Here is a 56865-nt window from a genome sequence, read left to right on the forward strand (position 1 = left end):
ATGCAGCGGTGGGACTCGTGCAAGACCAGGTGGTAATCCGTCTCAGAAATCCAGGTCACATCGACGTCCGTCACACCGTCTAGCTCGTCCTCTAAACTCTTTATTGCCCCCGCACCAGCGTACCCCGCACCGAGTACGACCACGTTCTCTGTCATACCGGAGACTCCGCAACCGACTGATACAAACCCTTTGAAATCCCTTTCAGCGGGGGCATGATTTTCCAGCGAGACTCGTGGCAAGTACGGTATGTCGCGGCCCCGGTGACCGCAGGAAAACAATTCAAAAGACCAGTGACACGTACTAGTGTTCCGGCTCGCCCGCCGGTGCCCGCATATCGTCGATAGCGAGGATGAGTTTGTTGTTGGTGTCGTCTTTCCCTTCGAGGGTCCCGATAATCTGAAGCTTCGACAGCGGTGTCGGTCCGACCGTCACCGAGTCGCCCTCGTGGAATTCGGACATCGTGCCCTGTAGCTGAATCTCCGCGCGGCACTCCTCGGGGTGGTGGACGCTAGTCAGGTCGATTTCCTCGACGTTCGAGTGTTCGACGAGCTCGCCGTTGTGGCGTAGCGGGACCTCCGCGGCCTGGTCCATGTCCTGAATCTGGAGTGCGTCGTAGGCGTTGGCGGTAGGCTTGTACCCACCTTTGGGACCGGGGACGCCCTCGACCAACTGCAGGGCTTTGAGACTCTGCATCTGGTTGCGAATCGTGCCCGGGTTACGGTCGACTTTTTCGGCGATGTCTTCACCTTTGACAGCGCTTTCACTTTCCCGATAGAGATTTACCAGTTCCTGCAGAATGTTCTTTTGACTGGGTGTCAGTTCGATAGATGACATAATCTGTTGTTCGGTACAGCCGTCCTTAAATGCGACGGTAAACCGTCTGGAACCGTCCCAGAATCGCGGAAAACGTTAGTACTTTATTCCAGCGCTGACCTGACACAGATATGGAAAGTCAGCGCGTTCTGGTGACCGGCGGTGGCGGGTTCATCGGGGCAAACCTCGCGAACAAACTGGCCGAGAACAACGATGTCGTCGCTCTGGACGACGGCTATCTCGGCACGCCGGAGAACGTATCAGAAGACGTAGAGTACGTCGAGCAGAGCGTGCTTGCGGACGACCTGCCGACCGACGTGGACGTGGTATTCCACCTCGCGGCCCTATCGTCCTACGCGATGCACGAGGACAATCCGACCCACGGCGCTCGCGTGAACGTCGAGGGGTTCGTCAACACAGTCGAGCAGGCCCGGGACGACGGCTGTGATACCATCGTCTACGCCTCGACGTCCTCCATCTACGGCAGCCGGACCGAACCCTCGCCGGAGGACATGGACGTGACGGTCAACACCGGCTACGAGGCCTCGAAGATGGCCCGGGAGACGTACGCGGAGTACTTCCAGAACCACTACGACCTCACGCTGGCCGGGATGCGCTTCTTCTCGGTGTATCAGGGCTACGGCGGCGCGGAGGAACACAAGGGCGAGTACGCGAACGTCATCGCACAGTTCGCCGACGACCTGGCCGGCGGCGACGCACCGAAGCTGTACGGCGACGGCGAGCAGACCCGCGATTTCACCCACGTCGACGACATCGTCCGCGGGCTCGTCCTGGCCGCCGAACACGAACTGAACGGCGTGTACAACCTCGGGACCGGCGAGGCCTACGACTTCAACACCGTCGTCGAGATGCTGAACGACGAACTCGGAACGGATATCGAGCCGGAGTACGTCGAGAACCCGATTCCCGAGGACGTCTACGTCCACGACACCTGCGCTGACTTCTCGCGGATGCACGACGCGACAGGCTGGGAACCGGAGATCAGTTTCGAGGAGGGCATCGAACTGGTCTGTGCGCCCTACACGTAAGTTATCGGAGAACAGGCAAACACTGATATTTAGTCCTGGCCCGTCGAAGCACGAGTATGGACACACAGGTTCGCGTCCTCGGCGTTCCGATGGACCTCGGCGCCGACCGGCGCGGCGTCGACATGGGGCCGTCAGCGATACGGTACGGCGGCCTCGCCGACCAGTTGGCGAGTGCCGGCATCGACTGCATCGACGGCGGTGACATCGCTGTGCCGCGACCGGAGGAATCCGACCCGGACGCGGGCGGTCTCCCGTCCGGTCGAGCCAAGTTCTTCAGAGAGACGAAGGAAGTGTGCGAGGACGTGGCAACGGCCGTCGACGCCACGCTCATGGACGGCCAGTTCCCGCTCGTGCTGGGCGGCGACCACTCTATCGGTATCGGGACCATTGCCGGCGCGGCCCGTAATAATGAGGACCTTGGTGTCATCTGGTTTGACGCACATGGCGATTTCAACACGCCGGAGACCACGCCAAGCGGGAACATCCACGGGATGTCGCTGGCGGCTGTCCTCGGCGACGGGGCGTTTGCCGACCACGACTGGGCCCACACCCCTGCGGTGCGCGAGGAGAATGTTGTTCTCGTCGGCTTACGGGATGTCGATGACGGAGAGCGCCGCCGTTTGTACGAGAGCGACGTGACCGCGTTCACGATGTCGGATATCGACACCCGCGGCGCACCGGAGGTCGTCGCGGAGGCACTAGAAATCGCGACTGACGGGACGGACGGGATACACGTCTCGCTCGACCTCGACTGGCTCGACCCGACAGAAGCTCCCGGCGTCGGCACGCCGGTTCGCGGCGGTGTCTCCTACCGTGAGGCCCACATCGCGATGGAGTACGTCGCCGAGTACCACGACCAACTGCGCTCGATGGAAATGGTCGAGGTGAACCCGATTCTCGACGAACACAACCGCACCGCCGAACTGGGCTGTGAACTCGTCGCCAGCGCCTTCGGCAAGCGCGTGCTGTAGCTATCCGAACCCCTCGTACTGCATTTCGGACTCGGGAATCCCGACGCTTCGCGCGGCCCGGACCAGCGTCGATACCATCGCGCTGATACCGCACGCGTACAGTTCGACGTTCGACGGATCAATGCGGGCGTCGACGCCGGACTGGGGGCGCTGCTCCCGAACGGCGTCGAACCGCGCCGGCAGGTCCGCACCCTCCAGCGCGTCGTTTGCGACGTAGTTGACGAACACCGACTGGACGTAGTCGGTCGCGCCGTCCCAGTCGGTCAGCAGCGGTTCGCGCGTAAGCGTCGGAACGAAATGGAAGTGGTCGTACTCGGCGTCGAGTCGCCGAAAGTGTTCACGGTGGGGCAGGTCGTCCTCCCAGCCACAGCCCAGAAACAGCCAGATGTCGCGGGGCTCGCCGTCGACCACGTCCCGCCCCTGCTCGAACGTGTAGTCGATCATGCTCTTGAACGGCGCGACGCCGGTCCCGGTGGCCAGAAAGACCATATCCCGGCTCGATGGCGGGTCCAGTACCATGTCGCCGTTCGGCCCGCGAACGACGACATCCTCGCCGACGTCGACGTGTTCGAACAGCCCACTGGTCAGTTTCCCGCCGGGGACCAGTCGGATGCAGAACTCCAGTTCGTCCTCGCTGGGCGAGTTCGCAAGCGAGTACGCCCGCGGCGTGCCGTGAAGCCTGAGCGTCACGTACTGGCCGGGCGCGAAATCGAGGTCCACGTCGGGTTTAACACGCAGTCGCAGCAGGGAGGGGTAGGGGCGGTCAAAGCGCTCGGCAAGCGTCTCGATTCGCGCGAGCCGCCGTTTCGACGCCCCGGCATTGCGCAAGCGGTCGAACAACGCCGACCACCGGATTGTCGAGCCGTTTCGGGCGGCCGCCAACCACGACCGGTCTCCAACAGGTGCGATTTGCTCCCGGACCGCGGACAACACCTCGTTGTTGCGGTTACGGTCCATCGGTTCGACGAGCGTCACCCGTGCGTCCTCGGTGACCAGCGGCAACTGCGCCGCCCGGTCGTGCTGTGAGAGATGCCGGGGCAAGTCCATAAACGGGGTACGACACCGACACGGGTATGTCTGGCCCACCACCTTTTTCATCGTCGCCGTTCCTCGCTCGCTTTGCTCGCTGCGGGGACGGCTCCTCGAAAAACGTGGGCGAAAAAGGCGCGAATCGCGAAGCGATTCGCGTGAAACTCGGCGCAAGCGCCGAGTATGCTACTATTGGCTTGACGCCGCGCCGTCCGTCTCTTCGCCGCTTTCCGCCGGCACGACCGTCACACTTGCCACACGGTCGTCGTCTTCGAGACCCATAATCGTCACACCCTTGGTGTTCCGACCGACCTGGGACACGTCGCCGGCGCGGATACGCATAATCTGGCCCTGTTCGGACATGATGACCAGATGGTCCTCGTCAGTGACGGCCTTGGCGGTCGACACCCGGCCGTTGCGGTCGTCGGTCTTGATGTCGATGAGGCCCTTGCCGTAGCGGGATTGGGTCCGATACTCGTCGAGTTTGGTGCGCTTGCCGAAGCCGTGTTCCGTGACAGTCAACAGCGAGCGGCGGTCGTCGCCGTCGGTGGCGACCATCGCCGCGACCCTGTCGTCGCCCTGCAGTTTGATGCCGTTGACGCCGCGTGCGGACCGACCCATCTCGCTGACCTCGCTCTCGCTGAAGCGGATAGTCATCCCCGCCTCCGTGGCGATGACGAGGTCGCCGGTGCCGTCGGTGACGTCCACGTCGATGAGTTCGTCGCCGTCTTCGAGCTTGGCGGCGATGATTCCGGTCGAAAGGATGTTCTCGAACTCCGAACAGCAGGTCCGCTTGACGTAGCCGTTCCGGGTCACCATCGTGATACACTCGTCCTCGCCGAACTCGTCGGTCGAGACGACGGCGGTCAGTTCCTCGCCGTCGTCGAGGTCGATGAGGTTGATGGCGGACTTGCCCCGTGCGGTTCGGGACATTTCCGGGATCTCGTAGGTCTTGAGCCGGTAGACCTGTCCCTGATTGGTGAAACAGAGCAGGTAGTCGTGGCTGTTGGCCCGGAACACCTTCGAGACGCGGTCGTTCTCCTTGGGGTCGGCCCCGATGATCCCCTTGCCGCCGCGGTTCTGGGGATCGAAGTTCTCGACCGGCATCCGCTTGATGTAGTCGTCCTCGGTGATGACGACGACGCAGTCCTCCTCGGGGATGAGGTCCTCGTGGGTGACCTGGCCCTCGTCTTCGATGATGCTCGTCCGGCGGTCGTCGTCGTACTCGTCTTTGACTTCCTGCAGTTCGTCGGCGATGACGCTGTCGAGCTTCTCGCGGCTGTTGAGGACAGATTCGAGGTAGTCGATAGTGTTCTGTACGTCCTCGTACTCCTCCTCGATTTCCGTCGCTTCCATCGAGGTGAGCGAGCCGAGTTGCATCCGCACGATGTGAGCGGCCTGTTCCTCGGAGAACTCGAAGGACTCCTGCAAACCGGCTCGGGCGGCGTCGCGGTCCTCGCTGTTTTGGATGAGTTCGACCACGTCCTCGACGTTTTCCAGCGCTTTTAGCCGGCCTTCGAGGATGTGTGCGCGGTCCTCGGCTTCGGCGAGGTCGTACTCGGAGCGCCGGCGGACGACCTCGCGGCGGTGGTCGATGTAGTGCTGCAGGGTCTCTTTCAGCGAGAGGACTTTCGGTTGGCCGTCGACCAGCGCGAGGTTGATGACGCCGAAGGTGGATTCGAGATGGTGGTCGAGCAGGCGGTTCTCGACCACGTCGATGTTCGCCCCGCGCTTGAGTTCGACGACGATGCGGACGCCGTTGCGGTCGGACTCGTCACGGAGGTCGGCGATGCCCTCGATTTTCCCCTCGTTCACGTCGTCGGCGATGCGCTCGACGACGCGGGCCTTGTTCTCCTGGTAGGGGAGTTCGCTGATGACGATGCGACCCTCCTCGGGGTCGACCTCATACTCGGCGCGAACCCGCAAGCGGCCGCGGCCGGTCGCGTACGCCGAGTAGATGGCGTCGCGGCCGACGATGTTGCCGCCGGTCGGGAAGTCCGGCCCCTTGATGTGCTCCATCAGGTCCTCGACCGTGCAGTCGGGGTTTTCCAGCAGTTGGACCGTCGCGTCGACCAGTTCGCCGAGGTTGTGCGGCGGGATGTTTGTCGACATCCCGACGGCAATCCCGGACGACCCGTTCAACAGGAGGTTCGGGACCTTCGACGGCAGCACGTCGGGTTCCTGCAGGCGGTCGTCGTAGTTACTGGAGAAGTCGACGGTGTCTTTCTCGATATCTTCGAGCAGTTCCTCGGCGATGGGGTCCATCCGGGCCTCCGTGTACCGCATGGCGGCCGCGGGGTCGCCGTCCATCGAGCCGAAGTTCCCCTGGCCGTCTATCAGCGGATACCGCATGGAGAAGTCCTGTGCCATCCGGACGAGCGTGTCGTAAATGGCTGAGCCGCCGTGCGGGTGGTAGTCACCCATCGTGTCGCCGACAATTGAGGAGGACTTCCGGTGGGCGGTGTTTGAGGAGACACCCATCTCGTGCATCGCGTAGAGGATGCGCCGATGGACGGGTTTGAGACCGTCTCGAACGTCCGGGAGCGCCCGACCCGCGATAACCGACATCGCGTAGTCGATGTAGGACTGCTCCATCTCGTCCTCGATGCGGACGTGCTTGATCTGCTCTGCCGGGGCGTTCGCGTCGTCAGCGTCGGAGCTCATATGTCGACCCACTCCGCTTCAGGCGAGTTCTCCTTGATGAATTCCTTGCGCGGTTCGACGGCGTCGCCCATCAGGATGTTGAACATCTTGTCGGCGGCCGCGGCGTCCTCGATAGTTATCTGTTTGAGAATCCGGTTGTCGGGGTTCATCGTCGTCTCCCAGAGCTGTTCGGGGTTCATCTCACCGAGTCCCTTGAACCGCTGGACGTGGGTGGGGTTGCCGTCACACTTCTCTTCGATTATCTTGTCGCGTTCTGCATCCGTCATTGCATCGTACGTGTTTCCGCGGTAGCGAATGCGGTACAGCGGCGGCTGGGAGGCGTAGACGTAGCCGGCTTCCAGCAGCGGCTTCATGTGCCGGTAGAACAGCGTCAACAGGAGCGTCCGGATGTGTGCCCCGTCGACGTCCGCGTCCGTCATCAGAATGATCTTCTCGTAACGCAGGTCGTCGATATCGAACTCGTCGCCGATACCGGTCCCGAGCGCGGTGATGAGGTTCCGTATCTCGTTGTTCTCCAAGATCCGGTCTAGCCGGTGTTTCTCGACGTTCAGAATCTTCCCCTTGATGGGGAGGATGGCCTGGAAATCCGGGTTGCGGCCCTGTTTGGCGCTGCCGCCCGCGGAGTCACCCTCGGCGATGAACAGTTCGGCTTCCTCGGGGTCCCGGGTCTGGCAGTCGGCCAGCTTTCCGGGCAGTGCGGTCGAGTCGAGCGCCGACTTCCGGCGGGTGAGTTCCTCTGCCTTCTGTGCGGCCTTCCGTGCTTTCGCGGCTTCGACGGCCTTTCCGACGATGGCCTCGGCCGTGTCGGGGTTCTCCTCGAAGAAGGTAGCAAGCCCGTCGTGCATCGCCGATTCGACGATACCCCGGACCTCGCTGTTGCCGAGTTTCGTCTTGGTCTGGCCCTCGAACTGGGGGTCGGGATGTTTGACAGAAATGACGGCCGTCAGCCCTTCGCGGATGTCGTCGCCTTTGAGCGTATCGTCTAGGTCTTTCAGCAGATTATTGTCGGTCGCGTAGTCGTTGACGACCCGTGTGAGCGATGTTTTGAACCCTGTGAGGTGTGTCCCGCCCTCGCGCGTGTTGATATTGTTGGCGAAGGCGTGAATAGAGCCCTGCAGGTCGTCGGTCCCCTGCATGGCAATCTCGACCTGAACCGGCCCCTCAGCGATTTCCTCCTCGTCCTCGAAGTAGATGATGTCGCGGTGGAGCGGGTCCTTTGTCTCGTTCAGATACTCGACGAACTCGCGGATGCCACCGTCGTAGGCAAACGTCTCCGTTTCGCCGTCGCGCTCGTCGATGATAGAGATGGCGACACCGGAGTTGAGGAAGGCGAGTTCCCGCAGTCGGGACGACAGCGTCGAGAACTTGAACTCGCCGGTCTCGAAGATCTCGTCATCCGGCCAGAACCGGACCGTCGTGCCCGTCTCCTCGTCGGGTTCGAGGTCGCGGACCTTCTTGAGGTCGTACTCCGGTTTGCCGTGGTCGAAGCGCTGCTTCCAGAGCGCGCCGTCGCGCCTGACCTCGACTTCGAGCCACTTCGAGAGTGCGTTGACCACGCTCACCCCGACCCCGTGGAGGCCACCGGAGACCTGGTAGGACTTGTTGTCGAACTTCCCACCGGCGTGGAGAATCGTCATCACGACCTCCACGGCCGGGCGGCCGTGCTCTTCGTGGGTATCGACGGGGATGCCACGTCCATCGTCGCTGACAGAGACGGAGCCGTCGTCGTGAATCGTTACGTCGATGTTGTCACAGTAGCCGGCGAGCGCCTCGTCGATCGCGTTGTCGACCACCTCGTAGACGAGATGATGGAGGCCGCGAGCGTCCGTCGACCCGATATACATCGCGGGTCGCTTCTGGACGGCTTCCAGCCCTTCGAGGGTCTGGATCGACTTTGCGCCGTACTCATCAGACTCTCCTGACATAGGAACTTACCCGTCCTAATAGAGGGGGACGTATAAAGCTCCCGCACGCGCGCGGGACTGCGATTTTAAAGGGAGGGTTTACTTTCACTCCGGTGGCGATTACCTTTTAACCCCGACGCGGGTACGTACCGCACGACAATGACCTCGTATCAGTCGCAACTCGGCGAGGGCGAGGGGATCGCCGAGGAGTTGGCCGAATCCCAGCGGGCCATCTCCATCGCCGAGTTCTTCGAGAAGAACAAGCACATGCTGGGCTTCGACTCGGAGGCCCGAGCGCTCGTCACGGCCGTCAAAGAGGCCGTCGACAACGCGCTCGACGCCTGCGAGGAGGCCGGTATTCTCCCCGATATCTACGTCGAGATTCAGGAGTCCGGCGACTACTACAAGCTGGTCGTCGAGGACAACGGCCCCGGTATCACGAAGGAACAGGCACCGAAAATCTTCGGGAAGCTCCTCTATGGCTCCCGTTTCCACGCCAGGGAGCAGAATCGCGGACAGCAGGGGATCGGGATCTCTGCGGCCGTGCTCTACTCACAGCTTACCTCCGGCAAGCCGGCGAAAATCACGTCCCGGCCGAAGGGCCAAGACGAGGCCCAGTACTTCGAACTCATCGTCGACACGGACACCAACGAACCCGAAATCAGCGTCGACGAGACGACGACCTGGGAGCGACCTCACGGCACGCGCATCGAACTGGAGATGGAGGCCAATATGCGGGCCCGCTCGACACTGCGGGACTACATTCAGGACACGGCCGTCGTCAACCCCCACGCCCGTATCGAGTTCGACGAGCCGGGGCTGGACGAATCGCTGAAGTTCGAACGCGCCGAGCGCGCCGAACTCCCCGACGAGACCGAGGAGATACGCCCGCACCCACACGGCGTCGAACTGGGGACGCTCCTGAAGATGCTCGAAGCCACGGACTCCTACTCCGTGTCGGGGTTCATGCAGGAGGAGTTCACCCGCGTCGGCGGGAAGACGGCCGACAGCGTCATCGCGAACTTCAACGACCGCCACTACGGCCGCGGCATGGCCTGGCAGCCGCCGAAAGTCGGCGAGGACGCGGACATCGAGGCCGCCGTCGAGGACGCCGTGGCGAACAAGGGCGCTGAAACCACGGCGACGTTCGCCGCCGCCGTCTCCGACGCCATCCACGACCGCGACCGGGTCGCGTACCACGAGGTCGAAGCCATCGTCGACGACGCGGCCGAAGACGCCGAAGCGGACGGCGACACGACGTTCGGCGCGACAGTTCGAGAAAACGCCGTCGACGCGGCCTGGAACGCCGTCAGCGACAACTTGTCGAGTGACCTCTACGCCCTCGTCGACGACGTGACGACGAAACGCAAGGACGACGCCGCCATCGAGGGGCTGGCGAGCCGACTGGCCGACAAGTTCGACGACGACGGCCGCCACCGGCTGACCCGCGATGAACTCCGGGGCTACATCGACCGCGCGGCCGACATGACCGAGGAACAGGACGACGCAACCTTCGGTGAGACGGCCCGCGAAAACGTCCTCGAAGCGCTCTGGACGGCCGCCGAGGGCGTTCCGGAAGAGCCGCCGAAGGTCTCAGATATCGCCGACGACCGCGATACGGCGAGTCAGTTGCTGTCGGCGATGCGCGAGACGGACATCATCGCGCCGCCGACGGACTGTCTCTCCCCCATCAGCGCGGAACTCGTCGAGGAAGGACTCCGGAAAGAGTTCGATGCGGACTTCTACGCCGCATCGACGCGGGACGCGTCGGTCCACGGCGGCGACCCGTTCATCGTCGAGGCCGGCATCGCCTACGGCGGTGAACTGGAAGCCGAAGGGACCGTCGACGTGATGCGATTCGCCAACCGCGTGCCGCTGGTGTACCAGCGCGGGGCCTGTGCGACCACAGATGTCGTGAAATCCATCCGGTGGCGCAACTACAACCTCGACCAGCCCGGCGGCTCGGGCATCCCGAAGGGACCGGCAGTCATCATGGTCCACGTCGCCTCGACGAACGTCCCCTTCACCAGCGAATCGAAGGACGCCATCGCCAACGTCCCCGAGATGGAAGACGAGATCGAACTCGCCATCCGGGAGGCCGCCCGCGAACTCAAAAGTTACCTGAACAAGCGCCGCTCGATGCAACAGCGCCGCGAGAAGCAGGACAAACTCGCGACCATCCTGCCTGAGATGGCCGAGAAGCTCACCGAGGTCACCGACAACGACGAGCTTCACATCGACGACTCGCTGGCCCGCATCATGAATAACGTCCTCGTCGAGCGCGAGGTCGAGGACGACACGGTCCGGGTCCGCATCGAGAACAACGACGACACGAACGCGGACGTGGAACTGACCGACATCGTCACCGCCGAACCGCAGGACACCAACGGCGCGAACGTCGTCGAGATGGACGGCGAGTGGTTCGTCAAGTGGTCCCCGACCGTCGGGGCCGGTGAAACCGCCGTCCTCGAATACAGCGTGACCGGCGAGGCCGAGTTCACCGTCTCGGTCGACGGCATCGAAGAGGAGAAACTCACGGTGAACGCCTGATATGAGCACCGATTCAGACACCACACCTGACACCGAGGAAGCGCGCGAGCAACTCATCGACCTCGCGGCGGACTTCTACGACCAGTTCGCCGACGGCGAGGTGCCGACGATGACCATCCCGACCCGGACCAAATCGAACATCGTCTTCGACGAGGACGAGCAGGTCTGGGTGTACGGCGACCGCAACTCCACCCGGTCGGCCAAGACGATCTCCGGGGCCGAGAAGATCCTGAAGGCCGTCTACACCATCGACTTCCTCTCCCAGCAACTAGAGGAGGACCGCTCATCGACTCTGCGTGAACTGTACTACCTCTCGGAGTCCTGGGACCTCGACGAGGCCCAGTTCAACACGCAGGACGAGTCGAACAACCTCATCGAGGACCTCGAAATCGTCTCCGACGTCAAACGCGAGGACTTCCACATGCGCCCGGAGGAGTCCGGTGCGAAGGTGATGGGGCCGCTGCTCCTCCGCGAGCAGACCAACCGCGGCGACCGCGAGATCCACTGTCAGGACGACGTGGGACAGGGCGGCTACCAGATCCCGAACAACCCCGACACCATCGAGTTCCTCGACAACGACGCGAAGTTCGTCCTCTGCGTGGAGACCGGCGGCATGCGCGACCGACTCGTCGAGAACGGCTTCGACGACGAGTACGACGCGCTGGTCGTCCACCTCGGCGGCCAGCCCGCGCGGGCCACCCGGCGGCTCATCAAGCGCCTCCACGACGAACTCGACCTCCCGGTCACGGTATTCACTGACGGTGACCCGTGGTCGTACCGCATCTTCGGGTCGGTCTCCTACGGCTCCATCAAGAGTGCGCACCTCTCGGAGTACCTGGCGACCCCCGAGGCCCAGTTCATCGGCATCCGCCCGGAGGACATCGTCGAGTACGAACTGCCGACGGACCCGCTGTCGGACTCCGACGTCAACGCCCTGGAGAGTGAACTTGAGGACCCGCGTTTCCAGACTGACTTCTGGGAGGAACAGATAGAACTCCAGCTCGACATCAACAAGAAGGCCGAACAGCAGGCGCTCGCTTCTCGGGGGCTTGACTTCGTGACTGAGACGTACCTGCCCGAGCGGCTGGACGAGATGGGGCTGCTTTAGACGGCATCAGCGGGGCGTTTTCTCGGCTATTCCAGCGCGTACACGGTATCGGCAGCGGCGACATAGGCCCCATTTTCGTCGACGGACAGATCGGTCAGATTGCTCCCGACATCGAACGCCCACCGTTTCGTTCCGGCCGTCGTATCGACCGCGAACTTGAATCGATTCCGCGGGTCGCCGTCCGTCCACGAGTCCACGTACAGGGTGTCGGAAACGACCGCTGCCGGCACCACCCCTTCAACGTCTACGTTGGGCTCCCACGTCCATCTCTGTTCGCCGTCGCTACTGTCGTAGCCACGTATCTTGTCACCACCTGCATAGAGGACGCCGTTCTGAACCGGGGCTTGTTGGACGTAGCCGGACTGCTCCGCTTGCCACTGTTGCTCGCCACTCGCGGGGTCGAGCGCAGCGACGTGTGTGCCACCGATATAGAGCGTTCCGTCGTGAAGTGTCGTCGATGCGACGGACCCCTCGTCGTGTCTCCAGACGGTCTCACCGGTGTCGGCAGCGACGCCGATTAGCGTGCCGCGGGTCTCGTCCACGTCGGCGGCATAACAGAGCGTGTCGTCGGTGGCGACCATCGTCCGAGAGTAGTAGTCGGCAACGTCAGTAGCCCACCGTTTCTCACCGGTCTCAGCGTCGTACGCGTAGAACCGGCCGTACGACGCCACGTATATCGCCCCGTTGCGCACCGCTCCCTCGTACTGGTCCCCGATTTCCCCGGACCATTGCACCGACCCGTCAGAAACAGCGAGCGCGTAGAGCGTCCGTCCCTGCTTCGACGGGGCGTCGGTGTTCGTCCCGACGTACACCATCTCATCGGTCGCGCCGAGCAACTCAAGCCACCACTCTCCGGGCGAGAACGTCCACTGCTTTGCACCGCTTTCGGCGTCGAGTGCCACGACGATGTGGTCCTCGTACAACCCTTCTTTCCCGCTTACGACGAAGACGGTGTTTCCGACGCATCTCGGCTGCGCGCGGATGGGGTCGCTCGCATCGTACATCCACTGTTGGCTCCCGTCAGCAGTTGCAAATGATTTGACCGTTCCCGACTCAGTCCCGACGTACAGACTGCTCCCCGTACTAATTGGCGGGGCAGTGATCGGTGAACCGAGTGATTGCTGCCAGGCGACGAACGGTTCCGTTTCCCCGCTCCGCTTGTGGGCGGCCGTCCCAGCCCCTGATTCCGGTGTCGTCTCAGTTCCAATCGGTGAAGTCTCTATGTACCCGTTCGAACCGAGACAGCCACCGGACGCCAGTCCGAGGGTCGCCACACAGCCACGAAGGTATCGCCGACGGGAGGAGGGCATTGGGATTCCATCTCCTGTCACTCGGTAAATGTTTTCTGTCGAGTGGAAAACGGGAACAGTCGTGGTGAGGCCGGTGCGCAATTAGTGTACTACCCGGAACGACTGACCGGCAAAACGAATCCGCGTTTGCTCGGTCGAGAATCCATCAGTCGTGATCGACTGACCGGTCTTGTGGCGGTAGTTTCAGCAGAGAGCGGACATGTCGCCGGAACCAGTTCCGTATGTTCGCACCGACCGGGGTGAACACCAGCGTCGCGGCGAGACAGATAGACACGAGTTGGACAGCAATCGTAACCCACGGTGTAAAGGTCGGAACGAAGACCGTAACGACCCCGACAGCCAAGACCAGATAGATACTCAGTTCCGCGACAAAATAGCCGAAACTGGCCCTGAGTGAGGGCTGAAAGCCGGCGGTCCAGAACGACACGACGACTATCGTTCCGAACAGCAGGCCGGCTCCCATCGTCGACAGCGGCAGTTCGGCCTGAATCGCATCGGCCACGGCAGAACCAAGGGACCACAGCGACGGCCCGACAAGGAGCCAGACAAGCAGTAGGTGACCGAACGAGGGCGTTCGTTCGGCTGGGGAACGTGTTTCCCCTGTTCGGTCACTGGCGCGTTCCATGTCGGTGGTGTTCTGCTGAACGCCCCAATATTGTTTTGACTGACAGATGGACCGGGAAACCACCATCTCGGGTCGCCACAGACGGGTTCGCCAGTCAGTTCTCGTCCAGTACGACCGGAACGCCACGCTTCGCGACGTCTTCAGCGAACGCACCGGAGTCCGCCTCCAGCGACGTGAACGTGTTGTAGTGCATCGGGAGCACGAGGTCCGGGTCCATCTCCTCGGCCAGATCGGCGGCCTCGTGGCGGTTCATCGTGTAGTTCTTGGCGATAGAGGGGACGAACAGCGAGACGTCGAGTTCGGCGTGGCCGTCCAGCACGTCGGTGTCGCCCGGCCAGAACACGCGGGTGTCGTCCAGCGAGACGAGGAAGCCACAGGCGATGCCTCTCGGGTGGATGGGGCTGCCGTCGTCTTTCACGTTCCGGCCGTCCTCGTGGTTGTACGCCGGCATCGTCCAGATAGGTACGTCGTCGACCAGCACGTCGGCTTCCATCGACACTTTGCGGACCTCGTAGTCGAGGTCGGCGAGGCGGTCGAGGTCGCGGTCGGTCGCGTGGACGTTGATACCCTCGAACGCGACAACGGTGGCGTCCTCAGCGGCGACGCGGCGGATGCGTCGGGGTCGTAGTGGTGGATATGTGTCACGCAGACGATGTCCCCGTCTTTCGGAGCGTAGTCTTGCGTCGGCGGATGGCCGATACCGGGCGTGTCAGGCTCCCACTCGCCGGTGAGCACGCCGTACCGGCCGGGGTCGAAGTAGACGACCGTGTCATCGCCTTCCAGCCGCAGCGTCGCGTAGCCGAGCCACTCCGCGGTGATGCCGTCGTGTCTGACTGTCATGTACGGTCGTTCTCGGAGACGGCCATTACGCGTGTCGGTCCGTCCCAGTCCGACGGCGCTACTGTGACGCCGCCAGCCGCTCAACGCGCTCCAGCGGGTCGGCGTCGTCCGGGGTCTTGTCCTCACGAACCGAGAGAAACCGGGGGAACCGGAGCGCATAGCCCGAGTCGTAGGACTGGGAGGCCTGGATCTCCTCGTAGCCGACCTCGAAGACAATCGCCGGGTCAAGGGTTACGTCGCGGCCGTCCTCTCGCCGGATGTGCGGTTCGAAGCGCTCCGTCAGGTCGTCCAGTTCCTCGTCGGTAATGCCCGTCGCCACGTTGCCGACGGTAGCGTAGCCGTCGTCGGTTCGGACAGAAAGCTCGAACGAGCCAAGCACGTTCGCCCGGCGGCCTTCGCCCCATTCCGCGCCGGTGACGACACAGTCCAGCGTCTCCACGTCGGGCTTGCGCTTGCGCCAGTGCTTGCCCCGCTTTCCGGGCGAGTAGGCTGCAGTCGGGTCTTTCAGCATGATTCCCTCCTGCCCAGCGGCGAGGGCCTCAGCCTCCAGATTTTCAATTTCCTCGGCGTCGTCGGACAGCCACATCCGCGAGACAACGTCACTCCCGGCAGGCAAGAGTGATTCGAGGCGGTCATGGCGCGTCTTCAGCGAGGCATCGAGCAGGTCCTCGCCGTCGGCGTGCAGGCAGTCGAAGGCGTGCAGGCGGACGGCCACGTCCTCGCGGGCCGCGGCAACGTCGTGTTTCCGGCGGAAGCGCCGCAGCACCTCCTGAAACGGGAGCGGGTCGCCGTCGGCATCGACTGCGACCACCTCACCGTCGAGGATTGCCGGCGCGTCCAGCGTCGATTCGACGGCCTCGACGACCTCCGGAAGCGGATCCGTGACTTCCTCCATGTTTCGAGAGAACAGCCGGGCGTTCTCGCCGTCAAAGTGGACCTGCACCCGAGCGCCGTCGTACTTCCACTCGACCGCAGCGCGGTCCCAGTCTTCGAGTGCGCCAGCGACCGTGCCCGCCTGTGCCAGCATCGCCTGAACGGGGCGACCGATTTCGAGGGTGACGGTCGCCAGTCCGGACTCCCCTTCGTCGCGGGCCACTTCGGCAACCATACCGTAGTCGTTCGACACCTGCACGGCCCGTTCGACGGCCTCGACCGGCACGTCGAAAGCGGCCGCGGCGGCGTCCCGGACCGTCCCCTCGCCGACGCCGATACGCATCTCCGAGAGGACGAGGCGGGCGAGGTAGCCGGCTTCCGTCGACGAACACCGCGAGAACAGGCCAAAGAGGATGTCAACCTTCGTCCCCTGGCTCCCGCTGCCGTCGACGGCGGCCAGGTCCCGGAGGCTCTCGTCGAGTTCTGTGACGGTCAGTGCGTCGCTCCCGCTCTCGCCTGCTCCGAATGCGGCGAGTCCCTGCTGGCCGCCGAGGTCGTAGCTGGCCGCAACAGCCCCTATTTCGCCCATGTCAGCGAGGCGCTGCTCTACGTCGTCAGCGCCGACGTTCTGGCCGGCCGCCCGGGCAATCGCCTCGTAGCAGAGCCGCGGGCCGATGTCGAGCGTGCGGGACTCGTAGGCCGGAAACACCCGGCCCTGGACGAAGCGGGCGAGCGTCGGGAGGTCCGGCCCCGCGTCAGAGAACAGGTCGGTCACCGCCTCGGTTATCGCGGTATCGGCACTCTCGGCTTCGATTGCTTCGGCCCGGTCGGCGAAGGCGGCGAACTCCATCAGCGCCTCCTACCCGATTGGGCACCGTAAATCCAGCGTCACTCGACCGTGTGTTCGACGGTGACGTTCTCGCCGGCCGTCGACGACGCATATGGCCGGTCCGTGGCCCCTGAACTGTCGCCGAAGGGGTAGTCGAGTTGCTGGTTCCCGTTGGTGTCCTGATGGGCGACGAGCACGAGCGACTGGCCGGTCGACGGCGGTCTGTCGAGGGTGATCTGCACGTCACTGTGGCTTCCGGCAGGGAGGTACTCGGAGGTCCCGAGCACTCTGCCGTCCTCCTCGAACTGGCGGACGACGATGAATCCACCCTCCGACAGCGACGCCGATTCGACCGTTATCTGGTCGCCGGAAACGGCGGGGCTGGTGACCGTCATCGAGGCGACGGGCGAGGACAGCAGGATGAACGCGACGTACGCGACACCCAGCAGAATTGCGGCGTGTTTCGCGCCGTCCTTGAGCGTGCCCTCGCCGAGTTGGCCGCCGATGAAGCCGGTGAGGACGGCCTGAATCAGCGCGGTGTGGAAGAACACGAGCGTGTACGCGGCCTTGTCGACGCGGCCGAAGCGGGCGAACTGGTCGACGTTGACGCCCAGTCGGTTCGACTCCCCGGCCGGCGTCGGCACGCTGGACGGCAAGCTCGGGACGAGCACCTCCTGCACGGCGACGATGATGACCAGAAACACCAGGAAGGCGACGTAGATGACGACGAGGTAGGTGAGCATCTGCTGGCGTCGCCGCCGTTTCAGTCGGAGGTCCGCCCGTGACTGGGTGGCCGCGATGCGGAACACCGGGCCGAGCTGGCCCGAGGCGTGCATCGCGTGGGTCAACAGCGTCACGATCCGCGTGACGGCCGTGGTCTGGACCCGGCGGCCGAACCGGACGAGCGCGTCGTCGACGTTCGCGCCCATCCTGATGTCGGCCCAGATGCGGTGCATCTCCTGGGTGAGCACGCCGATGTCACTGCCGCGGACCCGGCGGAGACTCTCCACGACGGTCATCCCGGCCTCGTTCAGGCTCGCCAGCCGTTCGAGCAGGTCCGGCGTCGCGTCCTCGATTCGGGATAGCCGCTGCGTGTAGATGAACCGCACCAGCGCGAACGGCCCCAGAATCAGCAGGACTGACTGGATGACGAGGTCGTCGAGGAGACGGATGTTGACCGTCGATGCCTGGAACGCAGGTGGGGCACGGACGAGCAACAGCACTACCGCGACGGGCACGGTGAGATAGAGGACGTACACCGGGTTCCAGACCAGCGACTGAATCGGGGAGCTGAGCAGTTCCCGAAGCGATTTCACGCGGTCGTGGAACCTGAGCCGGTCCCAGTTCGCCTCGTCGGCCGGGACGACGCCGCCATCAGGCAGGCCGAGAGGGCCAGACCCCAGACTGGGTTTCCCCAGCGTCGCCGTTTCGTACCGGTCCAGAATATCCGTCGTCCCGCCGTTCCCGATACCAAGCGACTGGAGCTTGCTATCGAGATATACCATGAACCCGACGTTAGCCAGCGGGATGACGAGATATGCCATCATCTGTAACAGCCAGAGCGTGTCCGTCGTCGTCAGGCCGAACACGAGGAGAATCGTCATCAAGAAGAGCACGGCGGCGACGAACACGGTGACGTACGCCTCGGCGACCGTGGCCAGCCGTTCCAGCAGGTCCTCCTGACGCTCGGCGGCTTCCTCCTGATGGCGCTCGTACTGCTCGCGGAGGAACGGGGCCAGCGACTGGCCGCTCTGGAGGACGCTGGAGAGGTTCTCAATAAACGTCTTGAATTGTTCGCTGGGGGTCCGCCGGGAGACGTGTTCGAGCGCCGTAATCATGTCCCGGCCGAACAGGTCCATCTCCCTGACAGCGACGCCGACCTCTCTGGCTGTGTCACCGTAGATTTCTTGATTCCGGGCCAGTACACGCATCACGTCCGAGAAGGACATCCCACCGCGGGAGAGCGCGTACATGAAGGCGATGGTGCGGGCCATCCCCTCGTCGATGTTCCGGCTCCGCACGTCCGCCTGATTCTTGAGCCGCTCCCAGCGGTAGAGGTACGTGAGTCCTGCCGTCGCCGCGCCCGAGAGCACGCCGCCGCCGATGAGGATGTAGAGAGTCCCTGTCGGCGTCAGCACGAGTTCGAACGTTCGCAGGCCGAAGGCGTTCACCATCGTCGAGGGGAGCCCCTGTGCAAGGTTCACTAGCGCCGGTAGCACAAGCAGAAAGCCGCCGATGGCGTACGCGCCGGTGATAGCGCCGGCGACAGCCCCCACACAGGCGTACACCAGCGTTCTGGCGGCGTACCCGCGATAGGTCTCGTCGATGTAGGCGGCTTCGAGCTGTCGTTCGCGTTTGGGCGATTCGCCCACGTACCGGCCGAAGAGCCGTCGGGACAGCCGCGTGACGTTGCGGTCGAAGCGCTCGTTGACAGTGCTGTAGCCGATAAGCCCGAGAATCCCGACGACGACGGCGAGCGGAGCCAGACCGAGCGGGTTCAGCGCCATGTCAGGCTATCGCATCGTCGATGTTCGCCATGACCTGTTCCTTGTCCGCGTAGTACTTGTTGACCATCGCCGTGAACTTCCGGTAGTCGGTGATGCCCTCGGACTGGAGGTAGCGGAGGAACCGCTGGCGGTTACGGAGTTCGGTCAGCAGTTCTGACTGACTCCAGCCGCGCTCCTCGCGGATTTCGTCCAGTAGCTCGCTGTTGTTCTCGGAGAAACGGTCCTCGGTGGCCCGCCAGTTGTATGTCGTCGAGTAGTCCAGTTCGCCGGTTCGCTGGTCGATGCCCTCGATTTCGGCGAGCGTTTTGGCACGGCGGACGCGCTCGTCACCCGAGCGGGCCAGCACCTGCACACAGAGGATATCGAGGCTCTGAACCATCGGCCGCGGGACGTTGATTGGCTCGTTCTCCAGCCGGTTAATGACGGTCTGGACCGAGTCCGCGTGCATCGTCGAGAACGTCGTGTGCCCGGTGTTCATCGCCTGGAACAGCGTGATAGCTTCCTCACCACGAACCTCGCCGACGATGATGTACTCGGGGCGGTGCCGGAGCGCGGACCGCAGCAGGTCGTACATCGTGATGTCCGAATCGTCCAGTCGCTCGCGGGTGACTGAGGAGAGCCAGTTGTCGTGATACAGGGATAGCTCGCGGGTGTCCTCAATTGAGAGTACCTTCGACCGGGGCGGGAGGAACATCGCCAGCGCGTTCATCGACGTGGTCTTGCCGGCCGCCGTCCCGCCCGCGAAGATGAGCGACTTGTTGGACTCGATGGCCAGCCAGAGGTACGCGAGCATCTCGACGGAGAACGTGCCATAGTCCAGCAGTTCAATCGGCGTGAACGGTTCGTCGGCGTATTTCCGGATGGTGAATGCCGAACCGCGGGGAGTCACCTCCTCGCCGAGCGCCAGTTCGATACGGGAGCCGTCCGGGAGCGTCGTCGAGACGACGGGGTCAGAGACGGAGACGTGCCGACCGGAGCGCTGGGCCAGCTGGATGACGAAGTCGTTCAGTTCGTCGGCGTCGTAGGTGATGTTCGTCTCGATGTCCGTGTAGCCGTCGTGGTAGACGAAGATGGGGAGGTTCGCCCCGTCACAGGAGATGTCCTCGATGTCCGGGTCGTGCATCAGAGGGTCGATGTGACCGTAGCCCTGGAAGGAGCGATGCAGGTAGTAAAACAGGCGGTAGAACGTCTCGGGTTCGATGACGACGCCGTACTCCTCAAGCCTGGCTTCGAGTTCTTCGGCGAGGACGCGCTCCGGGTCGGCGTCGACATCGTCGCGGTAGATAAGCGGGATGCGGATGTCCTCGAACAGACGGTCGAGCAGTTCTCGCTCGATGTCGGTCAGCGACGGCTCGACGACCTGATACAGGTGCTCGTCGCGGTCCGGGTCGTGGTTGATAGAGGCGAAGGCGAAGGGGGCGTTCAGCCAGTAGCGTTCGACCTCGTTATAGCCGTTCAGACCGTCGAATTCGACCAGCGTCCCGTGGCGGCTGGGGTCGTAGTTTGCCGTCGGAACCGCTGACCCGCTCAACACCGTCGCGGTCCGCGAGAGCCACGACTGGATGTGGCCGAGCGGGTCCGAAACGAAGGCACCGGGTTCGGGAGATTCTGGGTTCGACATCGGTGGGTCAGTGGGGAGCACACGGTGCTCCGCGGAATATACCTCTGCTATCGTATCCACCTACTTAAATTCGCTCGCCAAATTATCAGGAGTATAATCGCCAGCGGTCGGACGAACGGGACCGGACTGGCTGTCACGCGCGGTCGACAGTCAGCAGCAAATAGGCGAACACGAGGGCGACGAGCGCCCCGATGGGGACGGTGATACCGGGGAACGACGTGATGAACAGCCCGCTGGCCGCGAGCGTGAGGACGCCAACAAGCCCAAGCAGCCCGCCGAACAGTCGCACTGGGTCCATAGGGAGAACCGCTTCAACGCGGTCCTCAGCGGCGTAGTAATAGAGGCTGAGGCCGAGCGGGAACAGGAAGCCGACCAGGGCCGCGACCCCGAGTGTCCCGGCGAGCGCAAGCGGCTCCGACTCCTGGAACGCGGCGACCTGCCACGCCCAGAGAAACGGCCGCTCTCCGGGGAGCGTCGCTCCGAAGATGAACTGGAACCGGAACGGAAGAAAGCGAAGCCCGACGACAGTTACCCCCTCAATCTCGAACAGCGACACCGACCACGGGGCCAGTCCCACGAGCCACGTCGCAAGCACCGCGAACTCGCCGGCGTACTCTGATTTCACCCAGGCCATGCTACTGTCAGAGGGTGGGCCGGTCCGGTAAAAGCTACCGATACCGACAGTCGGTGCGCCGTTACGTTCATTTGGCCGGGCCACGTACCTGTAAACACCGGAATGAGGCGTGATTACTTCACCGTCGACATCCAGGCTTCGGCCACCGACAACGACGACCCGACGATCGCGATTGTATACGATGGGCCGACAGGAGAGCTCCGCGAGCGCCTCAGTAAAGTAGACGGCGGCACACTCGATGGCGAGGAGATCGACGTGACCTTCCGCCGCCAGCCCGAAAGCGACGGGGTGCTTTCGCTGACGAACCGCCTCACCGGTGAGTACATTTTCGAGGCGACAGCACCGACGGCGGACATCGACGCGCTCGTTTCCGCGGCGGACGCTCAAGAAGACCCACAGTTTACAGTCCATCTCACCGACGGCGAAGACGAGTCACGGACCTACGAACTGCGGACGCTGCTCGTCTACGACCCCGACGGGAGCCTCCTGCGCGGGCAGAGCCTGATTCCCGGCGGCGTCGAGCTGTAGACCGCCTCCGCGCTGTTACACCCGCTCGACAAGCGTCGGAAGGACCTGCGTGACATCCGCACGAAGTACGTGCGCCGCACTCGCGTCACGCGGCGTTTCCTCGTAGTTTATCGCGATCAGCGTGCTCCCCGCTTCCGCCGCGATTTTCGGAAGCAGTGACGCGGGCTGTACCGACAGGGACGACCCTACAGCCAGGAACACGTCGCTGTCCCGGGCGAGGCGCTGGCCTTCGTGCATCGCCACGTCGGGCATGGGTTCGCCGAACAGCACGACGTCCGGGCGGTAGACGCCGCCGCAGTCACAGCGCGGCGGTAAGTCGCTGCTTTCGGCGGCCTGTTCGAATACCGCCTCGGCCTCCCGACGGTGGCCGCAGTCGTCACAGACCACGCGCCGATGGGTTCCGTGCAGTTCGACGACCCGGTCCGTCCCGGCGGCGTCGTGCAGCCCGTCGATGTTCTGCGTGAGCACGGCGTCGAGGTGGCCGTCCGCTTCAAGCGCCGCCAGCGCCTCGTGGGCGGCGTTGGGCTCGGGGTCTATGTCGCCGTAGATGGCCTCCCGCAGCGAGAGTCGGTCCGCCCAGAAGCCCGCTGGGTCGGCGTCGAGCCGACGGCGGTGGAAGTCCGCCGGGTCGTGGCGCTCCCAGATACCGTCGTCGCCGCGAAAGGAGGGGATGCCCGATGCGGTCGAGACGCCTGCGCCGGTGAGCGCGACAGCAGTTTCGGCGGTGCGAAGCGCCTCGGCCACAGCATCCAGCGTCTCGTCGTCGACGTCGTCGGTCCCGTGCCTGTCGTCGGCCATACGCTCGCTTCGCAGTGTGGCGCTGTGGGTCTATCGGATTGGATTCGATGTTGGGACGGCCGGAACGCTCCTTGGCATCCCGAGTCGCTTCAGAACCAGCCGTATCGCGCTACAGCGCGCTCCCGAACCACTATCCTCACCCACAGTAAACTGGGACGGATTCCGCGTGGTCGCCGGAAGAGAAACGGACGGATTTAAATCGCCACCGCTCGGCTTTCTGCATGACATGCGCTTGCACGAATACCAGGCGAAGCAAGTCTTCGCTGACGCGGGCATCCCGACGCCCGCCTCGCAGCTGGCCGAGACAGTGGACGAGGCCGTCGACGCGGCCGAGGAAATCGGATATCCGGTCGCCATCAAAGCACAGGTACACGTCGGCGGCCGCGGCAAGGCCGGCGGCATCAAGCTCGTCGAGTCCAAGGAGGAGGCTCGCGAAGCTGCCGAGGACATCATCGGGATGGACCTCAAGGGCTACCACGTCTCGAAGGTGCTCGTGGAGGAAGCCGTCGACTTCGTCAACGAGCTGTACGTCGGCGTGACGATGGACCGCGGCGAGGGCCGCCCCGTCGCAATGGTGTCCACCAAAGGTGGCGTCAACATCGAGGAGGTCGCCGAAGAGGACCCCGACGCCATCGCCCGGGAGCACATCGACCCCGCCTTCGGCATGCACCCGTTCCAGGCCCGGAAGGTCGTCTACGAGGCCGGTGTCGACCGCGAGGTCGCAAACGACGTGGCGAGCGTCCTCACGACGCTGTACCAGCTCTGGGACGACCGCGACGGCGCCGACACGGAGATCAACCCGCTGATGATCACGGCCGACGACGAGGTCATCGCGGCCGACGCTGTCATGAACATCGACGGCGACGCGCTGTTCCGCCAGCCCGAAATCGCGGAGATGGGCGAGGAAGCGGCGGAGGGCGACGAACTCGAACAGAAGGCCGACGAGTACGGCTTCGACTACGTCCGACTGGACGGCAATGTCGGCATCATCGGCAACGGCGCGGGCCTCGTGATGACGACGCTGGACCTCGTGGACTACTACGGCGGCGAACCCGCCAACTTCCTCGACGTGGGCGGCGGCGCGAAGGCCGACCGGATCGCCAACGCGCTCGACATGGTGTTCTCCGACGAGAACGTCGACTCGGTCGTGTTCAACATCTTCGGCGGCATCACCCGCGGCGACGAAGTCGCCAACGGCATCAACCAGGCGCTGGAGCAGTTCGACGAGATTCCGAAGCCGGTCACCGTCCGACTCGCAGGGACCAACGCCGAAGAGGGCATGGAGATTCTGAACGAGGATCTGGTGACGGTCGAGCACACGCTGGAGGACGCCGTCCAGCGTGCGGTCGAGTACGCAAAGGAGGTGGAAGCATGAGTGTGCTAGTCGACGAAGACACGCGCGTCGTTGTACAGGGAATCACCGGCGGAGAAGGGAAGTTCCACACCGAACAGATGCTTGAGTACGGGACGAACGTCGTCGCCGGCGCAGTGCCCGGCCGCGGCGGCCAAGAAGTCGCCGGCGTCCCGGTGTTCGACACCGTGCAGGGCGCGGCCCGCGAGGAAGACGCCAACGCCGCCGTCGTGTTCGTGCCGCCGGCCTCGCCGGTGACGCCTGCTTCGAGGCACTCGATGCAGACGCATCGACCTCGTCGTCGCCATCACCGAGGGTATCCCGACCCAGGACATGGCCCGGGTCTACCGCAAACTGCAGGAGACCGACACGCATCTCGTCGGTCCGAACTGCCCCGGCGTCATCACGCCCGGCGTCGCCAAGCTCGGCATCCTCCCGGGGAACATCTTCTCAGAGGGGAACGTCGGTCTCGTCTCCCGCTCGGGGACGCTGACCTACCAGGTCGTCGACAACCTCACCAACCGCGGCATCGGCCAGTCGACGGCCATCGGTATCGGCGGCGACCCCATTATCGGGACGGACTTCATCGGCGCGCTCGAACAGTTCGAGGCCGACCCCGACACCCACGCCGTCGTGATGTGCGGCGAAATCGGCGGTGAAGACGAGGAGGAGGCCGCGCGCTTCATTGGCGAGCACATGGACACGCCGGTCGCCGGCTTCATCGCCGGTCGGACCGCACCGCCCGGAAAGCGCATGGGCCACGCCGGCGCTATCGTCTCCGGCTCCGGTACCGGGACCGCGCAGTCGAAGATTACCGCGCTTGAGGACAACGGCGTCCCTGTCGGTGACACACCAGAGGAAGTCGCCGACCACGTCGAAGACCTGCTGTAGGGCACCGTCGGTTTCTTGTCGTCCGTTTTCGTAGTGTCAGGTGATGACGCCTGCTCGTGGGACCGTCTATCTCGTGGTCGGTACCGAAGCGACAGACCTAGCTGCGGCACTCTCCGAGGCGCTGACAACGGACGGGGCAACAGCCGAGGCAGTCCGAGACACGAGCGTCGTACGGGACCGGCTGAGTGACGGGGATGTCAGAGGTGTCGTCGTCAGTGACGACGGCGACCACGACGGGATAGCGGTGTTCGAGGAACTGCGAGCGGCCGGGGCCGAGATTCCGATTGTCCTCGTCGCGAGCGACCCCGAACCGGACCGGGTCACCGAGGCGCTCCGGGCCGGCGTCACCGATTACGTGACCGCGGAGACGCCGGCATCCCTGTTGGCCGCGAAACTCGAAGCGTACGCGACCCGGTGGCCGACCGACTGGCGGGTCGGTGCCGTACAGTGGGACGACATATCGAGCGGCGTCTCTCACGACGCGAAGAACCCGCTGAACGTCGTTATGGGCCGATTAGAGCTACTCGACATCGGTGAGCCCCACGAAGACGCATTGAATCGGTCCGTTCGCCGAGTCGAGACACTGCTCACCGATCTCTCGCGCATCGGGAGCACCGCGTGTCCCGTCTCGGAAACGGACTCGCTCTCGCTTTCTGACGTAGCCACTGAGGTCTGGGCCGCAGAGAGCTACGAAAATGCGACGCTGGAAGTGGTGACTGACACGTCTGTCGACGCCGAAAACGACCGACTGCAGTTGCTCCTCCGCGAACTGTTCGACAACGCGGTCACACACAGCGAGGGACCCGTAACCGTCACCATCGGTGCAACCGAGTCCGGGTTCTACGTGGCCGACGACGGCCCGGGGATTCCCGAAGCGGACCGCGACGAAGTGTTCGACCAGGGCTTCGGGACGACGCGGGAGGGGGAGGGATACGGACTGTTCCTCGTCGAAACTGCGGCGCGCGCCCACGGCTGGACAGTATCGGTCGGGAGCAGCGAATCCGGCGGCACGCGGATCGACGTGACGACAGCCTAGCGGTTATCTCACCCACAATCGCTGTCGGTATCTGGAAGACGGCGGCTGGGCTGGTCCCGAACTGGCTGTGGCCGAGATGTGTCGATAGCTATTCGGCCCTGTCGACCATTACTGTCCAAGATGTGAGATGTATGTGGTGCCGAAAACCGACGGACGGCGGCCGACCTGAACCTTCCGTCAACGGAAAGAAGCGGCCGTGAACGTTCCGGTATCGCTATAAGGGATGAATCTGTAGTTTCGAATATGCCTCATATTTGTCGGAACTGCAAGCGGACCTTCGGCACAGAACTCGAACTCGAACTCCACCGCGACACATGTTCGGACGGGCAGCTCTACTGCGACGAATGTGGCGACCGGTTTACCGAGCGAGCGGCGACGGAAGACGGCTGGCACTATCGATGTCCGAATGACGACTGTGACGGCACCGGGATCGACGACGACATCCACAAAGTATCGGACGCACGCGTAACCAAACAGTAGCTGGCAGGAAAACAGGCCGAGCCGACAGTAACACCGACGATAATGCTGGGAAATACGCCGCACACCTGTTCCGTTGGCCAGCAGATGTAAATGCACGTCTAACAAATCGATGCGGAAGTGACAGACCCAGATCGCCGCTCAGATCGCCTGCCAGCCCTTATTCAGGGAGTCGGGTGGCTGCTCCTCCTCGGAGGCGTCGCTAACTATTTTTATTTCTCTGATTCCGGCCTATCAGCGCTTGTTACTGCTGATTTCGTGGTCAGTATGCTGGCAATCGTTCCGTTTGCAGCGGCGATCATCGTCGGCGGGTTCTGGCTCAGCAACTCGGAGATCGAGCCGGACCACTACCGGCGTATCGGGGTCTGGTTCGCTGGGGGGCTGGTTTCTTTTCTGCTGTTGAATGTGGCGATGATTCTAACCTGGCCGACGGGGTCGCTAAGTGAAGACATCGGCTGGGCGCTGTTTGCGGCTATCGTCGGCGGCTTCGGTGGCCTCATGATGGGAATCTTCGAAGCGCGCGCGATATCCCGAGCCGTCGAGGCCGAGCGACAGCGACTCCGCCGGGAGGCCATTGAGCAGCGCAACGAACGCCTCGACGAGTTCGCGGCCGTCGTGGCACACGACCTCCGGAACCCGCTCAACGTCGCGTCCGGTCAGTTGGAACTCGAACGAATGGACCGGGACTCGGAACATCTGGAAACGGCTGCGAGAGCGATGGACCGAATGGAAACGCTCATCGACCGGACGCTGACGCTGGCTCGAAGCGGGCACGTCATCAGCGAGACGGAGGCCGTTGATCTCGCAGAACTGGTCGATAGCTGCTGGGAGGCCGTGCCGACGGCGGATGCGACGCTCGAAAACGAAGTGACAGCCGTCATCGACGCGACCCGGATCGGCTCCGTCACCTGTTCGAGAACCTGTTTCGGAACAGTGTGGAGCATGGCTCCACAGGCAGTCGAACGGGGCCCGACGACAGTGTTGGGCATGGGTCCACGGGCAGGCAGTCACCGTCAGAGGACGCCCTCGAACGTGGCAGTGCTAACCTGACGATTCGTGTCGGCGAGATGTCTGAAGGGTTTTACGTCGCCGATGACGGCTCCGGAATTCCGTCTGAAAAGCGTGATGCGGTGCTCGACGACGGCTACACCACCACGGACGGCGAAGGCGGGCTGGGGCTGGCAATCGTCCAGCGCATCGTCGAAGCCCACGGCTGGGACATCGACGTGACCGAAAGCGACGGGGGCGGGACACGCTTCGAGATTACGGACATCACGAGAACGGATAGCTCCGAGAAAGACACCTACACGCGCTCGAAGACGCCGATACAGCCCTGACGGGTCGACGCGGTCACTGCCTACGCCTCTCGTCGTCGTGCGATAGCAGCGACGTGCTGGCACGCTCGGGCACACACCGGAGCGTAGCCGGTCGCCAGCGGCGGGATTTCGAACCCAACGACGGAGCCGGAAGCCCGTTCCTCGGCGAAGTGACCTGTTGCGGGGAGCCGAGCGACGTTCCACGTCCAGCGATACGGCGCACACGCCGTCACTTCAAACGGGAGCCACACCACGCCAGCAGCGCGAACGCGGCCGGCCGTCCCGTCATCGATATATCGGGTGTCTGTTTCGACGGTTGTGACCGACGGCCCCCAGTCGGACCAGCAGTCGGTGTCGGTCAGGACATCCCACACGGTGTCGACCGACGTATCGACGTCGTGCCGGACGATCAGCCGTCGCCCGTCCGGTGTTTTCTCGATCGAAACACTGCTCGTGCCGAGTTCGAGTGCCATTATCAGAAGCAATAGGCCGGAGCCAAGGTATAGGTTAGTTCACCCACAATCAATCGCCAGATGATTGACGCCCGGGATATTCGGAAGGAGTACGGCGGTTTCGTCGCTGTACAGGGCAGTTCGTTTTCGGTCGACCGCGGCGAGGTGTTCGGTATCATCGGGCCGAACGGGGCCGGCAAGACGACGACGCTGAAGATGCTGGCGGGTCTATTAGAGCCGACAAGCGGCTCCGCCGAGATAGCTGGGCTCGACACCGAGACCGCGGAGATGCGCCAGCAACTGGGCTTTCTGCCCGAAGAATCGCCGCTGTACGAGGAGATGACGCCGATCTCCTATCTGAAATTCTTCGCCGACCTCTACGACGTGGACCCGGACGTGGCCGAGGAGCGGATGCACGACACGCTGGACGAACTCGAACTCGAACACCGCGACCGGAAGCTCGGCGATATGTCCAAGGGGATGAAACGGAAAGTCGCCATCGCCCGCTCGCTCATCAACGACCCCGACGTGCTCATCTACGACGAGCCGGCGTCGGGACTGGACCCGCTGACGACGAACTACGTCATCGAGTTCACGGAGCAGTTGGCGAAGGAAGGCAAGACCATCGTTTTCTCTGCACACAACCTCTTTCACGTCGAATCTATCTGCGACCGGGTCGTCATCATGAACGAGGGCGAAATCGTCGCCCGCGGCGACCTCGAACAGCTTCAGGCCGAGTACGGCCACACGCGGTATCACGTCTACACCACCGTCGACGTGCCCGGCGCAGCCAAGGAAAACGGCACCTACGAGCGCGTCGTCGAAAGCATGGAGGCAGTCGAGACGACACGCAGGCAGGCCGAGAACCGGGGCGGCGACGTGGTCGACATACGGACGGAGGAGTCCAGTCTGGAGGAGGTGTTCCTCAACGTCGCCGAGGCCGGGACCCGCGGCACGCGGTACGTCGAGGAGGACGCGGAGTAGATGCAACCCGACAAGCTCCTGCGCGTCGCGAAGTGGGAGGTGACGAAAAACGCTGGCGGTGTCGACAAGCGGACTATCGTCGTGATGGCGCTGTCGCTCGTTGCGATGGGCGCGGTCGCCGCGATAGCCGTCAGCGGCGGCACTGGTGCGGGCATGGACGACGGCATCTACCGGATCGGCGTCGAGGAGAACAGTCCCTACTACGGCGTCGCGGCAGATGACCGGACGTTCGACATCCGTGAGCCTGACCCCGCTGCCATCGAGCGACGCCAGCAAGAACTCCTGTATCGGGGGACCCAACTCCAGAGCGTTCCACGGACGGCGAAAGAACGGGCGGCGCTGGCCGAACTCCGCGACAGTACGGCGCAGTACAACGACCGGACACTCGCTCGGGACGACAACCAGACCGCCGCGTTCCCCGTTTCTGTGACGCTTGTCTACGAGCAACAGTCGGGGAGCAGCCAGCTCGACCCCCGAGGCGGCGACAGCAGTGACGGGTCGGGTTCCTCGGACGGCAGTGGGACAAGTACCGGCGGCAGCGGTGACGGGTCGGACACGAGCGGTACTGGCGGGTCAGCCACAACCGGCGGCGGGGACGGCGGAACCGCCGGCGGCAGCGGTGCGAACCTCGGCGCTATCGGCGCGCGATTGACCGGCGACGTGCAGGGTGGCACCCCCTCGGACATCTCGCCGCCGTTCCCCTTCGAGTCGCTCGTGCTCGCCTTCCTCTACATCGTCCCGATGAACTTCGTTATCCAGGCCTACGGCTCGTCGATGCTCTCCGAACGGCTGAACCGCCGCGGCGAACTCCTGCTGGTGACGCCCGCCTCGCGGGGGGACATTATCGGCGGGAAGACGCTCCCGTACTTCGTGGGTGCTGTCGGCGTAGCGGCGCTCATCACCGCGGCGCTGCGGTTCGGGAACATCGCGCCGGCGGGGAGCTACGTCGCGGTGCTGGCGGTGGTCCCGCTCGTCGTTCTGTTCCTCTCGGCGACGTTCTGCGGGGCGATGTTCGCCCGCTCGTTCAAGGAACTCACCTTCGTGACGGTGACGATAACGGTGACACTGACCTCGTACGCGTTCGTCCCGGCCATCTTCACCGACGTGACACCGATTGCACTCATCTCGCCGCTGACGCTGGTCGTGCTCGACCTGACCGGTCAGTCGGTTGGGCTCTCGTCGTTCGTGTTCTCGGTGACGCCGCCGCTACTGACCGGACTAGTGCTGTTCGGTCTGGGAGCCGGGCTGTACCGGGAAGAGGATATGTTCACCCAGCGTCCGATTCCGCTGAAGGTGCTCGATGCGCTGGCCGGTGGTATCAACTCCCGCCGGAGCGCGCTAAAGATGAGTATCGTCCTGTTGCCGCTGGTCATCGTCGCCGAACTGGCAGCCATCGCGTTCTTGTTCGTCCTCGATTCGGTGTCGCTGAACGTCTTCGGGACGAACCAGTCGCTCGGCATCGTGCTCGTGCTCGGCGTCATCGTCATCGTCGAGGAACTGGCAAAGAGCTTGCACGTCTACGCCGGCTACGAGCACGCCCGTTACGAGCGGACGCTCCGGTCGGCGCTCGGCATCGGTGCGCTCTCCGGACTCGGCTTCTTCATCGGGGAGAAAGGGCTGCTTATCGCCAGGCTGTCCGACCTCGAAAGCCTGCCCATCGGGGAAGCCGCCCTGCAGGGCGCGACGTTGCCAGCCGGCCTGCCGCTGTGGGTTGCCGGGCTGCTGTTCCTGCTCCCACTGGCACTGCACACGCTGACGGCGGCCATTTCCTCGGTGGGCGCGAGCCGCGGTCGCCGGGCCTATCTCGGTGGGCTCGGGCTGGCTATCGTCATCCACTTCGCCTACAACTTCGCGGTGGTGAGCACCCTTGTCTGACGACCGCCCCATCTGGCGCGACCCGCGGGTCGTCGTGGCCCGCCGGGACATCCGGTCGCTGTCCCGCGAGAAGACCATCGTGCTGGCGCTGCTCATTCAGCTGTTCGTCGCGGGGTTCTCCTCGTTCCTCGTCGTCGGCCTCACGTCGCTGTACGACCCCAGCTCGGTCGCGGCCGGTGAGGTGGAGATGGCCGTCACCGGTGACGCCCGCGAGGAACTTGAGGCCGCGGCCGCTGAACAAGATGGGACCAGCGTCACCGCCTTCGAGAACGAGGACGCCGCACAGCGGGCGTTCAATCAGCGACGGGTAGACGCGATACTGCGCGGCGACTACGTCCCGTCGACGCGCGGACCAGGGGAGCAGATAGCGGTCACTGCTGTCGTGCCGGAGGGGAGCATCCGGTCGACACTCATCGTCGTCGAAGTGCGCCGGGTCCTGAGCGCGCTGGAGCGCCAGGAGCGACTGGAGCGGACGCCGTATCTCGACAAGCCGCCTGTGCCGCTCCCGGACACTGTCAGCGCGAGCCAGTACTTCGGGTTCACCTACACCATCCTGATTCCGCTGCTGTTGTTCCTCCCGCCGTTCATCAGCGGATCGGTTGCCGTCGACACTGTCACCGAAGAGATCGAGCGCGGCACGATGGAACTGCTCCGCGTGGCCCCAGTGTCATTACTTGACATCATCGACGGGAAGGCCCTGGGAATGGTGTTACTTGCCCCTGCACAGGTGCTACTGTGGCTCGCATTACTGTCGACGAACGGCATCGCCGTCTCGAACCCGGCGGCGATTCTGCTGTTCATCACCGCAGTCACCGTCGTCGTCGTGACGCTCGGTGTCGTGCTGGGCATCACGCTCCAGAACCGTCGCCCGGCGCAGTTGCTGTTCTCCGTGCTCACTCTCGTGCTGTTCGGCGGGGCCGTGCTCCTCCCGGAACACCCGGCGACCACGGTGGCGAAGCTTGCGGTCGACAGCCCGACCTTGCTGACCTACGGCCACGTCGGTGGCGCAGTGCTGGTGGCGGTCGCTGGCTACGCTGCCGCAAGGGTGTACATCGGCCGCATCGCCGCGGAAGCGCTGTAGAGCGGAGGGAAGAAGAGCAGGCGTTACCCGTGGCCGTGTGGCTCCGCCGCCTCGTCGCGGATGACCATCACCTTCACTCGGCGGACGGCGTCGAAGTCCCGTAGCCGATAGGTGAGGTCCCGGACCCGCTCGGCCGGGCCGCGACAGAACAGCGATTCGAGACACCACTCGCCCTGATGGGTGTGACTGGTGTTGAGAATCACGTCCTGAAACGTGTGCTGGACGGCGTGGAGGTCCCGAATCACGTCGGCGTGGCGGTAGTCGAACCCGACCAGCGCTACCACGTCGCCGTCCATCGCCGCGAGCCGTGAGTGTCGCTCGACGTACTCCTCCATAGCCTCTCGCACCGCCCGCGAGCGGTTTTCCAGGTCCTGTTCGCGCCAGACGCGGTCGAACTCCGCGAGAAGGCCTTCGGGGATGTTGACGCTCGTTCGCATACCCGGATTGCCGTCGCCGGCCACAAAGGTCCCCGTATTACGCAGCCCCCGATTCCGTAGTAACAACCCTTAGGCAGGGCCGTAGCGTCGGTGTGGTACATCGATGGCATACAGCGAGGCACTCGGCCTGTTTCTCGGGGCAATCGCTCTCGGCGCGGTTCACGGGCTCGAACCGGGCCACGGCTGGCCGGTCGCCGCGTCCTACGCCCTCGACCAGTCCAACGCGTGGCTGTCCGGCTTCGCGGCGAGCCTCCTGCTGGGCGTCGGCCACCTCGTCAGCAGCATCGCGATGGTGTTCGCGTTCTTCTACGCCAAGGCCTACTTCGACCTCACGCAGGCCAACGAGCCGCTGGAACTGGCCGCTGGCGTCCACATCGGCGGGCCGGTGAGCATCGTGGCCGGCTGTCTGCTCATCGTGCTTGGCATCCGTGAGTATCGGTACGGCCACGACCACGGGCATGGCGACGCGGCGGAGACTCACGACCACCAGGCGGCATCGGGCCACGACCACGAGCATGGCGAAGTAAATGCCAACTCCCATACTGATTCCAATTCGCAGGACCATCAGCATCAGCACCACGGGCACTCCCACGGCAGTAACCACTCGCACGGAGACGACAGCGGCGGCCTATGGTCGCGGGTGTTCGGCAGACTCCCGCTCGTCGGCGGCCACTCCCACGCGCACAATGGTCTGGACGATGCCGCCGACCGGGGGCTGTTCGGCATCGCCTGGTTCGCCTTCCTGCTGGGGTTCGCCCACGAGGAGGAGTTCGAGATTATCGCCCTCTGTGCCGGCTCGCCGTACTGTCTGGAGCTGATGAGCGCCTACGCGGCCACGGTCATCGTCGCGCTCGTCGGCCTGACGATGGCGCTCATCGCTGGCTACCAGCAGCACGAGGCGGCCGTCGAGCGGTACACGCCGTACCTCCCGTTGGTCTCCGCCGTCGTGCTCGTCACGATGGGTCTCGGGTTCGTGGCTGGCATGCTCTGACGGACGGTTTCTCACCGCAGTCCGGCCGCTCGCCCCATCCTTTTTGCTCGGAGCGCCCGGGGTGGGGAACATGGAGTACACGACACTCGGGTCGACTGGTATGGAGGTCAGCCGGCTCTGTCTGGGCTGTATGAGCTTCGGAACCTCGGAGTGGCGCGACTGGGTGCTCGATGAGGACGAGAGCCGCGAGGTCATCGAGCGGGCCATCGACCTCGGCATCAACTTCTTCGATTCGGCCAACATGTACTCGATGGGCGAGTCCGAGCGGGTCCCCGGGACCGTCCTCGACGACTACGACCGCGACAGCCAGGTCGTGGCGACGAAGGGGTACTTCCAGATGGACGAGGACAACCCCAACGCCGGCGGGCTCTCGCGGAAGGCCATCGAGCAGGAGCTGTCGAACTCGCTTTCCCGGCTCGGGATGGACACCGTCGACCTCTACCAGATCCACCGCTGGGACTACGACACGCCCATCGAGCAGACGCTCCGGGCGCTGGACGACGCGGTCCGGCGGGGACAGGCGCGCTACGTCGGTGCGTCGTCGATGTGGACCCACCAGTTCGCTGACGCGCTCCGGACGAGCGAGCGCGAGAGGCTGGAGCGGTTCGAGACGATGCAGAACCACTACAACTTGCTGTATCGGGAGGAGGAACGCGAGATGCTCCCGCTGTGTGAGAAAGAGAACGTCGGCGTGATGCCGTGGAGCCCGCTGGCCCGGGGCTATCTCACCCGCCCGCACGAGCAGGTCGAGGAGACGGTCCGGGGCGAGACGGACGACTACGCTCGCGAACACCCCTACTACGAGGGTAACGGCCGCGAGGTCAACGAGCGCGTGCAGGAACTGGCCGACGAGTACGACGCCTCGATGGCACAGATCGCGCTGGCATGGGTGCTCGACAAGGAGTTGGTCGACGCACCGATTATCGGGACAAGTAGCCTCGAACACCTCGAAGAAGCGGTCGCGGCGCTCGAAATCGACCTCTCGGCGAGCGACGTGGAGTGGCTGGAAGAGCCATACGAGCCAGTTCGGGTGTCTGGCCACGAGTGAGCCCCCAAAACGGTTAACCCGCTGTGCGATGAAGCACTATATTGAGGAAAGGTAACAATGACCAATGCTCGGGGGCCGAGCAGCGAGACACTCGAGGAGACGGCGGGCAGTGACGCCTGCGTCTGTTCGATAGGTAACGCGGTCGAACACTACGTGACCGGGATACTGGGGCTCGTCGCGACGCTCGTCATCGGCGTGCAGGCCTACCCCTGGCTCCAGTCCGTCGCCGATACCACGTCGTATCTCGGGTCGACGTGGCTGGTGTTTAGTTTCGCCGCGATATGGCTCATCTGCTGGATCGCACTTGAAGTCGCCTGGGAGTGGCGTGCCGGACGGGTACACCTGCTGTAACAGACAGTTAGTCGCGAACGTCAGCCGCGATTCGTTGCATCCCTTCGAAGTCGTCGTCGGAGTAGGCGATGAGTCGCACGTCTGTCAGGGATTCGGGCTCGTACTCGTCGATGACGGCGCAGATAATTCGGATACCTTCCTCGAAGTCGAACCCGGCGATACCACAGCCGAGCGCCGGGAGAACGAGCGACTCACAGTTCAGTGCGTCCGCTTCCACCAGTGCGTTCCGGGTCGCCGTGCGGATGCTCTCGGCGGTTGACTGGCCGCCCGGTGGCATCGCGGCGGCGTGAATGACGTACTCGGCGTCGAGGTCGTAAGCGTCGGTCGTGGCGACACCGCCGAGGTCGACCGGTCCCTTCGCGACGGCCTCGTCATTCAGCCCCGACCCGGCCGCGTGCTTGAGCGCCCCCGCGACGCCGGAGCCCATCTGCAGGCTCGTGTTCGCCGCGTTGACCAGTGCGTCCGCCGACTGTGCAGCGATGTCGCCCTGGATCACCTCGAACTCCATGCACGATGCTGGGGGCGGAGCGGTCAAAGTTCTAGCGCCGATGCGGCCGGACGCACTCATTGCTATCTGTCACCGCGTCCCACGACAGGCAGAAACCTGTTTGGCCTTTACTACCAGATATGGACCTGCTGACGATGACGTGGCGGGACGTGGGGTTCATGCACTGGCCAGTCGAGCCCGATATCGTCCAGACGACGCTGCCGGACGGGCTCGCTGTCGACACGTACGACGGGCAGGCGTGGCTCAGTGTGGTCCCGTTCCAGATGGCGGACATCAGGCCGCGAGGCAGTCCGATTGGGCGGTCCTTCGGCGAGCTAAATCTCCGGACCTACGTGGTCGCCGACGGAACGCCGGGGGTGTACTTCTACAACCTCGACGCCGACGACCGCCTCAGCGTCACGCTGGCCCGGCGGCTGTTCCAGTTGTCCTACTACCGGGCATCGATGCAGGTCCGGCCCGACGGCGACAGCGTCGAGTTCCGGAGCCGTCGGACCAGTTCGCGCGCACCGCCGGCGGATTTCCACGCCACCTACGAGCCGACTGAGCCGCCGTCGACACCCGAACCGGGCTCGGTGGAGTCGTTCCTCGTGGAACGGTACCGCTTCTACGCCGCGAGCGACGACGGCACGGTGTACTACGCCGACATCGACCACGAGCCGTGGCCGCTCCAAGCGGGGCGAGCCGACATTCGGACGAACGGCCTGTTCGCCGCGTCGGGGTTCGACAGGCCCGACGGCGAGCCGCTCGTCCACTACTGCGCCGAGATTCCGGTGACTGCGGGGCGACTCCACCGGCTCGACGGGGTCTCCCAGTACACTGATTAGCGTGTCGGCCCCAGTGAGGGTGTGGTCGCCCTCCGTCCGCTGCAGGTCACGCTCGACGACGTTTGCTTCTGTCACTGGCCGGTCCCCGAGACAGCGGTGCAGGCGACAGTCCCCGACTGGCTCACCGTCAAGACGGCTGACGGCGACGCCTGGGTGTCGGCCGTTGGGGCAACTGTCGACCGCGTCGAGACGTTCGGTATCGAGGTCGCCGGGCCGTCAGAGTTGCTCACGGTTCGGACCTACGTCCGCGGACCGACCGGTCAGCGCGGGGTCTGCGTGCTGGCGCTGTTCGGTGACGACAGGCGGACAACGACGGCGGTTTCGGAGCTGTTTCGCATCACAGTCGGTGACGCTACCCCGCGAACGCTCTCAACGGCCGACCGTCGCCGGGTCCTCGACGCCGGGGAGCGGCGACTGTTCGAGTGCCGGTACACGGCTGGCGGTGAGCCGGTGGCGATTCCACCGGACTCACTGGCCTCGTTCCTCGTCGACCGACAACGGTACTTCACAACCGGGCGCTTCGGGACGCATCTCGTTGGGAGCGTCGGCCACGACCCGTGGCGACTCGACCGCGTTGACGCCACTGTGACCGGGTCAGTACTCCCGCTGGTTGACATATCTGATCGTGAGGCAGAGCCGTTAGTCCATCACAGTCCTGGGCTTCGGGTTTCGATTGCCCCACCGGTACCGCCCTAGCCGGGACCAGCGGGCAACCTAGCTCCCTTGAAATATAAGTACGGACAGACCGTTGGGGGAACAAGGACCCTGCCGCCCATATGACATCTGAAAGTAATATACGAACGCTTGTTGTTGACGACAGCGATTTTTTCGCGGAGATGACCGCTGATACGCTCACGCAACAACACGGCATCGAGTCCGTTGCTGCAAACAGCGCTACGGAAGCGCTGGAGCGACTCGACGGGGGTGGGTTCGACTGCGTCGTCAGTGACTACGAAATGCCGGAAATGGACGGGCTGGAGCTTCTCGAAGAGATCAGGGAGACAAACCCCTCTATCCCGTTCATTCTGCTGACTGGGCGGGGAGACGAAGAGACGGCGAGTGCGGCGATTGCGGCGGGCGTCGCCGACTACCTCCTGAAACTCGAAGTCGTCGAAGACAAACAGTACGGTCGCTTGCAAACCGGATCGAGAACGTCGTTTCACAGGAGCGAACCCGCAAGAAGTTCGAATCGCTCGTATCTGATTCGCCGGATGGTATCGTCCACCTGACGACTGACGGGACCCTCCTCTCAGTGAATCCCTCGATGGCACGCAGACTGGGTGCTGACCCCGATGCGCTCATCGGACAGCAACTGAGCGAAGTGATGGACAGCGAAGCGGCCAGCCAGCGTCTCGAAGCCGGGAAAAGCGCGGTCGAGAACGGTACTGCGACACGGTCCGAGGACGCCGTCGGGGGGCGGCATTACCACAACCAGTATATCCCCGTCGACAGTCACCGCAAAGCCGATACCTTCCAGTTGGTCTCACGCGACATCACTGAACGCGTCGAACGCCAGCGCGAACTGGAGCGCCAGAACGAGCGGTTAGAGGAGTTCGCCAGCGTCGTCAGTCACGACCTCCGGAACCCGCTGAACGTCGCGCAGGGCGCGGTCGATTTGCTCGGGGAGCCTGCCGACAGCGAAGAGGCCGAACTGATCGCCAAGATCGACCGGTCGCTGGACCGGATGGGCTGTATCATCGAGGACGTACTCACACTGGCACGGCAAGGCCAGACTGTCAGTGATCCGAAGGAGACGGAGCTATCCACGCTGGCGTCGACTGCGTGGACCTGGATCGAGGCGGAACAGGCCTCCATGTCGGTCGAGTCGAGCACGGAACTCGCCGCCGACAGCGGGCGCGTGCAGGACCTGCTGGCGAACCTGTTTCGAAACGCCATCGAACACAACGATGGTGACGTCGAAATCGAGGTCGGACTGCTGGAATCCAACGACGGGTTCTACATCGCGGACAACGGCGAGGGTGTCGAGGACGACGCAGACGACGTGTTCGAGATGGGCTACTCATCGACGGAGGACGGAACCGGGTTCGGCCTGGCTATCGTCGAACAGGTCGCCGAGGCCCACGGCTGGGAAGTGTCACTGACTGATAGCGACAGCGGCGGGGCGCGCTTCGAAGTGACAGACGTCGAACTGCACGACTGAGACGGATTTTTCACCGCCGGGTCCCGAGTGGTGGTAATGACAGTCGAGGGGGTCATCGTCGACCTGGACGGAACGGTGTACCACGGAGAAACGTTGTTGCCGGGCGCGGCGTCGGCAATCGACGTGCTCAGGGATCGAGGCCTGGGAATCTGCTTTTTTTCGAACAATCCGATCCACGACGGGAGCGAGTACGTCGAGCGCTTGCGTGGGATGGGCGTCGATGCCCGCGAGGGTGAGGCCTGTTCCTCCGGCGTCGTCACCCGCGAGTACCTCAACGGGTCCCACGCGGAGGACAACGTGTTCGTCATCGGGAGCGACCAACTCCGCGGTCTGGTCGAAGGGACGAACGCACGCTTAGTCGAGGACCCCGCCGAGACCGACGTGTTACTGGCCTCCTGGACGGATGGCTTCCACTACCACGACATGGTTGACGCGCTCCGGGCCGTCGACGACGACACCGTCTTCCTCGGGACCGACCCGGACCGGACGTTCCCCGGCGAGGACGGCGACCCGGTCCCCGGCTCCGGGGCGATAATCAACGCCGTCGCCGGGGTCATCGAACGGGACCCGGACCGGATACTCGGCAAACCCTCAGAGATCGCCGTCCAGGCGGCGCTGGAGCGGTTAGGCTGTGCCCCGGCGGACTGTGTAATCGTCGGCGATCGGTTGGAGACGGACATCGCGATGGGCGAGCGGAACGGAATGACGACCGTTCTCGTCCGGACCGGCGTATCCAACGAGCGGTCGCTGGAACGGAGCGCCGTGACGCCCGACTACGTCATCGATTCACTGGCGGATATCGAGCAGGTGCTTACATCGCTCGACAGGTGACACGAAACTGGTAATTCACCTGCGACTTTATTTCGACTGCGACCGTAGCTTTGACTGGTGTTTCCAATGGGCAAAGACATCCTCATGATCGTCGGCGATTTCGGCGAAGACTACGAAATAATGGTGCCGTTCCAGGCGCTGCAGATGGTCGGCCACGAGGTCGACGCGGTGTGTCCCGACAAAGCGGCCGAGGAGACAGTCAAGACAGCGATACACGATTTCCGCGGCGACCAGACCTACATGGAGTCCCGCGGCCACGACTTCGTCCTGAACGCGACGATGGCCGACGTAAATCCCAGTGACTACGACGCACTCGTCGTTCCCGGCGGGCGTGCCCCCGAATATCTCCGGACGTACGACGAGGTGCTGGATGCAGTACAGCACTTCTTCGAGGAGGACAAACCCGTCGCGGCGTTGTGTCATGGTCCGCAGATTCTCGCCGCTGCCGACGTACTGGACGGCTACGAGATGACGGCGTACCCGGCCTGTCGTGCCGAGTGCGAGGCCGCCGGCTGTTCGTGGGTCGACGAGGTAGTCACCGACGGCAACCTCGTCACCGGACAGGCCTGGCCTGACCATCCCGAGTGGCTCGCGCAGTTCATGGACCTGCTCGGCGACGAAGTGTCCCACGGTGACCCGATCCCGGCCGACGATTGAGCGCATTCGTTGGCTGAGCCATGCAGGATTGAGGAATTCATAACAAACAAATAACGCGGGCGTTTCCCTCCGTTGAGGCGGGTGGGTTCTGGCATAGTGCACCATTACGTTCGCCCGCCTCGTTTGACGTACGCTCGTCGTAACTATCGACAGGGTAGCACCAGATTTGTTACAGAGGGGCACGAAACGTCGGCTGCAATGCCCTCCAACACTTCACCACAGGACGACGACCGCGGCTGTCCGAAGTGCGGCCACACCGGCACTGACGTGGGTAACATCTCGACCACCGGCGGCGGCCTCTCGAAGATGTTCGACATCCAGACGAACCAGTTCCAGGTCGTCACATGTACGAACTGCGGCTACTCGGAGTTGTACCGTGACACCGGGTCCGCGGGCAGTGATCTGGCGGATATCTTCCTCGGCTGACGATGCCCGCCGTAACCGGACTGTTCCTCGTGGTCGCGTCGCTCGCGGTGGTCGCACCGCTGGTCCTGTACGCGCTGGTCCGAAGCGAGCACGATCAGCGCAACGAGATGGATCGCGAGACGGCCGAACGACTGGCCCGGCGCGATACGGACGACGACAGTCGGGTCCGGTGACCAACACGGGACCGTCGCGTCGATTGCAGGGTTGAGTCGTTCGCGTACTTCCCCACACTGATTCAGCGGCGTGAGTGCCTAGTACCGTTGTAACTCCCGAATAAACTCCAAACAATGGGAAAGTGTACCGATGTCGAACCTTTTATCATAATTCTCGCACAACGTCCGACCATGGTTGACAAAGAAGACCTCCGCTCACAGTTCGTTGACGCGTTCCAGGAAGCAGACTACCCGATCTCCAGTCCGATGGACCTCGTTCCGGCACTCCCGGGCGGCCCGTCGACGAAGTTCGAGTCCGGCGACTTCTCGATGACAGCGATGGAACTGAACACGAAGCTCAACGGGGAGTTCCCATACGACAACGTCGACGCGTTCGTCGACGACGTCATGGCCTCGCTCGAAGATCAGGACCTCATCTGAGCGGGCCATACCGGCTCCGGCCGCTTCACCGGTCTCGTGCGATAACTCGGGAGATTCCCGGACGAACGGGTCGGTAGCCGTACCCGCCAGACCCTTGAGCTTTATCAGGGCAACGCTCATAGTCGGTATATGGTCGGTTTGCCGGGGATCGAGACGCTCGTTCGGACGTTCGGACCGTTTCTCATCCCCGCAACGCTGTTCGTTCTGGGTGCCATCGGCTATCTGTTCCTGTGGCTCCTGACACGGAACCGACGAGAAACGTACGCTGCTGACGACTGACGGCTGTCGGTCGAATGTGTCCGGGGCGCACAAAGTTGTTGGAATCACCAATCTTTTGAGTTAGATTCGTCTAATTTGGTGTATGTTGAGTGCCAAGATGGAGGATTATCTGAAGGCCATCTATCGCCTCGAGCGGGACGGCGACCCGCCGATTGCTCCGTCTACTATCGCCGAGATGCTGGACGTTACGGCACCGACGGTCACCAGTATGGTCGAGAAACTGGCCGACCGCGGGCTGGTCGAGCGCGAGAAGTACAAGGGCGTGCGGACGACGCCGGAAGGCGAGACGGTGGCCCTGGAGATTATCCGCCACCACCGCCTGCTTGAGACGTTTCTCACCGAGCAGTTGGGGTACGACTGGGCCGAGGTCCACGAGGAAGCGGAGGTGCTCGAACACCACATCAGCGAGGAGTTCGAGCGCCGGGTCGCGGCGGTCCTCGACGAGCCGGAGTTCGACCCCCACGGGGACCCGATTCCCAGCGACTCGCTGGACCCCATCGACGACGAGTCCGCGACGGCGCTGTCAGAACACAGTGAAGGGGGACGACTCGAAGTCGCACGGGTCCGGGACCGAGACCCCGACGAACTCACGTATCTCTCCGACGCCGGCATCACGCCGGGGACCGTGCTGACTATCGAGGAGGTTGCCCCCATCGGGATGGTGACGGTCCAGCTAGAGAGCGGGTCGTCGGTGTCGCTCCCGGACCACATCGCCGATGCGATTCAGGTCCGCGCACCGGATACGCAGGGCGAAGACGGAGTGAGCCAGGCGTGAGCGACGCGACGTGGCTGACAGTGGTCGCGATAGCGGCCGGTGCGCAGTTGGCGGTCCTCCCCGGCGAGAAGGTCCAGTTCATCATCGCCGGCCTGTCGACGCGGTTCAACCCGTTCCTCGTCGTCAGCGCGGCGGGGACGGCCTTCGCCGGCTGGACGGCACTGGAGATCTGGTTCGGTTCCGCAATCACGTCGCTATTGCCCGGCATCGTCCTCGAAAGCCTCACCGCGGGGATGTTCCTGCTATTCGCGATACTACTGCTCCGCAGTGCCCCGGCGGCCGGCGCGGAGCAACAGGAACCCGCGTCCGGCTTCACCACTGACGGCGGACAGCTAGACGTTCGCGTTCCCGTCGTCGACTGGCAAGTGCCGAACAGACTCGGCGGCTTCCTGCCCATCTTCGCGATGATGGCCTTCGGCGAGTTCGGCGACAAGACCCAGCTCATTACGATCACGCTCGCCGCCCAGTACAGCGCCCACCCCAGCGCCATCTGGGCCGGTGAGATGCTCGCCATCATTCCGGTGAGCCTCGCCAACGCGCTGTTCTTCCACCGTTTCGCCCACCGTTTCAACCTGCGGAAAGCTCACTTTGTCGGCGCAGGGCTCTTCCTGTTTTTCGCCGCAGACTTCGCCCTGAGCGTGACGATGGGGTTCTCGCTGTGGGAAACGATGGTTTCGTCCATCGCGGCGCAGATGGGTGTCTGAGACGGTGTGATACCGGCTGCTGTGTGAACGACAGAAGACTTTTCGAGAACAGCCGAACAGTTCTGGATGATGCCCTCTAGACGCACCGTCCTCACAGCAGGGACACTCTTCGCACTCTCGGGCTGTTCCGCGCTCAGTCCTGCGAGCGCTCGACTTGCCGGCGTGCAGCTAACGAACACCGGTTCGACGACACAGGAGTTCGAATTCACGGTCACGGTCGACCGCGAGACAGTGTACGAGGAGACACATACCGTCGCGGCTGACGAAGACGGCGCAACCGTGGAACTGGACGATGCGCTTCCGGACAGACAGGGCACGATAACGATAGCGACGACCATCGCCGGGACCGATATCTCGGAGGAGACGACGTTCGACGACGACAACTGTTACGACGTCATTGTCGAATACACCGGTGACAACGTAGTCCACTGGCAGAGCGGGAGCAGCGACTGTGATGCATTCCAGTGACTCGCCCATAGGTCAGCGTTTAGTCGCCAGCCATGGCTCTCAGTTACAACGGTCGACCCCAGTAAAAGGCGTCGTTCAGTCGTGACTGATGCTGTCGAGTTCCCGCGTTTCATCGGGAGCGCCCGTCTGTCGGACTTTCCCGGCAAGGACCGAGAGGACGTAGATCCCCACGGCGACGAGAACGATGACGCCGCCGGCTGTCGCACCGGCGTAGTACGAGATACCGATACCGAGCAGGACGGCCAGTTCGGCCAGTACAATCGAGACCAGCAGTGATTCCGAGAAGCTCCGGGACACCTGTGTCGCGCCGGCGACCGGGACGACCAGCATGGCCGCGACGAGGATGACGCCCATTATCTGCATCGCGCCGACGACGACGAGCGCCGTCAGCATCACCATAATCCGGTTGTACCAGGCGACCGGGAGCCCGGCGACGGCGGCGGCGGTCTCGTCGAACGTGACGTACAGCAACTGATTGCGGGTGAGCGCGACCGTCCCGACGATGACGCTGAACAGCCCGAGCATGATGACCGCGTTCTCGGCGGACACCGTCGAGAGGTTGCCAAAGAGGTACTGATTGATACCGACAGCCAGTCCGCCAGCGTTGAGGCTGATGAGGACCGTCCCCAGCGCGAATCCCGTTGAGAGGACGATAGCCATCGAAACGTCGTTGTAGGCGTCGGTCGCTTCGGAGATGAGTTCGATGAGCAGCGCTGCGATGACGGCCACGACGACGGCGGTCAGATACGGCGAGACGCCCAGCTCGAAGACGCCGTTGAGAAACAGCCCGACGGCGACGCCGGCGAAGGCCGTGTGGGCGAGTGCGTCCCCGATGAGCGCGAGTTGGCGGTGGACGAGGAAGGTCCCGATGAGCGGCGCGATAACGCCGACGCACAGCCCGACGAGTATCGCCCGGTACATGAATGTGTACTCAGGGTTGATGAGTTCCAGTCCAGTCAGATGGTAGAGCTGTGTCAGGAGCCAGTACCACAGTTCGAGGATCGGGACGAACGCCTCGTAGACGCCGCCGGCGGCCAGCGCGAGCGTCATCCGTTGCCTCCAGTCAGCGACTGTGCACCCGTCCCGAAGGCTCTGGCCAGCGCCGCGCTGTCGGTGAATTCCGCCGACGGACCGTCGAAGTAGATTTCACCGTTCAGGCAGATGACGCGCTCCGCGTGTTCGGTGACGGCCTGCAGGTCGTGTTCGATGAGCAGGACGGTGATGCCGTCGTCGTGGAGCGATTCGAGCAGTCCGTAGAAGGCGTCGACCGATTCGGTGTCCACGCCGACGGTCGGTTCGTCCAGCACGAGCAGGTCGGCCTCACCAGCGAGTGCCCGGGCGATGAACGCCCGCTGGCGCTGCCCGCCGGAGAGCTGGGTGATTCGCCGGTCGGCGAACGCCGACATCCCGACTGTGTCGATGGCTCTGTCGACGATACGCCAATCGGCCGCGGAGAGACGGCCGAACCCGACGTGTGGGAACCGGCCCATCTTCACCACTTCGCGGACCGTTATCGGCATTTCCCGGCTCGTCCCAGCACGCTGTGCGACGTAGCCGACTCTGGCGCCGTCGTCGAACGCCGTTGCGTCGACGCCGAACAGCTCTGCAGTCCCGGCATCGGGCTCCAGCAGGCCGAGCAGCAACTGCATGAGCGTCGACTTGCCGGAGCCGTTCGGGCCGACCACGGCGACGTACTCCCCGGCGTCGATACTGACACTGATGTCTTCGACGACGGGCGTGGACGTGTACCCGAACGACACGTCCGCGAGTTCGACGACAGATGGCTGGCTCTCGCTCGATTCGGTCGGCGCTTCGTCGGCATCGTCTCTGTGTTGTGAACGCATTGTCGGTTTCATTCGAAGTTCCGCCAGGTCTCGCTCCAGCCGTCGGGACCAGCGTCTTCAGGTTCCTTGTTACCCAGAACGACCTCGAACGTCGGCATATTTATCCGATAGGCGATTTCCTCGTATCCCCAGTCGTTTTCGACCCACTCCTTGCGGACGCCAGCATACGGTGTCACCGGGTAGTAGGCTTTGACCGGTGTCTCGGCGATGAGCTGTTTTGCAGGCTTGCGCGTCTCGAAGACGCCGGCCCCGATGTACCGGATGTCGTTGTCCTCGATGACCGATTTCGCCTCGGTGATGTCCGAGGGCTTCACGTCACCGCTGGCCGCGAGGTTGACCACGAGCGGGCGCATCTTGACGCTGTAGCGCGAGCCGATGTACTGGAAGGCGTTGTGTGCCGCGAGCTGGACCACGTTCCTCTCGGCGCGGTCGAAAATCTCGGCGTAATCCGCGTCGATGCGGTCGAGGACCTCAGAGTTGTACGTCTCGGCGTTGTCCCGGAGCGTGTCTTCGGCGTCCGGGGCGAGCGCGACCAGCCCCTCGGTGATGTTGTCGACCGACTGTTTCGCGCGCCGCGGGTCGAGCCAGAAATGGGGGTCTCTGGCTCTATTCTGTCCGACGCCCTCTTCGTCGCGGTCGAGACTCGCCGCGAGCGATTCGAGTTCGATGCCCTCGCGGACGTTGATGAGTTCGGTATCGACGTTGTCGTCTTTGAGTGTCTGAATCGCGCGGTCCGCCCACGGCTGGAAGTCCGGGCCGACGTGGATGAACGCGTCCGCGTCGATGATATCTCGCGTGATGCCGGCGTCCGGTTCCCAGCCGTGGCCGTGCAGTCCGGTCGGAATGAGGTTCTCGACCGTTATCGGCGTCCCGCGTGCGATCTTACGGGCAAAGTCGTAGAAACTGAAGAAAGACGCCACCGCGACCGGTCCGTCCGCGCCACTGGTGCTGTCGCTGCTGTTCGATGCCGCTTCCGTCCCGCCACCGGTCAGACAGCCGGCAAAGCCGGACGCGAGGCTCCCCGCGCCGGCACTGAGTACCTGCCTGCGGGTGACGCTATACGGCTGGTCGCCACAGGGTTGGTTAGTTGCCATGTGTGGGTTGCTGTCGGAGAAGGATATAATAGTTTCTATCTAACTATAGAATTAGACGGATCTAATCGAGTGCACTGCTCCTGTCTGAAACGCGATCTTTGGCACAGGAACAAGCGGACACAACGCATAAACCGACGCTCCAAGTTGGTCCGATATGCCCGGACTCGACGATACTGACCACGAAATCCTCCGGTTGCTGCTCGAAGACGCGAGGCGACCATACAGCGACATCGCCGAACGAGTTGACCTCTCGGCCCCTGCAGTCTCCGACCGCGTCGACCGGCTCGTCGAAATGGGACTGATACAGGGGTTTACCGTCGATGTCGACCGCTCACTGTTACAGGCCGGCGTGCCGGTCCTGATCGAAGTAGACGCGAAGCCGGGTCGGGCCGCCGACATCGCTGCGGCGGTCAGCGACGCTGACACCGTCGAGCGTGTCTATCGGACCGCCGGCGGCCGGGTGGTGCTGGCGGCGAACGTCTCCCAGTCCGACGCGAGCGAACTCCTCGCTGAACACGTCGACCTCGGGGACGTGGACCGCTACGAGGTGCGGATGATCGCAGACAGCGAGTGGACCGTCGGACTGGGTACGGCAGAGTTCGCGCCCGACTGCGCGGAGTGTGGCAACTCCGTCGACGAGGAAGGCGAACAGCGCACGCTCGACGGGGAGCGGTACTACTTCTGCTGTGGGTCCTGTGCGGAACGGTTCGTCGACCAGTACGAGTCGCTGAAAGACAGGGTCTGAGCTGCGAGTGGTACTTCAGGATAGTATCTAAGCGGCTGTTTGAGTTTACTTCTGAACCTATTAGTCGAATCTGACCTTCGGATCGAAGGCACAAACCGCATGAACATGAGGGGCGTATAGGAAGACAAGATGAGTGACCGAACCACCCGGCTCGAACTGACGGGAATGAGCTGTGCCAACTGCGCGGGCACGATTGAGGAGTCGGTGGGCGAGTTGGACGGGATTGCGTCCGTCGACGCGAACTACGCCACCGACGAGGGGAGCGTCGAGTACGACCCCGATGTGGTATCGCTAGCTGATATTGTCGCCGCCGTCCAGGACGCCGGCTACGGCGTCGCGACGGAGACGGTGACCGTCGGTATCACCGATATGTCGTGTGCGAACTGCGCGGACACCAACGAAGAGGCGCTGAAAGCGACTGCGGGCGTCATCGAAGCCAGCGTGAACTACGCCACCGACGAAGGTCAGGTCACCTACAACCCGGCCGACGTGTCGCGTTCGGACCTCTACGACGCCATCGAGTCCGCCGGCTACACGCCTGTCAGAGAGGGTAGCGGGAGTGAAAACGGCGGTGACGGCTCCGGCGGTGAGCAGTCCAGCGCTGACCGCCGCGCCGCCGCACGTAACGAGGAGACGCGAAGACAGCTCCGGCTCACGCTGTTCGGAGCGGTGCTGTCGGCCCCACTCCTGCTGTTCATGGCGGACCACCTGTTCTCGCTCGGCCTCGTCGACGAGACGGTTCTGGGGGTGCCACAGGGATGGGTTGCGTTCGCGCTCGCGACGCCGGTCCAGATTCTGCTGGGCAAGCCCTTCTACGAGAACTCCTACAAGGCGCTGGTCAACAACGGCCGGGCGAACATGGACGTGCTCATCGCCCTGGGTTCCTCGACGGCGTACGTCTACTCAGTGGCCGCGCTGGCGGGTCTCATCGCGAGCACGGGGCTGTACTTCGACACGGCCGCGCTGATTCTCGTGTTCATCACGCTCGGGAACTACCTCGAAGCCCGCTCGAAGAGCCAGGCCGGGGCCGCCATCCAGCAACTCCTCGAGATGGAAGCCGACACGGCAACGGTCGTCCGCGAGGACGGCAGCGAGGAAGAGATTCCCATCGACGAGGTCGGGGTCGGCGACCGGCTGAAAGTCCGCCCCGGGGAGAAGATTCCGACAGACGGCGTCGTGGTAGACGGCGACTCAGCGGTCGACGAGTCGATGGTGACCGGCGAGTCCGTTCCGGTCGAGAAAGGCGAGGGCGACGAGGTCATCGGCTCGACAGTGAACCAGAACGGCGTCCTCGAAGTCGAGGCGACGAAGGTCGGCTCGGAGACCGCCATCCAGCAGATCGCCGATCGGGTCCGGCAGGCCCAGTCCCGCCAGCCCGACATCCAGAACGTCGCCGACCGCATCTCGGCGTACTTCGTCCCGGCAGTCATCGCCAACGCCGTCCTCTGGGCGGTGCTGTGGGCGGTCGCGCCGGAGACGCTGGCCGCCGTCGTCGACGCGCTCCCGCTGTGGGGACTGGCCGCGGGTGGCCCGGCCGGCGTCGGCGTGAGCGAGTTCGCCGTCGTCGTGTTCGCCTCCGCCGTGCTCATCGCCTGCCCCTGCGCGCTGGGGCTGGCGACGCCCGCTGCGACGATGGTCGGGACGGCAATCGGCGCACGCAACGGCGTTCTGTTCAAGGGCGGGGACGTGCTCGAACGCGTCCACGAGGTCGACACCGTCGTCTTCGACAAGACGGGGACGCTGACGAAAGGTGAGATGGAACTCACAGATGTCGAGGTCGTCGGTCCCGCTGCGGACGGCGGGGCGCTCAAGCCCGAGCGCGAACGGAGCGAGGAGTTCGTGCTCGAAGTCGCCGCAAGCGCCGAACACGCCAGCGAGCACCCGCTGGCCGAGGCCATCGTCGAGGGCGCACGGGAGCGCGGTGTCGAGGTCGAAGACCCCGACACGTTCGAGAACGTCCCCGGCCAGGGCGTGAAAGCGACGACGCGCCACGGTCGCGTCCTCGTCGGCAACCGGAAACTGCTGTCCGAGGCCGGCGTCGACACCGCCCCGGCAGAGGAGCGGATGGACGCGCTCGAACGCGAGGGTAAGACGGCGATGCTGGTCGCGCTGGCCGAAGATGCAGGCGGTGACGACACCGAGGGCGACAAGGACCCGGACTACCGGCTCCTGGGCATCGTCGCCGACGCCGACACAGTCAAAGAGTCCGCGAAGGCCGCCGTAAGCGGTTTGCGAGAGCGCGGACTTGGCGTCTGGCTCATCACCGGCGACAACGGGCGGACCGCGCGCGCCGTCGCCGAAGAAGTCGGTATCGACCCCGATAACGTGATGGCCGACGTGTTGCCCGAGGACAAGGCCGACGCCGTCGATGACCTCCAGAGCGACGGCGATCAGGCGATGATGGTCGGCGACGGCGTCAACGACGCGCCCGCGCTGGCGGCCGCGAGCGTCGGCTGTGCCATTGGTTCGGGGACCGACGTGGCAATCGAGGCCGGCGACGTGACGCTGCTCCGGGACGACCCCGCCGACGTGGTGAAGGCCATCCGGGTCTCTGAGGCCACGCTCGGGAAGATCAAGCAGAACCTCTTCTGGGCGCTCGGGTACAACACCGTGATGATTCCGCTTGCCTCGCTGGGACTGCTCCAGCCGGTGCTGGCCGCTGCCGCGATGGCCGCCTCGTCCGTGTCGGTGCTCGCAAACAGTCTCGCGTTCCGCCGGTACACGCCGGATTCGGAGTATCGCCTGCTCGGCTTCCTCCGTCGCTGAGCGGGACCCGTCTCCAGCAGACTCATCTGTCGCCGGGCCTCATCTACGAACAGTGACTGCTGAGGAGCGTGTCGCCGACGAACCGACGGGAGGGACAGTGTCACAGCCGGGCGGTGTCGGCGTCAGGCTCCGGGCGCTCTGGCGGGCGCTCGTCATCGTCTGGCAGTTCGTCCCGCTGCTTTGGCAGTGGGGGCGGGACCGAAAGCGGTTCCTCCTGTTCGGTCGGTCCCGGTCAGTGACCCCCGAGACACGGATGCGGCGCGCTCGTTACCTGAAAAACACATTCGTCGACCTCGGACCGGCGTTCATCAAGCTCGGGCAGATGCTGTCGACCCGGCCTGACGCCCTGCCGCGGGCGTACGTGGACGTGCTCTCGGAGCTACAGGATAACGTTCCACCGGACGCGTGGGCCACCATCGAGCCTGTCATCGAACGGGAACTGGGCGACGACATCGACGCGCTGTTCGAAGAGTTCGACACGACAGCCATTTCGGGAGCCTCGCTGGGCCAGGTGTACGAGGCACAGATCGGCGGCCAGCGGGTCGCCGTGAAAGTGCTTCGACCCAACATCAGAACGCGCGTCGAATCCGACCTGCGCGTGCTGTCGACGCTGCTGCCCGTGCTCACCTACGGCGCGGACCCGGGCCAGGCATTTACGCTGGAAAATCTCACCGAAGAGTTCGCAACGACGGTCCGCCGGGAGATGGACTACGGCCACGAGGCGCGAATGCTCCGTGAAATCGGCGACAACTTCGCAAACGACGACGACATCGCCATCCCGGACGTCGTCGGGAGCCACTCGACGGACCGCGTGCTGACGATGACGTACCTCGACGGCGTGAAAATCGACGACGTAGAGCGTCTGGACGAACTCGGCATCGACAGGCCGGCACTCGTCCGGCGGCTCGAAGAGGTGTACATCCAGATGATCGTCGAGGACGGCCTCTTCCACGCTGACCCCCATCCCGGCAATCTGGCAGTCCAGCCCGACGGGACGCTCGTCTTCTACGATTTCGGGATGACCGGCTACCTCGGTCCCCGGACACAGGACCAACTGCTGGATTTCTACGTCGGGCTGGCGACCGACGACGTGGACCGCGTGATGGACGCCTTCGTCGAGATGGGCGCGCTGGACCCGATGGCCGACCGCGAGGTGATGCGAGAGGCGTTCGACATCGTGATCGAGCAGTTCCGCGGCGAGGACATCAGCGAGTACCGAATCGAACAGTTAGTCGGCCAGTTCGAGACGCAACTGTACGAGTTCCCGATGCGCCTGCCACAGGACCTGGCGCTGGTGGTCCGGGTAACGACGGTCCTCGAAGGCGTCTGTCGGACGCTCGACCCCGAGTTCGACTTCATCGAGATCATCTCCGAGTACGTCATGGAGCAGGGCGCTGGGGACGATCTCCGGGAGCGGATCAAGACGGAAATCCAGGAGACGGTGACGGACTCGACCCGGTCGGCGGTGCGGACAGCGCCGAAGATGGAGAACGCACTCGATAGGGTCGAGCGCGAAGAACTGCTCGTCAAGACCGTCCTCGAAGACTCCGACGGACTGAGCCGGGTGCTCGCCAAGCGGCTCCTGCTCGGTATCGTCGCCAGCGCCGGCGTGCCGGTGAGTGCCTACCTCTACACCGTGAACGGGCTCCAGCCCGCCGGACTCGCGCTGGGCGGGAGCGCCGCGGTGCTTGGGATTCTCGCGTGGTCGTTCCGCCGACGCCGCGGATCGGCGCTGTCGTCGCCGCAGTTCACTCGTCACGAGATGCAACAGCGGCAGGCGGCCGATGCGGTGGAGGGAGAAGAGTAGCCGAGCGGCGCTCGCGGGGCACGGTCGCGCTCAGAGGTCGCCAGCGGCCGCCATTTCCCGAATCTCTGCGGCTCGCTCGCGTATCTCTGTGAGTTCCTCGTCGCTCTTGTTGTCGACGTGGCTGTACATCAGCCCCATTCGATGGTTGGACCGGAGTGTATCTTCGTTTCGGTCCAGGAAGTCCCAGTACAGCGCGTTGAACGGACAGGCACCCTCGCCGGTCGTCTTCGTCTTGTAGTACGGACAGCCCGAGCAGTAGTCGCTCATCTTGTCCACGTAGTTCGCCGACGAGGCGTAGGGTTTGGTGGCGAACACGCCCGCGCCGTATAGCCCCATCTCGACGACGTTCGGCGTCGTCACCCAGTGGAAGGCGTCGACGTAGCCGGCGTGGAACCAGCGGTTCAGTTGCGCCGGCTCGACGCCGTAAATGAGACCGAAGTTCGCGAGAATCATCAGCCGCTCGATGTGGTGTGAGTAGCCCCGCTTCCGGACGCCGTCGACCACGTCGGAGAGACATGCCATGTCGGTGTCGCCGTCCCAGTAGAAGTCCGGCAGGGCCTCGCTCGCGCCGAGCTGGTTCGCCGCGGCGAGGTCCGGCATCTCCCGGCGGTAGACGTGCCGGAGGAACTCGCGCCACCCGAGCACCTGCCGGACGACCCCCTCCACGCTGTGCAGCGGCGCGTCGCCGTCCTCGTAGGCAGCGATAGCGCGTTCAATGACCTCGTCAGGGCCGAGGAGTCCCAGATTGAGCGACGTGGAGAGCAGACTGTGGCTCATCGCCCACTCGTCCTCCAGCATCGCGTCCTGGTACGGCCCGAACTCCGGTAGTCGGCTCGTAACGAAGTGGTCCAGGGCGCGGACGGCCTGCCGCCGAGTGACGGGCCAACGGAACGGCTCTGGGTCGGCCCAGTCACCGCCGTATGGTCGCTCGTCGTAGCTCCCCTCGAACGTTTCCTCGACCCACTCGATGACGTCCCGGGTCACGTCGTCCGGCTCGAACAGCGGTGGCTCCGCCGGGGTCCACTCATCGGGTGGCGTCTCCCGGTTCTGGTCGTCGTAGTTCCACTCGCCGCCGACCGGGTCGCCGTCGGCCATCAGATAGCCCGTTTCTCGGCGCATGAACCGGTAGAAGTCCTCGTGGCGGTAGCGTCCGTCCCCAACCCACCCGTCGAACTGCGAAGGGGGGCAGAGGAAGCGTTCGTCGGGGACGAACTCGACCGCTCCGCCAGCGTCGGCAACCAGTGATTCGAGTCGCGCCTGCGCGGACTCGGTCTGTGGTCGGTGAGTTACGAGCGCGTCGTCCGGATTGGCCTCGAAATGTGCCGCCAGTCCGTCCTCGAAGGTCTCCGTCTGGCGGTACTGGACCGTCCGACCGGCGTCCCGGAGGTCGTCGCGAAAATGCCGCATTGCGCTGAACAGCAGAATCAGCTTGTGTGGGTGGTACGGCAGTTTGCGGGCGAACGACTGCGCCTCTATCAGGAGCACCGGCTCGTCGGGTCGGTTGTCGACGGGGCCGGACCGGCGGAGGAGGTGGTCGCCCCGGAGCCAGACGGTCATTTGTGAACGGACACTCCCATTGGCTGTACTGTGGGCCCGAGTCCGCATCAATCCCCGTCCGAACTGTGTTGGTATCGCCACACCGCAGGGCGGTACAAACCTCAATTATTGTTCCCGTCCAAACGACAGAAACGACTTCCTTATAAGTGCAGAGTCATAACTCTAGTTGCATGACAGACGACCTCGACAGGCGGACGTTCATCCGCACGACGGCAGCCGTATCAGGCGCTGGACTCCTTGCTGGCTGTGGCGGGTCCGGCGGCGATGGTGGCAGCGGCGAAACGGAAGCCACCGAAGCAGAGGAGATGGCTACCACTGAAGCCGAGGAGATGGACACCGAGAGCAGCGGTGGGATGGAGACCGTCGAAGCATCGAGCGAAGTGGCGGACTACGTCGGTGAGTCGTCCAACTTCGACGGCAACACGGTCGTGATGACTGACCAGAACGAGGTCTCCGTTGCAGTCGGCGCCGAGGGGAACGGCGGCGCGTTCGCCTTCGATCCGCCCGCGATCAAAGTCTCGACCGGAACGACGGTCGTCTGGGAGTGGACCGGTGAAGGGGCCGGCCACAACGTCAAGTCCGAAGGCGACGGCCCGCTCGACTCGGGCTCGGCTGTCTCAGAGGAAGGAACCACCTACGAGTACACGTTCGAGGAAACCGGCACCTACCTCTACAACTGTGTCCCGCACAAGGCGCTCGGGATGGTCGGCGCAGTCGTCGTCGAATAACCCATAGTTAGCGGCCAGTTTTTATCGCTTTACTAGCGCGGAGCGACTGGTGACGTACAGCGAGTACGCGATGACCGCGAAGCCGACCGCGGTGAGCGCGTTCTCGAAGATCAGTGCAGCGTTGGTACTCAGGCCGAACAGTTGGTCTGCGACGCCGGCGATGAGCGACCCAACGGTGATAGTCGCGAATCCGACGGCGAGATACGTGAGTCCGGTCGCCCTCGTTTTCAGTGCCGCGCGGGTTGCGAAGTAGGTGATGAGCCCGCCAAGCAACACTGTCACAGTCTTGAATCCGATGACGATGAGTGGGATATCTCCGTTCATAGTTCCTCGCTGACGCGCGACCACAGGAGTGCGAGCCGTTCGCTCGGCCGCTCCTCGGCCGGCAGAACGTCGATCTCGAACGCGCCGTCGGCATCGACGCCAACGAACACGCCGCCACAGTCCCGGACGTACGCCGTCGCGTGATGGCCGTCGGGGCGCACCTCCGTCTCCTCGGCGACCAGTTCGGCCTCGCTCAGCTGTTCGAGCTTCCGGTAGGTGCTTGTCTGGGGCAGATCACAGACCGAGGCGACCTCCTTGGCTGGCAGCGGCTCGTCGAGCACCCTGAGTATGTCGCGACAGTCAGGGTCGGCGAGGGCGTCGAACAGCGCCTGTGTCTCGCTCGCGTCGTTGTGTGCCACGGAGGGACCCTCTCAGGTGGACGGTCGGGGGTGGTTCTGCGGGCGGTTCGATTTCGATATGACGGGGCAGCGACGTGAAACCTGTGGGATACTGCGACTCCGGAGTCCTGCGATACTCCGGTAGCAGCTCCCACCCAGTGTCGGGAATATAAAGCACCCTCAGATAAAGGGCGACCGTTTGTTTCCAGAATCTGGAAAGGGCACACCCCATTTTCTATCATCCAATAACAACAACTAGCTTGCTATGCAACGGCCCTCCACTCGCAGACAGTTTCTCGCAGGCACAGGATTGGCAGCCCTCGCCGTTACCGCCGGGTGCGTGTCCTCGGGGAGTAGCTCTGAGCCAGCGGCGGAAACCGGCACCGAGACCGCGACTGCAACCGAAACCGCTACAGCGACCGAAACTGCAACGCCTGAATCGACACCCGAGTCCCTCGACGACTGGCTCGACGACGCCAACGGCTACGACGGCGAGATCCGCAGATACGGACCGCAGTCCCGACCAACAATTATGCTTGGCGAGGAGACAGACGGTGGACTGGCGTTCAGCCCACCAGCCATCGAAGTTCCACCAATGACGAACGTTCGGTGGGACTGGACGGGACACGGCGGCCAGCAGAACGTCGTCGCGCTCGACGGCACCTTCGACAGCGGCCGGACGAACGCCCAGTCCGGGACGATGTATCACTACTTCTTCGAGGAGCCCGGCGAGTACCGCTACGTCTCCGAACCCCATCGCGACGATGGCATGAAAGGTGCGATTATTGTGAAAGAGCCACCGTCTTCAGGCAATGCAACTGTCGACGAGTGGCTCGCAGCCGCGAGTAACTTCGACGGCACCATTGCCGACCGCACCGACACAGACACTGCAACTGTTACGGCCGGTGTGGAAGGGAACGGTGGGGAGTTCGCGTTCGGCCCCCCGGCGCTGAAGATCTCGACCGAGACGACCGTCCGCTGGGAGTGGACCGGCGAGGGAGGGCCACACAACATCGTCTCAAAAGGCGATGGCCCGCTCAACTCGGAACTCGTCGCCGAGGAAGGAAACACCTACGAGCACACCTTCGCGGAAACCGGGACCTACCTGTACTCCTGTAAACCGCATAAGGGCCTGGGGATGAGAGGCGCAGTCGTCGTGGAATAACTACCGAACTAGTGTGGCAGCCGCCTACGGAATCTTGACGCTGTGTTTGAGCGTGCCGATACCTTCGATTTCGACTTCGACTTCGTCGCCGTCCTCCATCGGTCCGACGCCTTCGGGCGTCCCCGTGGCGATGACGTCGCCGGGCTCTAGGGTCATGTACGACGTTATCTCCGCGATCAGTTCCGGGATTGAGAAGATGAGGTGCTCGCGGGAGGAGGACTGCTTCGTCTCGCCGTTCAGTCGGAGTTCAATGCTGGCGTCCTCCGGGACGTGTTCCGGCGTGGCCACAAGCGGGCCGATGGGACAGGCGTTGTCGAAGGCCTTCCCGCGGACCCAGTTCTGTTCCTGTCGCTGGTCGTCGCGGTTCGAGATATCGTTGACGCAGGTGTAGCCCGCGACGACGTCCATCGCGCCCGATTCACTGACGTTCCGGCACTGCTCGCCGATGACGACGCCGAGTTCGGCCTCGTAGTCGATGCGCTCTTTCCCCGAGGGCATCGTGAGGTGCTTGCCGTGGGACGCGACGGCGTTCGGGGCTTTGAGGAACAGCATCGGCCTGTCCGGGAGGTCCGAGTCCATCTCCTCGGCGTGGTCGGCGTAGTTGCGCCCGATACAGACGACTTTCGTCGGCTCACAGGGCGGGAGGATGTCTACCTCGTCGGGGTCGTAGGACTCGTCGCCAAAGGCGATACGGCCGTACGGTCCGGCGGCGGCGGTGACGACGGGGTCGCCGTCCTCGACGGTCCAGCGGCCTCCCCGGACGTTCCCCGCGGTATCACGGAATCGAACGCGCTTCATGTCACCGTTCTCTCAGGGCCGACAGATAAGCGTTTAGGAGGGGGAAACCGGACCACAGCGGGCTGTTCGACGGCTGTCTACCCTGCCATCGTCACCTGCGGTGTCGCGGTGAGTGGGAGTGTGACCGAACGGCTTTTGAGACGGGACGGGCTACGCTGGGCCGATGAACGTCCTCGTCGTTGGCGCCGGCGCGATGGGCCAGTGGTTCGCGCGCACGGTCCGGACCCACGCCGACGCGTCCGTCGCCTTCACCGACCTCGACCAGTCGGCCGCCGAAGCCGCTGCCGACGCAGTCGGCGGGCGCGCTGTCGCCAGCGACGCGGCCGAAACTTTCGACGTCGTCTGTATCGCGGTGCCGATGCCCGTCGCCGAGACGGCCATTCACGAGTTCGCGCCGCTGGCTACGGGTGCAATCGTCGATGTGACTGGGAGCATGGCCGGCCCCGTCGCAGCGATGCAGGACGCGATGCCTGACGGCCAGCGACTGAGTCTCCACCCGCTGTTCGCCCCCGAGAACGCGCCCGGCAACG

The 56865-nt window shown here is 64.0% G+C and carries 51 protein-coding genes and 6 pseudogenes (1 of these 57 only partly in view); 34 read left to right on the top strand and 23 right to left on the bottom strand.

Annotated elements, in window-relative coordinates; translation table 11 throughout:
* Together GJ630_RS19945 and GJ630_RS07055 are read right to left on the bottom strand one after the other, a co-directional pair.
* Nucleotides 1-155 (bottom strand): annotated as a pseudogene (locus tag GJ630_RS19945) (NAD(P)/FAD-dependent oxidoreductase); the annotation flags it as partial.
* Nucleotides 156-300: 145 nt separating this feature from the next.
* Nucleotides 301-834 (bottom strand): Rrf2 family transcriptional regulator, encoded by a 534-nt coding sequence (locus GJ630_RS07055; RefSeq protein ID WP_004515710.1) that lies wholly within the window; start codon nucleotides 832-834, stop codon nucleotides 301-303.
* A gap of 110 nt (nucleotides 835-944) precedes the next feature.
* On the opposite strand from GJ630_RS07055, the gene GJ630_RS07060 reads away from it, so the two are divergent.
* A complete protein-coding gene (locus GJ630_RS07060) occupies nucleotides 945-1862 on the top strand; it encodes an NAD-dependent epimerase/dehydratase family protein (RefSeq protein WP_064288505.1) in 918 nt (305 codons plus the stop codon).
* A 56-nt stretch (nucleotides 1863-1918) separates the two neighbouring features.
* Nucleotides 1919-2833, top strand: a complete 915-nt coding sequence (gene rocF / locus GJ630_RS07065) for an arginase (RefSeq protein WP_064288504.1) — start codon at nucleotides 1919-1921, stop codon at nucleotides 2831-2833.
* Here rocF and GJ630_RS07070 read toward each other — a convergent pair whose 3' ends face one another.
* From GJ630_RS07070 to gyrB, 3 genes are all read right to left on the bottom strand, one after another.
* Nucleotides 2834-3880 (bottom strand): FAD-binding oxidoreductase, encoded by a 1047-nt coding sequence (locus GJ630_RS07070; RefSeq protein ID WP_191449625.1) that lies wholly within the window; start codon nucleotides 3878-3880, stop codon nucleotides 2834-2836.
* A 171-nt stretch (nucleotides 3881-4051) separates the two neighbouring features.
* On the bottom strand, nucleotides 4052-6526 hold the full coding sequence (gene gyrA, locus GJ630_RS07075) for a DNA gyrase subunit A (RefSeq protein WP_191449626.1): 2475 nt from the start codon (nucleotides 6524-6526) through the stop codon (nucleotides 4052-4054).
* Nucleotides 6523-8451: a DNA topoisomerase (ATP-hydrolyzing) subunit B gene (gene gyrB, locus GJ630_RS07080; protein WP_014040064.1), complete on the bottom strand. Its 1929-nt coding sequence runs from the start codon at nucleotides 8449-8451 to the stop codon at nucleotides 6523-6525. The genes gyrA and gyrB overlap by 4 nt, the downstream gene beginning before the upstream one ends.
* A 138-nt stretch (nucleotides 8452-8589) precedes the next feature.
* Here gyrB and GJ630_RS07085 point away from each other — a divergent pair, with 138 nt between their 5' ends.
* Both GJ630_RS07085 and GJ630_RS07090 read left to right on the top strand, forming a co-directional pair.
* Nucleotides 8590-10980: a DNA topoisomerase VI subunit B gene (locus tag GJ630_RS07085; RefSeq protein ID WP_191449627.1), complete on the top strand. Its 2391-nt coding sequence runs from the start codon at nucleotides 8590-8592 to the stop codon at nucleotides 10978-10980.
* A 1-nt stretch (nucleotide 10981) separates the two neighbouring features.
* On the top strand, nucleotides 10982-12088 hold the full coding sequence (locus tag GJ630_RS07090; protein ID WP_008309777.1) for a DNA topoisomerase IV subunit A: 1107 nt from the start codon (nucleotides 10982-10984) through the stop codon (nucleotides 12086-12088).
* 26 nt (nucleotides 12089-12114) lie between these two features.
* Here GJ630_RS07090 and GJ630_RS07095 read toward each other — a convergent pair whose 3' ends face one another.
* The 7 genes and pseudogenes from GJ630_RS07095 to GJ630_RS07125 form a co-directional block, all read right to left on the bottom strand.
* Nucleotides 12115-13398, bottom strand: a complete 1284-nt coding sequence (locus tag GJ630_RS07095; protein ID WP_191449628.1) for a PQQ-binding-like beta-propeller repeat protein — start codon at nucleotides 13396-13398, stop codon at nucleotides 12115-12117.
* A 145-nt stretch (nucleotides 13399-13543) separates the two neighbouring features.
* Nucleotides 13544-14023 carry a hypothetical protein gene (locus GJ630_RS07100; protein WP_007187990.1) on the bottom strand — a complete coding sequence of 160 codons (480 nt, stop codon included), beginning with the start codon at nucleotides 14021-14023 and terminating at the stop codon, nucleotides 13544-13546.
* Between the two features lie 94 nt (nucleotides 14024-14117).
* Nucleotides 14118-14863: pseudogene (locus tag GJ630_RS07105) on the bottom strand (MBL fold metallo-hydrolase).
* Between the two features lie 58 nt (nucleotides 14864-14921).
* A complete protein-coding gene (ligA, locus tag GJ630_RS07110; RefSeq protein WP_191449629.1) occupies nucleotides 14922-16586 on the bottom strand; it encodes an ATP-dependent DNA ligase LigA in 1665 nt (554 codons plus the stop codon).
* Nucleotides 16587-16624: 38 nt separating this feature from the next.
* Nucleotides 16625-19072 carry a type II secretion system F family protein gene (locus GJ630_RS07115; RefSeq protein WP_191449630.1) on the bottom strand — a complete coding sequence of 816 codons (2448 nt, stop codon included), beginning with the start codon at nucleotides 19070-19072 and terminating at the stop codon, nucleotides 16625-16627.
* Nucleotide 19073: 1 nt separating this feature from the next.
* Nucleotides 19074-20693 carry a type II/IV secretion system ATPase subunit gene (locus tag GJ630_RS07120; protein ID WP_151146549.1) on the bottom strand — a complete coding sequence of 540 codons (1620 nt, stop codon included), beginning with the start codon at nucleotides 20691-20693 and terminating at the stop codon, nucleotides 19074-19076.
* A gap of 133 nt (nucleotides 20694-20826) precedes the next feature.
* A complete protein-coding gene (locus GJ630_RS07125) occupies nucleotides 20827-21327 on the bottom strand; it encodes a TIGR04206 family protein (protein ID WP_050037839.1) in 501 nt (166 codons plus the stop codon).
* Nucleotides 21328-21429: 102 nt separating this feature from the next.
* On the opposite strand from GJ630_RS07125, the gene GJ630_RS07130 reads away from it, so the two are divergent.
* A complete protein-coding gene (locus GJ630_RS07130; RefSeq protein WP_014040056.1) occupies nucleotides 21430-21855 on the top strand; it encodes a DUF5793 family protein in 426 nt (141 codons plus the stop codon).
* 15 nt (nucleotides 21856-21870) lie between these two features.
* Here the strand turns inward: GJ630_RS07130 and GJ630_RS07135 are convergent, their stop codons facing one another.
* Nucleotides 21871-22653, bottom strand: a complete 783-nt coding sequence (locus GJ630_RS07135; protein ID WP_191449631.1) for an NAD-dependent protein deacylase — start codon at nucleotides 22651-22653, stop codon at nucleotides 21871-21873.
* A 226-nt stretch (nucleotides 22654-22879) separates the two neighbouring features.
* Between GJ630_RS07135 and sucC the strand changes: the two genes are divergently transcribed.
* The 5 genes and pseudogenes from sucC to GJ630_RS20500 all read left to right on the top strand — a co-directional run bounded on the left by sucC (nucleotide 22880) and on the right by GJ630_RS20500 (nucleotide 27745).
* A complete protein-coding gene (gene sucC, locus GJ630_RS07140) occupies nucleotides 22880-24028 on the top strand; it encodes an ADP-forming succinate--CoA ligase subunit beta (RefSeq protein WP_014040054.1) in 1149 nt (382 codons plus the stop codon).
* A pseudogene (gene sucD, locus GJ630_RS07145) lies at nucleotides 24025-24895 on the top strand (succinate--CoA ligase subunit alpha). Before sucC ends, sucD begins: the two are co-directional and overlap by 4 nt.
* A 43-nt stretch (nucleotides 24896-24938) precedes the next feature.
* Nucleotides 24939-25931, top strand: a complete 993-nt coding sequence (locus GJ630_RS07150) for a hybrid sensor histidine kinase/response regulator (protein ID WP_050037838.1) — start codon at nucleotides 24939-24941, stop codon at nucleotides 25929-25931.
* A 243-nt stretch (nucleotides 25932-26174) separates the two neighbouring features.
* Nucleotides 26175-26411 (top strand): hypothetical protein, encoded by a 237-nt coding sequence (locus GJ630_RS07155; RefSeq protein WP_004593153.1) that lies wholly within the window; start codon nucleotides 26175-26177, stop codon nucleotides 26409-26411.
* A gap of 264 nt (nucleotides 26412-26675) precedes the next feature.
* Nucleotides 26676-27745, top strand: a pseudogene (locus GJ630_RS20500) (sensor histidine kinase).
* A 20-nt stretch (nucleotides 27746-27765) separates the two neighbouring features.
* On the opposite strand, the gene GJ630_RS07165 reads toward GJ630_RS20500, so the two are convergent.
* Nucleotides 27766-28197, bottom strand: coding sequence for an SRPBCC family protein (locus GJ630_RS07165; protein WP_014040050.1), 432 nt, complete (start codon nucleotides 28195-28197; stop codon nucleotides 27766-27768).
* Nucleotides 28198-28257: 60 nt separating this feature from the next.
* On the opposite strand from GJ630_RS07165, the gene GJ630_RS07170 reads away from it, so the two are divergent.
* Genes GJ630_RS07170 through GJ630_RS07180 form a run of 3 tightly spaced genes read left to right on the top strand, consistent with a single transcriptional unit; the run spans nucleotide 28258 to nucleotide 32116 of the window.
* Nucleotides 28258-29160, top strand: a complete 903-nt coding sequence (locus GJ630_RS07170; protein WP_008309802.1) for an ABC transporter ATP-binding protein — start codon at nucleotides 28258-28260, stop codon at nucleotides 29158-29160.
* Entirely contained in the window at nucleotides 29161-31035 is a 1875-nt protein-coding gene (locus GJ630_RS07175; protein ID WP_191449632.1) for a PrsW family intramembrane metalloprotease, read from the top strand.
* Complete coding sequence (locus GJ630_RS07180; RefSeq protein WP_014040048.1) at nucleotides 31028-32116, top strand: ABC transporter permease; 1089 nt, start codon at nucleotides 31028-31030, stop codon at nucleotides 32114-32116. The genes GJ630_RS07175 and GJ630_RS07180 overlap by 8 nt, the downstream gene beginning before the upstream one ends.
* A gap of 23 nt (nucleotides 32117-32139) precedes the next feature.
* Here the strand turns inward: GJ630_RS07180 and GJ630_RS07185 are convergent, their stop codons facing one another.
* Nucleotides 32140-32553: a CopG family ribbon-helix-helix protein gene (locus GJ630_RS07185; protein WP_014040047.1), complete on the bottom strand. Its 414-nt coding sequence runs from the start codon at nucleotides 32551-32553 to the stop codon at nucleotides 32140-32142.
* 103 nt (nucleotides 32554-32656) lie between these two features.
* Between GJ630_RS07185 and GJ630_RS07190 the strand changes: the two genes are divergently transcribed.
* The 3 genes from GJ630_RS07190 to GJ630_RS07200 all read left to right on the top strand — a co-directional run bounded on the left by GJ630_RS07190 (nucleotide 32657) and on the right by GJ630_RS07200 (nucleotide 34943).
* The gene (locus GJ630_RS07190) at nucleotides 32657-33544 is read left to right on the top strand and encodes a hypothetical protein (protein ID WP_050037833.1); all 888 of its coding nucleotides are present in this window, start codon (nucleotides 32657-32659) and stop codon (nucleotides 33542-33544) included.
* Between the two features lie 70 nt (nucleotides 33545-33614).
* On the top strand, nucleotides 33615-34592 hold the full coding sequence (locus GJ630_RS07195) for an aldo/keto reductase (protein ID WP_191449633.1): 978 nt from the start codon (nucleotides 33615-33617) through the stop codon (nucleotides 34590-34592).
* Nucleotides 34593-34649: 57 nt separating this feature from the next.
* Entirely contained in the window at nucleotides 34650-34943 is a 294-nt protein-coding gene (locus tag GJ630_RS07200) for a hypothetical protein (RefSeq protein ID WP_014040044.1), read from the top strand.
* A 7-nt stretch (nucleotides 34944-34950) separates the two neighbouring features.
* Here GJ630_RS07200 and GJ630_RS07205 read toward each other — a convergent pair whose 3' ends face one another.
* Nucleotides 34951-35451 carry a macro domain-containing protein gene (locus GJ630_RS07205; protein WP_151103220.1) on the bottom strand — a complete coding sequence of 167 codons (501 nt, stop codon included), beginning with the start codon at nucleotides 35449-35451 and terminating at the stop codon, nucleotides 34951-34953.
* A 119-nt stretch (nucleotides 35452-35570) separates the two neighbouring features.
* On the opposite strand from GJ630_RS07205, the gene GJ630_RS07210 reads away from it, so the two are divergent.
* The 12 genes and pseudogenes from GJ630_RS07210 to GJ630_RS07255 all read left to right on the top strand — a co-directional run bounded on the left by GJ630_RS07210 (nucleotide 35571) and on the right by GJ630_RS07255 (nucleotide 43169).
* Nucleotides 35571-36275: a YqjF family protein gene (locus GJ630_RS07210; RefSeq protein WP_050037829.1), complete on the top strand. Its 705-nt coding sequence runs from the start codon at nucleotides 35571-35573 to the stop codon at nucleotides 36273-36275.
* A gap of 21 nt (nucleotides 36276-36296) precedes the next feature.
* Nucleotides 36297-36971 (top strand): DUF2071 domain-containing protein, encoded by a 675-nt coding sequence (locus GJ630_RS07215; RefSeq protein ID WP_050037828.1) that lies wholly within the window; start codon nucleotides 36297-36299, stop codon nucleotides 36969-36971.
* Between the two features lie 80 nt (nucleotides 36972-37051).
* Nucleotides 37052-38436: pseudogene (locus GJ630_RS07220) on the top strand (response regulator).
* Between the two features lie 36 nt (nucleotides 38437-38472).
* Nucleotides 38473-39267, top strand: a complete 795-nt coding sequence (locus GJ630_RS07225; protein WP_191449634.1) for an HAD-IIA family hydrolase — start codon at nucleotides 38473-38475, stop codon at nucleotides 39265-39267.
* Nucleotides 39268-39333: 66 nt separating this feature from the next.
* Complete coding sequence (locus GJ630_RS07230) at nucleotides 39334-39924, top strand: DJ-1/PfpI family protein (RefSeq protein WP_129755040.1); 591 nt, start codon at nucleotides 39334-39336, stop codon at nucleotides 39922-39924.
* 198 nt (nucleotides 39925-40122) lie between these two features.
* Nucleotides 40123-40350 carry a zinc ribbon domain-containing protein gene (locus GJ630_RS07235; protein ID WP_008309824.1) on the top strand — a complete coding sequence of 76 codons (228 nt, stop codon included), beginning with the start codon at nucleotides 40123-40125 and terminating at the stop codon, nucleotides 40348-40350.
* A gap of 2 nt (nucleotides 40351-40352) precedes the next feature.
* Nucleotides 40353-40523, top strand: coding sequence for a hypothetical protein (locus GJ630_RS19470; protein ID WP_165353748.1), 171 nt, complete (start codon nucleotides 40353-40355; stop codon nucleotides 40521-40523).
* Nucleotides 40524-40694: 171 nt separating this feature from the next.
* On the top strand, nucleotides 40695-40943 hold the full coding sequence (locus GJ630_RS07240; RefSeq protein WP_008309827.1) for an MTH865 family protein: 249 nt from the start codon (nucleotides 40695-40697) through the stop codon (nucleotides 40941-40943).
* Nucleotides 40944-41072: 129 nt separating this feature from the next.
* Nucleotides 41073-41222 (top strand): hypothetical protein, encoded by a 150-nt coding sequence (locus GJ630_RS19475; protein WP_008309829.1) that lies wholly within the window; start codon nucleotides 41073-41075, stop codon nucleotides 41220-41222.
* A gap of 82 nt (nucleotides 41223-41304) precedes the next feature.
* Nucleotides 41305-41997 (top strand): metal-dependent transcriptional regulator, encoded by a 693-nt coding sequence (locus tag GJ630_RS07245; protein ID WP_023843205.1) that lies wholly within the window; start codon nucleotides 41305-41307, stop codon nucleotides 41995-41997.
* The gene (locus GJ630_RS07250) at nucleotides 41994-42701 is read left to right on the top strand and encodes a TMEM165/GDT1 family protein (RefSeq protein WP_050037824.1); all 708 of its coding nucleotides are present in this window, start codon (nucleotides 41994-41996) and stop codon (nucleotides 42699-42701) included. Before GJ630_RS07245 ends, GJ630_RS07250 begins: the two co-directional genes overlap by 4 nt.
* Nucleotides 42702-42770: 69 nt before the next feature.
* The gene (locus GJ630_RS07255; RefSeq protein WP_023843204.1) at nucleotides 42771-43169 is read left to right on the top strand and encodes a hypothetical protein; all 399 of its coding nucleotides are present in this window, start codon (nucleotides 42771-42773) and stop codon (nucleotides 43167-43169) included.
* Between the two features lie 75 nt (nucleotides 43170-43244).
* Here GJ630_RS07255 and GJ630_RS07260 read toward each other — a convergent pair whose 3' ends face one another.
* Genes GJ630_RS07260 through GJ630_RS07270 form a run of 3 tightly spaced genes read right to left on the bottom strand, consistent with a single transcriptional unit; the run spans nucleotide 43245 to nucleotide 46107 of the window.
* Complete coding sequence (locus GJ630_RS07260; protein WP_014040033.1) at nucleotides 43245-44219, bottom strand: metal ABC transporter permease; 975 nt, start codon at nucleotides 44217-44219, stop codon at nucleotides 43245-43247.
* Nucleotides 44216-45013, bottom strand: a complete 798-nt coding sequence (locus GJ630_RS07265) for a metal ABC transporter ATP-binding protein (RefSeq protein ID WP_014040032.1) — start codon at nucleotides 45011-45013, stop codon at nucleotides 44216-44218. Before GJ630_RS07265 ends, GJ630_RS07260 begins: the two co-directional genes overlap by 4 nt.
* An 8-nt stretch (nucleotides 45014-45021) precedes the next feature.
* Nucleotides 45022-46107 carry a metal ABC transporter substrate-binding protein gene (locus GJ630_RS07270; RefSeq protein WP_191449635.1) on the bottom strand — a complete coding sequence of 362 codons (1086 nt, stop codon included), beginning with the start codon at nucleotides 46105-46107 and terminating at the stop codon, nucleotides 45022-45024.
* 154 nt (nucleotides 46108-46261) lie between these two features.
* On the opposite strand from GJ630_RS07270, the gene GJ630_RS07275 reads away from it, so the two are divergent.
* From GJ630_RS07275 to GJ630_RS07285, 3 genes are all read left to right on the top strand, one after another.
* Nucleotides 46262-46852 carry a winged helix-turn-helix transcriptional regulator gene (locus GJ630_RS07275; protein WP_146417376.1) on the top strand — a complete coding sequence of 197 codons (591 nt, stop codon included), beginning with the start codon at nucleotides 46262-46264 and terminating at the stop codon, nucleotides 46850-46852.
* 129 nt (nucleotides 46853-46981) lie between these two features.
* Nucleotides 46982-49618 (top strand): heavy metal translocating P-type ATPase, encoded by a 2637-nt coding sequence (locus GJ630_RS07280; protein ID WP_191449636.1) that lies wholly within the window; start codon nucleotides 46982-46984, stop codon nucleotides 49616-49618.
* A 52-nt stretch (nucleotides 49619-49670) separates the two neighbouring features.
* Nucleotides 49671-51425 (top strand): AarF/ABC1/UbiB kinase family protein, encoded by a 1755-nt coding sequence (locus GJ630_RS07285; RefSeq protein ID WP_050037821.1) that lies wholly within the window; start codon nucleotides 49671-49673, stop codon nucleotides 51423-51425.
* 30 nt (nucleotides 51426-51455) lie between these two features.
* On the opposite strand, the gene GJ630_RS07290 is transcribed toward GJ630_RS07285, so the two are convergent.
* Nucleotides 51456-52982 (bottom strand): cryptochrome/photolyase family protein, encoded by a 1527-nt coding sequence (locus tag GJ630_RS07290; RefSeq protein WP_191449637.1) that lies wholly within the window; start codon nucleotides 52980-52982, stop codon nucleotides 51456-51458.
* A 170-nt stretch (nucleotides 52983-53152) separates the two neighbouring features.
* Here GJ630_RS07290 and GJ630_RS07295 point away from each other — a divergent pair, with 170 nt between their 5' ends.
* Complete coding sequence (locus tag GJ630_RS07295) at nucleotides 53153-53710, top strand: halocyanin domain-containing protein (protein WP_014040026.1); 558 nt, start codon at nucleotides 53153-53155, stop codon at nucleotides 53708-53710.
* Between the two features lie 21 nt (nucleotides 53711-53731).
* Here the strand turns inward: GJ630_RS07295 and GJ630_RS07300 are convergent, their stop codons facing one another.
* A complete protein-coding gene (locus tag GJ630_RS07300) occupies nucleotides 53732-54034 on the bottom strand; it encodes a hypothetical protein (RefSeq protein ID WP_014040025.1) in 303 nt (100 codons plus the stop codon).
* Nucleotides 54031-54393 carry a helix-turn-helix domain-containing protein gene (locus tag GJ630_RS07305; RefSeq protein WP_014040024.1) on the bottom strand — a complete coding sequence of 121 codons (363 nt, stop codon included), beginning with the start codon at nucleotides 54391-54393 and terminating at the stop codon, nucleotides 54031-54033. The genes GJ630_RS07300 and GJ630_RS07305 overlap by 4 nt, the downstream gene beginning before the upstream one ends.
* A gap of 319 nt (nucleotides 54394-54712) precedes the next feature.
* Between GJ630_RS07305 and GJ630_RS07310 the strand changes: the two genes are divergently transcribed.
* Nucleotides 54713-55537, top strand: coding sequence for a halocyanin domain-containing protein (locus GJ630_RS07310; protein ID WP_165353788.1), 825 nt, complete (start codon nucleotides 54713-54715; stop codon nucleotides 55535-55537).
* 24 nt (nucleotides 55538-55561) lie between these two features.
* Here the strand turns inward: GJ630_RS07310 and GJ630_RS07315 are convergent, their stop codons facing one another.
* A complete protein-coding gene (locus GJ630_RS07315) occupies nucleotides 55562-56335 on the bottom strand; it encodes a fumarylacetoacetate hydrolase family protein (RefSeq protein ID WP_014040022.1) in 774 nt (257 codons plus the stop codon).
* A gap of 163 nt (nucleotides 56336-56498) precedes the next feature.
* Between GJ630_RS07315 and GJ630_RS07320 the strand changes: the two are divergent.
* Nucleotides 56499-56865: pseudogene (locus tag GJ630_RS07320) on the top strand (prephenate dehydrogenase/arogenate dehydrogenase family protein); it runs 367 nt beyond the window's last position.

Origin of the sequence: Haloarcula sp. CBA1122, assembly GCF_009741785.1 — an archaeon.
GTDB lineage: Archaea > Halobacteriota > Halobacteria > Halobacteriales > Haloarculaceae > Haloarcula > Haloarcula hispanica.

Bases quoted from the DNA above. Each gene is read 5' to 3' on its own strand.
- GJ630_RS07275 (WP_146417376.1), top strand. From the start codon at position 46,262: ATGCCCGGACTCGACGATACTGACCACGAAATCCTCCGGTTGCTGCTC.
- GJ630_RS07150 (WP_050037838.1), top strand. From the start codon at position 24,939: ATGACGCCTGCTCGTGGGACCGTCTATCTCGTGGTCGGTACCGAAGCG.
- GJ630_RS07175 (WP_191449632.1), top strand. From the start codon at position 29,161: ATGCAACCCGACAAGCTCCTGCGCGTCGCGAAGTGGGAGGTGACGAAA.
- GJ630_RS07300 (WP_014040025.1), bottom strand. From the start codon at position 54,034: ATGAACGGAGATATCCCACTCATCGTCATCGGATTCAAGACTGTGACA.
- gyrA (WP_191449626.1), bottom strand. From the start codon at position 6,526: ATGAGCTCCGACGCTGACGACGCGAACGCCCCGGCAGAGCAGATCAAG.
- GJ630_RS07170 (WP_008309802.1), top strand. From the start codon at position 28,258: ATGATTGACGCCCGGGATATTCGGAAGGAGTACGGCGGTTTCGTCGCT.
- GJ630_RS07210 (WP_050037829.1), top strand. From the start codon at position 35,571: ATGGACCTGCTGACGATGACGTGGCGGGACGTGGGGTTCATGCACTGG.
- GJ630_RS07060 (WP_064288505.1), top strand. From the start codon at position 945: ATGGAAAGTCAGCGCGTTCTGGTGACCGGCGGTGGCGGGTTCATCGGG.
- GJ630_RS07280 (WP_191449636.1), top strand. From the start codon at position 46,982: ATGAGTGACCGAACCACCCGGCTCGAACTGACGGGAATGAGCTGTGCC.
- GJ630_RS07315 (WP_014040022.1), bottom strand. From the start codon at position 56,335: ATGAAGCGCGTTCGATTCCGTGATACCGCGGGGAACGTCCGGGGAGGC.
- GJ630_RS07165 (WP_014040050.1), bottom strand. From the start codon at position 28,197: ATGGCACTCGAACTCGGCACGAGCAGTGTTTCGATCGAGAAAACACCG.
- GJ630_RS07200 (WP_014040044.1), top strand. From the start codon at position 34,650: ATGACCAATGCTCGGGGGCCGAGCAGCGAGACACTCGAGGAGACGGCG.
- gyrB (WP_014040064.1), bottom strand. From the start codon at position 8,451: ATGTCAGGAGAGTCTGATGAGTACGGCGCAAAGTCGATCCAGACCCTC.
- GJ630_RS07130 (WP_014040056.1), top strand. From the start codon at position 21,430: ATGAGGCGTGATTACTTCACCGTCGACATCCAGGCTTCGGCCACCGAC.
- GJ630_RS07245 (WP_023843205.1), top strand. From the start codon at position 41,305: ATGTTGAGTGCCAAGATGGAGGATTATCTGAAGGCCATCTATCGCCTC.
- GJ630_RS07255 (WP_023843204.1), top strand. From the start codon at position 42,771: ATGCCCTCTAGACGCACCGTCCTCACAGCAGGGACACTCTTCGCACTC.
- GJ630_RS07100 (WP_007187990.1), bottom strand. From the start codon at position 14,023: ATGGAACGCGCCAGTGACCGAACAGGGGAAACACGTTCCCCAGCCGAA.
- GJ630_RS07125 (WP_050037839.1), bottom strand. From the start codon at position 21,327: ATGGCCTGGGTGAAATCAGAGTACGCCGGCGAGTTCGCGGTGCTTGCG.
- GJ630_RS07085 (WP_191449627.1), top strand. From the start codon at position 8,590: ATGACCTCGTATCAGTCGCAACTCGGCGAGGGCGAGGGGATCGCCGAG.
- GJ630_RS07155 (WP_004593153.1), top strand. From the start codon at position 26,175: ATGCCTCATATTTGTCGGAACTGCAAGCGGACCTTCGGCACAGAACTC.
- GJ630_RS07205 (WP_151103220.1), bottom strand. From the start codon at position 35,451: ATGGAGTTCGAGGTGATCCAGGGCGACATCGCTGCACAGTCGGCGGAC.
- sucC (WP_014040054.1), top strand. From the start codon at position 22,880: ATGCGCTTGCACGAATACCAGGCGAAGCAAGTCTTCGCTGACGCGGGC.
- rocF (WP_064288504.1), top strand. From the start codon at position 1,919: ATGGACACACAGGTTCGCGTCCTCGGCGTTCCGATGGACCTCGGCGCC.
- GJ630_RS07070 (WP_191449625.1), bottom strand. From the start codon at position 3,880: ATGGACTTGCCCCGGCATCTCTCACAGCACGACCGGGCGGCGCAGTTG.
- GJ630_RS07270 (WP_191449635.1), bottom strand. From the start codon at position 46,107: ATGGCAACTAACCAACCCTGTGGCGACCAGCCGTATAGCGTCACCCGC.
- GJ630_RS07290 (WP_191449637.1), bottom strand. From the start codon at position 52,982: ATGACCGTCTGGCTCCGGGGCGACCACCTCCTCCGCCGGTCCGGCCCC.
- ligA (WP_191449629.1), bottom strand. From the start codon at position 16,586: ATGGAGTTCGCCGCCTTCGCCGACCGGGCCGAAGCAATCGAAGCCGAG.
- GJ630_RS07090 (WP_008309777.1), top strand. From the start codon at position 10,982: ATGAGCACCGATTCAGACACCACACCTGACACCGAGGAAGCGCGCGAG.
- GJ630_RS07190 (WP_050037833.1), top strand. From the start codon at position 32,657: ATGGCATACAGCGAGGCACTCGGCCTGTTTCTCGGGGCAATCGCTCTC.
- GJ630_RS07120 (WP_151146549.1), bottom strand. From the start codon at position 20,693: ATGTCGAACCCAGAATCTCCCGAACCCGGTGCCTTCGTTTCGGACCCG.
- GJ630_RS19475 (WP_008309829.1), top strand. From the start codon at position 41,073: ATGGTCGGTTTGCCGGGGATCGAGACGCTCGTTCGGACGTTCGGACCG.
- GJ630_RS07195 (WP_191449633.1), top strand. From the start codon at position 33,615: ATGGAGTACACGACACTCGGGTCGACTGGTATGGAGGTCAGCCGGCTC.
- GJ630_RS07055 (WP_004515710.1), bottom strand. From the start codon at position 834: ATGTCATCTATCGAACTGACACCCAGTCAAAAGAACATTCTGCAGGAA.
- GJ630_RS07260 (WP_014040033.1), bottom strand. From the start codon at position 44,219: ATGACGCTCGCGCTGGCCGCCGGCGGCGTCTACGAGGCGTTCGTCCCG.
- GJ630_RS07295 (WP_014040026.1), top strand. From the start codon at position 53,153: ATGACAGACGACCTCGACAGGCGGACGTTCATCCGCACGACGGCAGCC.
- GJ630_RS07240 (WP_008309827.1), top strand. From the start codon at position 40,695: ATGGTTGACAAAGAAGACCTCCGCTCACAGTTCGTTGACGCGTTCCAG.
- GJ630_RS19470 (WP_165353748.1), top strand. From the start codon at position 40,353: ATGCCCGCCGTAACCGGACTGTTCCTCGTGGTCGCGTCGCTCGCGGTG.
- GJ630_RS07225 (WP_191449634.1), top strand. From the start codon at position 38,473: ATGACAGTCGAGGGGGTCATCGTCGACCTGGACGGAACGGTGTACCAC.
- GJ630_RS07265 (WP_014040032.1), bottom strand. From the start codon at position 45,013: ATGCGTTCACAACACAGAGACGATGCCGACGAAGCGCCGACCGAATCG.
- GJ630_RS07135 (WP_191449631.1), bottom strand. From the start codon at position 22,653: ATGGCCGACGACAGGCACGGGACCGACGACGTCGACGACGAGACGCTG.
- GJ630_RS07185 (WP_014040047.1), bottom strand. From the start codon at position 32,553: ATGCGAACGAGCGTCAACATCCCCGAAGGCCTTCTCGCGGAGTTCGAC.
- GJ630_RS07230 (WP_129755040.1), top strand. From the start codon at position 39,334: ATGGGCAAAGACATCCTCATGATCGTCGGCGATTTCGGCGAAGACTAC.
- GJ630_RS07115 (WP_191449630.1), bottom strand. From the start codon at position 19,072: ATGGCGCTGAACCCGCTCGGTCTGGCTCCGCTCGCCGTCGTCGTCGGG.
- GJ630_RS07095 (WP_191449628.1), bottom strand. From the start codon at position 13,398: ATGCCCTCCTCCCGTCGGCGATACCTTCGTGGCTGTGTGGCGACCCTC.
- GJ630_RS07235 (WP_008309824.1), top strand. From the start codon at position 40,123: ATGCCCTCCAACACTTCACCACAGGACGACGACCGCGGCTGTCCGAAG.